The following is a 56,713-nucleotide window of genomic DNA, read 5'->3' as shown; positions in this document are numbered from 1 at the left end:
ACTGGGTGATGTCGACGATCGGCATACAGGCCAGCTGGTACCTGCAGTTCGTGCTGACGGCCCTGGTACTGGCCATTCCCGGCCGCCGCTTCTACCAGAAGGGTGTTCCGGCGCTGCTGCGTCTCGCGCCGGACATGAACTCGCTGGTGGCGGTCGGTACCGCTGCGGCCTTCGGTTACTCGGTGGTGGCGACGTTCCTGCCGAAGCTGTTGCCGGCGGGCACGGTGAACGTCTACTACGAAGCCGCGGCGGTGATCGTCGCGCTGATCCTGCTCGGCCGCTTCCTGGAGGCGCGTGCCAAGGGCCGCACGTCCGAGGCGATCAAGCGCCTGGTCAACCTGCAGGCCAAGGTCGCCCATGTGATCCGCGATGGCCGCACCATCGATGTTCCGGTCAACGAAGTGATGAGCGGCGATGTGGTGGAAGTGCGCCCGGGCGAGCGGGTGCCGGTCGACGGCGAGGTGGTCGAAGGCCGCAGCTACATCGACGAGTCGATGATCAGCGGTGAGCCGGTGCCGGTCGAGAAGCAGACGGGCAGCAGTGTGGTCGGCGGCACGGTCAACCAGAAGGGCGCATTGAGCGTACGTGCCACCGCCGTCGGCGCGCAGACCATGCTGGCGCAGATCATCCGCATGGTCGAACAGGCGCAGGGCTCGAAGCTGCCGATCCAGGCGGTGGTCGACAAGGTCACCCTGTGGTTCGTGCCAGCGGTGATGCTGGCGGCACTGGCAACCTTCGTGGTCTGGTTGATCTTCGGTCCGTCGCCAGCGCTGAGCTTTGCGCTGGTCAATGCGGTGGCGGTGCTGATCATTGCCTGCCCGTGCGCGATGGGACTGGCCACGCCAACCTCGATCATGGTCGGCACCGGTCGCGGCGCTGAAATGGGCGTGCTGTTCCGCAAGGGCGAGGCGCTGCAGCTGCTGAAGGATGCGCAGGTGGTGGCGGTGGACAAGACCGGCACGCTGACCGAAGGCCGCCCGCGCCTGACCGATCTGGAGATCGCCGCAGGCTTTGATCGCAGCACGGTGCTGGCGGCGGTGGCCGCGGTGGAGTCGCGCTCGGAGCACCCCATCGCCCGCGCGATTGTCGATGCCGCCACGGAACAGGGCATCGCGTTGCCGGCAATGGTCGATTTCGAATCGGTCACCGGCATGGGTGTGCGTGCCCGTGTCGATGGCGCGCGGGTGGAGGTGGGCGCGGACCGCTTCATGCGCGATCTCGGCGTGGACATCACTGCGTTCGCGGCACTGGCTGCCACGCTGGGCACCCAGGGCAAGTCGCCGCTGTATGCTGCCGTTGAGGGTCGCCTGGCGGCGATCATCGCCGTGTCCGATCCGATCAAGGCGAGCACGCCGGCTGCCATCGCGGCATTGCACCAGCTGGGCCTGAAGGTGGCGATGATCACCGGAGACAACGCCGGTACCGCACAAGCGATCGCGCGGCAGCTGGGTATCGATGAGGTGGTGGCCGAAGTGTTGCCGGAAGGCAAGGTCGAGGCGGTGCGCCGCTTGAAGGCCACGCATGGCCACGTCGCCTTCGTTGGTGACGGCATCAACGATGCGCCGGCGCTCGCCGAGGCCGATGTCGGCCTGGCCATCGGTACCGGCACCGATATCGCGGTGGAGTCGGCCGATGTGGTGCTGATGTCGGGCAACCTGCAGGGCGTGCCGAACGCGATCGCGCTGTCCAAGGCCACGCTGGGCAACATCCGGCAGAACCTGTTCTGGGCCTTCGCCTACAACACTGCGTTGATTCCGGTGGCAGCCGGTGTGTTGTACCCGGTCTGGGGCGTGCTGCTGTCGCCGGTGTTCGCGGCCGGTGCGATGGCGCTGTCCAGCGTGTTCGTGCTGGGCAACGCGCTGCGCCTGCGCCGCTTCCAGCCACCGATGGCGGATGCTCCCGCCGCGAGCCATTGAAGGAGATCCGCATGAACATCGGTGAAGCCGCCAAGGCCTCCAGCGTGTCGGCGAAGATGATCCGCTACTACGAACAGATCGGCCTGATTCCCGCGGCCGATCGCACCGAATCGGGCTACCGGTCGTATTCGCAGGCGGACATCCATCGCCTGCGCTTCATCCGCCGCGCGCGCGACCTCGGCTTCCAGGTGGCCGAGATCACTGACCTGCTCGGGTTGTGGAACGACACCTCTCGTCACAGCGCTGACGTCAAGCACCTGGCCGAACAGCACATCGTCGACCTGGAGCAGCGCATCGAAGGCATGCGGCAGATGGCCGACACGCTGAAGTCGCTGATCAGCTGCTGCGCCGGCGACGAGCGCCCGGAATGCCCGATCCTGCAGCGGCTGGGCGAGGATGAGGACACGCCGGCACCGGCTGGGGCCACAAAGACCGGCGCGGTGCGTCGGCGCGCGCACAGGCACTGAGCCCAGGCCGCATGCATGAAAAAGCCCGCCCTGTGCCATTGCACGGGGCGGGCTTCGTCGCGGGTGCGGGGCAGGGTGTCAGGCGGTACGCGGCGGGAAGCCGGCATCGTTCACCGCAGCGAAGACGTCCTCCTGCGATGCGGTGGTCTGCACTTTGACCAGGCCGGTCGGCGGGTCGGCGACCACGCTGGCGTTCGGATCGACCTGCTGGATGGCACGGGTCACGCTGCGTGCGCAGCCGCCGCAGGTCATGCCTTCGACATGGAATTCCATCTGTAGCTCCTTCGATGCTCTTGGGGTGCAGCCAGTGTGCACCTTCCAACGATGGCAGGGTCAAGCGCAGGAATGAACGTCGACCGAGGCGCCAACGAAAACGGCAGCCACCTGTACCAGCGTGGCTGCCGTGGAGGAACGTCCCCGCCGGAGCGGGGCGCGAGGTGCGCCGGGTCATGCCCGGCGCCGCCTCAGAACTTCCAGTTCACGCCGAAGTACAGCTGGCGACCGGCGTACAGGTTGGACAGCAGGCGGGCCTGGCTGTCGTTGCCGATGTAGCTGCGCAGCTCGGACTTGGTGGCGTTCAGCACGGCAGCGGTCACCGTCCAGTCCGGCGTGAGGTTGTAGGCCACGTTCAGATCCAGCTGGCTGTACGGCTTGGTGTAGGTGGTCATGCCATTGTTCAGGCCGCCGACCACTTCACCACGACGGTTGTACGAGGCGCGCGCCAGGAACTTGTCGTTCTCGTAGAACACGGTCAGGTTGGCCTGGTTCTTGGCGCTGCCAACCAACGGTGAGGAGCCGATTTCCTCGCCGTCCAGCACGATCGAGGCCAGGTTGGTGTCGTTGTAGGTGTAGTTGGCCTGCACGCCCAGACCGAAGTCGAACGTGTACTGGCCATACAGTTCCACGCCCTGCGAAACACCATCGCGGCCGTTGGCCTGGGTCTCGTACTTCTGCACGGTGACCGACTGCCCGCCGACGTTCATCTGCTGGTCGCGCACCACCGGCACGGTGAAGTTGTCCACGTTCTTGCGGAACAGCGAAACACCGGCGACCGCGCCCGGCTTGAAGTACCACTCCAGGCCCAGGTCGAACTGGACCGCCTTGAACGGTTCCAGCGCCTTGTTGCTGCCCGAGCCGTACCAGCCGGGCGTGTCGGTGCCGCCGGTGACACGGCGATCATTGGCGTATTCCTCGCTGATGTAACGCAGGCCGCCGGGGTAGGCAATGCTGGTGTAGCTCGGGCGCGCGACCACCTTCGATGCCGCGCCGCGCAGCACCAGGTTGTCGGTGATGTCCCAGGCGATGTTGAAGCTGGGCAGCACGTCGGTATAGGTCTTCTCCAGCGACGACAGCGCATACACCTTGTCGCGCACCTGGGCGTCGGGCAGGCGGACGAAGCCACCCTGGCAGCGCAGGTTCGGATCGGCCGCCGGATCATCGCAGCTCATCGGCGCACCGCTGGCGTTGTCGACGAAGTAGTCGTTGAAGCGTTCGACCGAATCACTGGACTGGGCAAACTGCTGGGTGCGCACCACGCGCACGCCGATGTTGCCGCGCACGCGCTCGGTACGGAAGTTGGCCTGGAAGTAACCGGAGTAGATCTTTTCGTTGACGTCGTAGACGAAGTCTTCCTCGGTACGGTTGTGCGAGCCGCCGTAGGTCTTGTTCAGGTAATCGATGTAGGCCGGGTAGTTGATGCCCGGGAACACGTTGGCATTGAACGCACCGGTGATGTTGCTGATCGGGTTGGACAGGAAGAAGCCCGGCTGCGCATTGCCTGCGGTCGGATCGCAACCGGCCTGGTAGCGGTTGTTGTCATAGTCGGACGGGTCCAGGCCCGGGCACACCCAGTAGGTGTTGCCGGTGTTGCGATGGACCTTGCCATCACGGTACTTGGCGCCGAACTGGATCGAGTCCAGCCAGCCTGCCTCGAACAGCTTGGTGACGTCGGCCTGGAAGTAGTTCTGCTTGACTTCGGTCTGCATCCACGACGAGTCGGTCGAGCCGGTATCGACTTCCGCGATGCCGGCCATCAGCTGCTGCTGCAGGTCGGGCGAGAACTGCACCGACGGCGTGCCGGTCAGGTCCCACGCGGTGTACTGGTTGCCCGACTGCCATTGGTTGCCGACCTTGCGGCGCGGTTTGGCCGACATGCGGAAATTCATCGACGGGCCACCCTTGGACCAGGTGCGGCCTCCGGTGAACGATGCCTTCCACAACGGGTTGATATCCCAGTCCACGGTCAGGTCGGCCGTCTGCGAGAGCGCCTTTTCCTTGCTGTAGCCACCGGTGAGCTGCGGGGTGGGGATGGTGCAGTCATCCGGGCCCCAGCCACCGGGCTTCATGCCGGCCGCCGCCGCTTCATCCTCGCTGCAGTAGTAGGTCTTTCCGGCCAGCTTCTGGTATTGCGCGCCGGTGACGATGCTGCCGCTCGGGTCGAAGTCGAGGCCATTGAGCAGGCGGCCGCCGGCCCAGTTGCCGTCCTGGTTGTAGCGGGCCAGGTTCCACTCCGGCACCTTCAGCATGTTCTGGGTGTAATCACCCTGCAACTCGAATCGGAAGTAGTTGGCCGTCAACGTGAGGTTGTCGATCGGCTTGAACTGGAAGGTCAACTGCCCGCCCTTGCGCTCGCGTTTCTCTTCCTTCACGGCAAAGTTCACCGAGGTCGGCATGAAGAATTCGCTGTAGTTCTTGCCGGTCTGGTTGTTGAAGCCGGACTGGCCCCACCAGTAGTGGATGCCGTCCTGTCCCAGCAGATTGCCGTTGGCGTCGCGGGCGGTGGTGTTGTTGCCGTACCACTGGTAGTCCTCGGTGCTGGCTTCCATGGTGCGGGTGGTGCGCTTCTGCTGGGTCACGCCGACCAGCACGCCGAAGCGCTCATCCTTGCTGTGCCAGGAATACAGCGCCGATACCTGCGGATCGACATCATGGCTGGTGTCGGAGGTGGTGCCTTCCAGGTTCACGTAGCCCGAGTTGGCTTCCATGTCGAGCGGACGGCGGGTATGCAGGATGACCGTGCCGCCGATGCCGCCTTCGTCGATGCGTGCTTCCGGCGATTTGAACAGCTCGGCGCTGGACAGCATGTTCGACGGCAGCAGGGTGTAGTTGAAGGAACGCGTGGCTTCGTTGTTCGTCTCCGAGGAGGCGACGAAGTTGCCGTTCAACTGGGTCAGGGTCAGGTCCGGGGCGAGGCCGCGCACACTGACACTCTTGCCTTCACCACCGCTGCGGGTGATGACCACGCCCGGCACGCGCTGCAGCGCGTCGGCGACGTTCTTGTCGGGGAACTTGCCGACATCTTCGGCGGTGATCACTTCGACCACGGCGTTGGCGTCGCGCTTCTGTTCCAGGCTTTTCTCGATGGCGTAGCGGTAGCCGGTGACCTGGACGCTGTCCAGGTTGGTGGCCTCCTGCGCGCCGGTGGAGGCAGCCTGCTGTGCGGCGGCGCCTGTTGGCAGGACGGCGGCGGCCAGCGCCAGCGCGATGGCCAGCGACAACGCGTCCTGGCCGTGCGTGCGTGTTGAATGCTTCATTCCCATCTCTCCCTCTCTCCTGGATTGATCCGGTGACGTGGCACGGACAACTTGAATCGATCTAATTTGAAGTGACTTTGCCGCTATCGCCATGCAGTGGCAGAGGCACCGTGCGCGAGGCCTGGTACGTCCTGTTGCTGCTCCCCCAACTCCCGGCCATCGCAGCGTCGTCTTGGATCGATCTAAGCGATGGGCGGCCGATTTTTAGCATGGGTCGCCCGTGGGCGCATGCTGCTCCGCAATATGGTACTGGCGTGGCAATGGGGTGACGGTTTGCTGAAAACAGTGGAAACGTTTTCTTGCGCGGGGAGGGCGGGGCGGCAGGGCTGCGCCCTGCACCTGCGGGTAGTGCCGGCCGCTGGCCGGCAACAGCCAAAGCCAAAGCCAAAGCCAAAGCGGCTCTGGGTTGTTCCATGGTTTGGCGGGGCGGTGTCGGATTGCGGGGACGCCGCAAGTACGTCCCTGTAGGCTTGGCCGCGGCATCCATGCCGCGGACACCCCGCAATCCGACACCGCCCCGCCTTCGACAGTCTCCCGGTGACGTTTGGATGGGGCCTGGGGACGGCAGGGGGTAACGGCCTGGTGGTAACGGCCTTGGGGTCAGATCCGTTTTCCGTAGGAAAACGGATCTGACCCCGATTGATTTCGTTATCTGTCAGAGATTCATCCACGCATGGCGTGGATCTACCGCAGGTCGCGGGGAACTGTCGAAGGCGGGGTGGGTCCGGTTGCGGGGGCGTGAGCCGCATGGGCCCGAGGCATGCCTCGGGCGGGTTGGGCAGGACGCCCAACCCCGGCCTTGCCGTGTGCGCAGGAAAGCGCACACGAGCAAGCGGCGACCGAGCCTACATGGACGTATTTACGGCGCCCCCCGCAACCGGACCCACCCCGACTCCCCACAGAAAACCTGCTGTGGCTGTTGCTTTGGCCGTTGCCTCGGCAAGTAGCAGGTGCAGGGCGCAGCCCTGCCGAATATCCCCCTGATGCTGCGCCGCAGAATGCAATCGGCTGAAGCTGCATGCTCTACTTGAATCGATCTAAATTCACGGTCCGATGGGTCGGGTGTCATTCCAGGGGGAGCCTTCTGCCGGTTGCGGCCGGGCTCATCGGAACGGTGCCGGAAGGCCCGGATCGTCTGCCTCTGCATCATCGACTACAGGAACCCGACATGCGTCCAGTGCCGTCCGCTCCCGCCGTCCCCTTGTCCTCGCGCCCGCTGATGCGCCTGGCCTGCCTGCTCGCGCTGTCGGCCATGCCGATGCTGCTGCAGGCGGCACCGGCCGCGCTGGAGCGCGAGGTCAACACCTTCATCGGCAGCAAGGACGACGGCAATACCTTCCCCGGTGCGTCGGCGCCGTTCGGACTGATCCAGGTCAGCCCGATCGGCAGCCACTACTCGGGCTGGCGCTACGACGACGAGAAGATCCGCGGCTTCGGCCACTCCTTCATCTCCGGCGCCGGCTGCTGGGAACAGGGAGGCCAGGTGTCGGTGCTGCCGGTCACCGGGTCGATCGGTCCGGGCGGCGACTTCGATACCGCCAACCCCAAGCAGTTCGACCACAAGGCCTATGCGTCGTCGTACACCCATGACGGCGAGATCGGCCAGGCCGGCTATTACAAGGTGCGGCTGACCAGCTACGGCGGCATCGACGCCGAGGCGACCGCGCGCACCCGTGCCGCAGCCGAGCGCTACACCTTCAGCCAGCGCAGCGGCGACGGCCATGTGCTGGTCAATGTCGGCCAGGCCAACGAGCGCCACTCGGTGATCGGCAGCGTGGTCGACGTGGTCGGTGACCGCGTGGTGGAGGGCAAGCTGGTCACCAAGAGCTTCTGTGGCGGACACCAGTACACCACCTGGTTCCGCATCGAGTTCGACCGCCCGTTCAAGGCGCATGGCACCTGGGGTGAGGGCGGCGGCCTGCCGGGTGCGCGCCACAGCATGGAAGGCGAGCAGAAGCCGAATGGCGCCTGGCTCAGCTTCGATCTGGCCAAGGGCCAGTCGGTGACGGCGGTCAGCGCGATCTCACACGTGGATGCCGAAGGGGCACGTACCAACCTGCGCGCGGAAGGAATGCAGGGTGGGGCGCTGCTCGGTTTCGACCGCATGCGCGTGCTGTCCCAGCAGTCCTGGCGCGAGCAGCTGGGCCGGGTGCGTGTGCAGGGCGGCAACGCCGACGATCGCACCGTGTTCTACAGCGCGGTTTACCACGCGCTGCTGCAGCCGATGACCGGCAACGACGCCGATGGTCGCTACCGTGGCTACGACGACGGCATCCATCGCGCCGATGGCTGGACCTACTACGAGTATTTCTCGCTGTGGGATACCTACCGCGCGCAGAACCAGTGGCTGGCGCTGACCCGCCCGGACGTGGCGCGCGATATCGGCCGCACCCTGCTGGCGATCGACGAGCAGGGCGGCTGGCTGCCACGCTGGGGCTATGCCAACTTCGAGACCAACATCATGACCGGCGATCCGGTCACCCCGTTCATGGTTGACCTGTGGCGCTTCGGTGCGCTCAAGGGCCGTGAATCACAAGCCTGGGACGCGCTGCGCCGCAATGCCTTCGGCACGCCGCCGCTGAACTCGCGCATGGCCGGCCGGTCCGGCAACCCGACCTATCTGGAGAAGGGCTACGTGGTCTACGACCGCGCGTTCCCATCGAAGGGCATGGACGTCGATCCGCACCACGGCGGTTCGGCGACGCTGGAGTACGCGTTGGCCGACTGCGCGCTCTCGCAGATGGCCGATGGCCTTGGCCATGCGCAGGATGCGGCGACGCTGCGTGAGCGCGGCCGCAACTGGCGCAAGGTGTGGGACCCGCAGGTGCGCGATGCCGAGACCGGCTTCAGCGGTTTCCCGCGCCCGCGCACCGAGGACGGCCAGTGGTACACCCCGGCCGATGGCCACTACAGCCCGCGCTCGCACCACGGCTTCCATGAGGGCACCGCGTGGCAGTACCAGTGGCTGGCACAGCAGGACGTGCCGGGCCTGGTCGAAGCGATGGATGGCCGCGAACAGGCGGGCCGTCGCCTCGATGCGTTCTTCGCGATGGACGCGTTGCAGGCCGATCCGCTCAACGCCGCGCGCCGCGAGTGGGTGGTGGGCCCGTACAGCTACTACAACCAGTTCCGCTACAACCCCAACAACGAGCCGGACCTGCACTCGCCATGGCTGTACACGCTGATCGGCCAGCCGTGGAAGACCGCCGCCGTGGTACGTGCCGCGCAGCAGCTGTTCACCAATGCTCCCAACGGCGTGACCGGCAACGATGACCTCGGCACGATGTCGGCCTGGTATCTGTTCAGTGCCATCGGCGTGTATCCGGCGGTGCCGGGCAGCGGCCAGTTCCTGCTGCATACCCCGCGCTTCAGCAAGGTGGAGGTGGACCTGGGCAACGGCCGTACCCTGCGCATCGACGCGCCGGGTGCCGATGGCCGCCGCCTGCAGTACGTGCAGGGCGTGCAGGTCGATGGTCAGGCGCATGCACCGGTGTGGCTGGACTGGAACCGCCTGCAGCAGGGTCCGCGCCTGCACTTCGCGCTTGACGCGAAGGCGCCGGAGCAGGGCTGGGGCACGGCGGTGAAGGACCTGCCGGTGTCCTGGTGCGCGGCGCCAGGCAGCCAGTTGCACTGAGCCGGAGTGTGCCGTTCGCGGTGACCCAGCGAACGGCACCGCACGACGTGGCCGTGATCCATTAGGCTTGAGCCTCCAGCGGAGTCCGGGAAGACGATGAACGACAACGGCAGCAGTCCCAGCAAGCGCGCCGGCAAGGCAGTGACGGTGACCGACATCGCGCGGGCCATCGGCGTGTCACGGGCCACCGTGTCGCTGGTACTGCGCGGCAGTCCGCTGGTCAACGTCGATACCCGGGCCAAGGTCGAGGCCGAGCTGCGTCGCCAGCGCTATGTCTACAACCGCGCGGCGGCCAACCTGCGACGTCGTACCTCGTCGAGCATCGCGCTGGTGATCAACGACCTGTCCAACCCGTTCTTCGCCGAATTCGCCTCCGGGGTGGACGAGGCGCTGGGTGGGCGCGGCTATGTGACCCTGCTCGGCAGCACCGGCGAATCGCCGGAGCGCCAGCAGGCGGTGCTGTCCACGCTGATGGAGCACACCCCGGCCGGGCTGATCCTGTCGCCGGCCGAAGGCAGTGATACCGCGCTGCTGCGCCAGGCGCTGGGTGCCAATGCCAACGTGCTGCTGTTCAACCGCGAACTGGACGGTGCCGACTGGGATTTCCTGACCCTGGACAACCAGCACGGCGCCTACCTGGCCACGCGGCACCTGATCGAGCGCGGCCATCGCCAGATCGCCTTCTTCGGCGGCCACGCCGCATCGAGCTCGTGCCACCAGCGCCGTGCCGGTTTCCAGCAGGCGCTGGCCGAGGCCGGATTGTCGTTGCCGCCGGGCTGGATGATCGAGTCGGCCCCGAACCGCCTGGAAGCGGCTGCGCGCACCGATGAACTGTTTGCCGATGGCCATCGGCCGAGCGCGGCGGTCTGCTACAACGATACCGTCGCGCTGGGCCTGATGCTGGGCCTGAACTCACGCGGGATCCGGCCGGGTGGCGACTTCGCGGTCACCGGTTTCGATGATATTTCCGAGGCGTCGGTGGCGGTGCCGCCTTTGACCACGCTGACCGCCGACCCGCGCGAGCGCGGGCGTCAGGCCGCCGCGTTGCTGCTGCAGCGCCTGGACGAACCCGATGCGCCACCGCGGCGCACGGTCGCGCCGGTGCAGCTGCGCATCCGTGAAAGCAGCGCCGCACGACCGAACTGATTTCTTCCGCAGACCCCTTCCACGCAACATCGACCTTCCGCGCATCGAGGCGCGTACCGCATGCCGATCTCCGCAACGCCCCGTCCATCGGGTTCCTCCAGCAGCCAGGCACCGGTCATGAATGCCCGTGCCGCTCTGGCGGTCGCCACCACCATCTTCTTCATGTGGGGCTTCCTGACCAGCCTCAACGATGTGCTGATTCCGCACCTGAAGGCGGTATTCGAGCTGAACTACACCCGCGCGATGCTGGTGCAGTTCACCTTCTTCGGTGCGTACTTCCTGATGTCGGTGCCGGCCGGTCGGCTGGTAGCGCACCTGGGGTACAAGAAAGGCATCATCGCGGGCCTGCTGATCGCTGGCGTGGGCGCGCTCGGCTTCTGGCCGTCGGCTGCGTTGCGCACCTATGAAGCGTTCCTCGGCTCGCTGTTCGTGCTGGCCACCGGCATCACCGTGCTGCAGGTGGCTGCAAATCCGTACGTCGCGCTGCTAGGCCCGGAACAGACCGCATCGAGCCGGTTGACCCTGGCGCAGGCGCTCAATTCACTGGGCACCACGCTGGCGCCGCTGTTCGGTGGCTTCCTGATCCTGAGCACTGCGGTGAAGAGCGGCGATGAGATCGATGCGCTGCCGGTTGCCGAGCAGATCGCTTACCGTGCCGCCGAGGCGCAGTCGGTGCAGGGTCCGTACGTGGGCCTGGCCATCGCGCTGGTACTGCTGGCGGTGTTCGTCTACCTGTTCCGGCTGCCCAGCCTGGCCGAATCCACCGAGCAGGCCGACAGCAGTCACCACACCCTGCTGGATGCGCTCAAGCACCCGCACGTCCTGTTCGGCGTGCTGGCCATCTTCTTCTACGTCGGCGCCGAAGTATCCATCGGCAGCCTGATGGTGAACTACCTGGCCCTGCCGGAAATCGGTGGCATGACCGAACAGCAGGCTACCCACTATGTGTCTGCCTACTGGGGCTGCGCCATGGTCGGTCGCTTCGCCGGTGCATGGCTGCTGGCCAAGTACTCGCCGCGCGGCCTGCTTGCCGGTTTCGCGGTGGCCAACGTGGTGCTGCTGGCCGTCACCCTCGCGTCCGGTGGCAAGGTTGCGCTGTACGGCATCGTGGCCACGGGTCTGTTCAATTCCATCATGTTCCCGACCATCTTCTCGCTGGCGATCGAGCGCCTGGGGCCGCTGACCAACAAGGCGTCCAGCCTGCTCATCATGGCCATCGTCGGTGGCGCGGTCATTCCGCTGCTGCAGGGCATGCTGGCCGATCGCATCGGTCTGCACCTGAGCTTCGTGCTTCCGGTGGTCTGCTACGTCTACATCATCTTCTACGGTCTGGTGGGCTCGCGCCCGCCCGCCGTCCGCGCGCAGGGAGGCTGAGTCGAAATGGGTTCCATTGTCTGCTTCGGCGAAATTTTGATCGATCTACTAGCGCAGCCACCGGCCACGGCCGACACCCCGCGCGCGTTCCTGCAGTACGCCGGCGGTGCGCCCGCCAATGTTGCGGTGGCCGCCGCGCGTCTGGGTGCGAAGACCCAGTTCGTCGGCACGCTGGGCCGTGACATGTTCGGTGACTTCCTGGCCGACAGTCTGGTCGAGCATGGTGTGGGCACCGACTACATCGTGCGCACCGACGCCGCCAAGACGGCGCTGGCCTTCGTCGCCCTCGATGCCGGCGGCGAACGCAGCTTCAGCTTCTACCGCCCGCCGGCGGCCGATCTGCTGTTCCGTGACGGTGATTTCCAGGCCGACTGTTTCGACAGCGCGCAGTGCTTCCACGTCTGCTCCAACAGCCTGACCGAGCCGTCCATTGCCGAGGCCACTTTCGCTGGCATGGAGCGCGCCCGCACCGCCGGTGCGGTGGTGAGCCTCGATCTCAACCTGCGCCCCGCCCTGTGGCCGGCGCACGAGGACCCGACACCGCGCCTCTGGCAGGCGCTGGAGCGGGCTGACCTGGTCAAGCTGTCGCGCGAGGAACTGGATTACCTGGCGGCGCCGCTGGGTGCCGATGGCGAAGCGGCGGTGCTGCGGCGCTTGCTGGCCGCGCAGGCGCGCTGGGTGATCGTCACCGACGGTGCGGCCACGCTGCACTGGTACACCCGCGACAACCACGGCACCGTCACCAGTTTCAGCGTGGCCACGGTCGATACCACCGCGGCCGGCGATGCTTTCGTCGGCGGTGTGCTGGTCGGCCTGCTGGAACGGGGCGGGGCCGGTGCGGGTTTCGCCGCGTTCTGCCAGGACCCGCAAGCGATCACCGCCACACTGCGCTTCGGCGCCGCGGTTGGCGCACTGGCGGTTACCCGCAAGGGCGCGTTTGCCGCGATGCCCTCGCTCGATGAAGTGCAGCAGCTGCTGCAGGCACAGGACGTTACCGCATGAGCACCTCGCCCGATTTCCGTTCACCCACATTCCTGCGTGCGCATATCGCCGACACGATGGCGTTCTACCACCCGCGCTGCATCGATCCGAACGGCGGCTTCTTCCACTACTTCCGCGATGACGGCAGCATCTACGATGCCAGCCACCGTCATCTGGTGAGCAGCACCCGCTTCGTCTTCAACTATGCGATGGCCTATCGCGAGTTCGGCAACGCCGAATACCGCGATGCAGTCGAGCACGGCGTGCGCTACCTGCGCGACGTGCATCGCAATCCGGTTACCGGCGGCTATGCCTGGACCCTGCGCGACGGCAAGGTCGAGGACGACATGAACCACTGCTACGGCGTGGCGTTCGTACTGCTGGCCTACAGTTGCGCGCTGAAGGCCGGCATGGAGCAGGCACGCGCCTGGATGGATGAGACCTGGCAGCTGCTGGAAGCGCGCTTCTGGGAGCCGCAGCACGGCCTGTACAAGGACGAAGCCGACGGCCAGTGGAACTTCACCGGCTACCGCGGCCAGAACGCCAACATGCACATGTGCGAGGCGATGCTGGCCGCGTTCGAGGCCAGTGGCGAGCAGCGCTACCTCGAACGCGCGCTGCAGCTGGCCGACAACATGACCCGCCGCCAGGCCGCCAAGGCTGGCGGCCTGGTCTGGGAGCACTACGATTCCAACTGGGAGATCGACTGGGACTACAACCTGGACGACCCCAAGCATCTGTTCCGCCCGTGGGGCTTCCAGCCGGGTCACCAGACCGAATGGGCCAAGCTGTTGTTGATCCTGGACCGCCACGTGCAGGCCGACTGGCTGGTGCCGACCGCGCAGCATCTGTTCGACGTGGCCGTGGCGCGCAGCTGGGATGACGCACGTGGTGGCCTGTACTACGGCTTCGCCCCGGAATCGCGCCGCCAGCCCGGCATGGATGGTGCGCCGATCGGTGGCGACAGCTTCGTCTGCGACGACGACAAGTATTTCTGGGTACAGGCCGAAACGCTCGCCACCGCCGCGTTGATGGCCAAGCGTACCGGCGATGATCGTTACTGGCAGTGGTACGAGCGCATCTGGGCGTACTCGTGGGAACACTTCGTCGATCACCGGTACGGTGCCTGGTTCCGCATTCTCGATGCCGACAACCGCAAGTACAGCGACGAAAAGAGCCCGGCTGGAAAGGTGGATTACCACACCATGGGCGCCTGCTACGAAGTGTTGAACGTGGTGCGTTGAGGTCTGCCGCGCTGCGCGCTCGCCGGACGTGGTCCGGCGCTACCGTGGCGTGTTGCATTGGTAGCGCCGGGCCACGCCCGGCGAATACAACAGGAGCATCCCGTGCATCGTCTTTCCCTTGTTGTCCGTCTGCTCCTGCTGCTGGTATCGGCCAGCGCGTTGCCTGCCGCCGCAGCTCCGCTGCAGGCGCAATGGGAATTCCGCATGCTGCCCGGCGACGCGCAGGGCGCGGCCCATCCGGGCATGCAGCAATGGCGCACGGCGAAGGTGCCGGGCAGCGTGCACACCGATCTGCTGGCTCACGCGCTGATCCGCGATCCCTATGTCGGTGCGCCCGAGGCCGAGCTGCAATGGATCGGCCTGGCGGACTGGGAATATCGCGCGCGCTTCGACGTCGATGCCGTTACTCTGGCCCGGCCGAACGCAGAGCTGCGTTTCGATGGTTTGGATACCTACGCTGAGGTCATCCTCAACGGCAAGCCGCTGCTGCGTGCGGACAACGCGCATCGTACCTGGCGTGCCCGCGTGGAAGGGCGCTTGCGCGCCAAGGACAATGAGCTGCAGATCGTGTTCCGTTCGCCGATCCGCACCCTGCTGCCAGGCGTGCAGGCGATGCCGCACAGGATCGCCGGCAATTATCCCTCGCCCTATGGCGATGAGCCGAAAGACGCGATGGTCGGCAATTTTGCGCGCAAGCCGGCCTATCACTTTGGCTGGGACTGGGGGCCGCGTTATGTCACTGCCGGCGTTTGGCGTGGTGTCGACCTGCAGGCATGGGATGCGCATCGCGTGACCGACCTGGCCGTGCGCACCGATGCGCTGGATGCGGAGCAGGCGAAGCTGGCAGTGGTGCTGCAGGTGGAGCAGGGCGCAGCGGCGGGCACGGCCAGGGTCACGGTGGACGTGCTTGACCCGGAGGGTCGCAGCGTGGCCCATGTGCAGCGCAGCGTGCTGCTGAAGCCGGGCCAGAACAGTGTGGAGCTGCCGATTGAACTGGCCCAGCCGCGGCGTTGGTGGCCGGTAGGCCACGGCGCGCAGGACCGATACACGGTGCGGGCGCGCCTGGACGGCGGTGCCGATGCCGTGCTGGCGCGCGAGCAGCGCATCGGCCTGCGCACGGTCGAGCTGCGTCGTGAGCAGGATGGCAAGGGCGGGCAGGGCTTCGCCCTCGTCATCAATGGCATGCCGGTCTTTGCCAAGGGCGCGAACGTGATTCCGTTCGACGCCTTCCCGGCGCGGGTCGATACTGCGCGCCTGCGTCAGGTGCTGGTGGCGGCGCGCGATGCCAACATGAACATGCTGCGCAACTGGGGTGGCGGCTACTACGAGGACGACGCGTTCTTTGATATCGCCGACGAGCTGGGCTTGCTGGTCTGGCAGGATTTCATGTTCGGCGGCGGCATGCAGCCTGGCTACGATCCGGCCTTCCGCGGCAGCGTGGTGGCCGAGGCGCGTGACAACGTGCGGCGGCTGCGTCACCACCCCAGCATCGTGCTGTGGTGCGGCAACAATGAAGAAGAGACCGCCTGGAAGGACTGGGGCCATGGCCGTGATCTGAAGGCCGCCGACCCAGCGTTTGCAGCGAAGGTCTGGCAGGGTTACGTCGATCTCTTCGGTAAGGACCTGCGCCAGGTGGTGAGCGACGAAGGGCTGGGTATTCCGTACTGGTCCAGCTCGCCCAGCAACGACCTGGACGAGAAGGCCAACGACTCGACCCGTGGCGACAAGCACTACTGGCAGGTGTGGGGCAATCCGGCACTGCCGGTTCAGGCGTACCTGCGCGAGACGCCGCGCTTCATGTCCGAATACGGGCTGCAGGCGTGGCCATCGGTGGCAACGGTGGACCAGATCGCCACCCGCGCCGAGCAGCGCATCGACAGCCCGGTGATCCGTGCGCACCAGAAGTTCATGGCCGGCGAGGGCAACAGCCGCCTGCTGCACTACATCGAACTGGGCTATGGCACGCCAAAGGATTTCGGGGACTTCGTCTATCTCAGCCAGGTGATGCAGGCCGACGGCATCGCACTGGCCGCGTTGCACCACCGCGCGTCGCGGCCGTACACGATGGGTTCGCTGTACTGGCAGCTCAACGATGTGTGGCCGGGCGCTTCCTGGTCGAGCGTGGACTACTTCGGCCGCTGGAAGGCGCTGCACTATGCGGCGCGGCGGTTCTTCGCGCCGGTGACGCTGGCGGCGCTGCGCGATGAGGGCAGCACGCGGGTGCGCCTGATCAATGATGGCGCCGCGCTGGACGCACGGTGGCGGCTGCGGGTGATGGATGTCGATGGCAAGGTGCTGCGCCGGCGCGAAGAGCCGGTGACCTTGGCTGCGGCAGGGGTGACCTCGGCCGGTGACTTTACCGACGCGGAACTGCTGGCTGGTGCCGACCCGAAGCGCACGGTGGCAGTGTTCGAACTGCTGCAGAACGGAACGGTGAACGCGCGGCAGGTGGTGGGTTTCGCTGAAGCCAAGGACCAGGTGCTGCCACGGCAGAAACTGAAGGCGACCCTCGCCATCGACGGTGACCACTATCGGCTGCGGCTGCAAAGCGCGAGCTTTGTGCGGGCGGCCTGGATCGACTTCGGTGCGCTCGACGTGCAGGTCGAAGACAACCTGCTGGACCTGCTGCCAGGCGAAACCCGCGACATCGCGGTACGTGGCCCGGTGGACCTGACGACCCTGCGCGAGTCACTGAAGCTGAAGACCCTCAACGATCGCTGAGGGTCACGCGTTGGTAGGTGCCAACCCTGGTTGGCACTCCAGAAGCATGCCAACCAAGGTTGGCATCTACCAGAATCGGAAAGCCGACATCGGGTGGGTGCGGACCGTTGGTCCGCACACCCTTACAGCTGGATCTGCTGGAAGTTCTCGACGCGGTCGTGGCCGTTGGCGGCCTGGCCCGTGCGCGGCAGCGGGTAGTCGTCCAGCCGGTCGATCAGGCGCGTCTGCAGCCCGGCGTCGCGGGCGGCGTCCAGTTCCTCGACCACATCGGACAGGAACAGGATCTCGCCGGCCGGAACGCCGATTGCCTGCACGATGCGGCGATAGCTGTCGGCCTCACGCTTGCCGCCGACTTCGGTATCGAACCAGCCTGACACCAGCGCGCTGAGATCGCCGGCATCGCTGAAGCCGAAGAACAGCTTCTGCGCCGGCACCGAGCCGGACGAATACACGTACAGCGGCAGGCCCGAGGCGTGCCAGCCCTTCAATACTGCCGCCACTTCCGGATAGAAGTGCGCGGTGTAGTCGCCGCGACGGTAGCCGGCATCCCAGATCCGACCCTGCAGGGCCTTCAGCGCGGTGTGCTTGCGGTCCTGGTCGATCCAGCCCTGCAGCGTCTCGACCACCAGGCTGTCCTGGCAGGCGCCGCCGATCTCGGTGGCCACCGCGTCCAGCCAGCGGCGCACCTCCGGGTCCTGGCCGTGTTCGGCGACGAAGCCGGGCAGGGCTTGGCGCGCATAGGGGAACAGCACGTTCTTGACGAACGAGATGCTGCTGGTGGTGCCTTCGATATCGGTCAGGATGACGCGGGGCTGCATGGATCAGGATGCCTGGGTCGGAATGTAGCGGGGGAATTTCTGCGCGATGTCGGTGCCGGTGAAGTGACCGACCCAGCCATCCGGCTCGGTGAAGAAGCGGATCGCCACGAAGCTGGGTTCATCGCCCATGTCGAACCAATGCGTGGTGCCATCGGGCACGGCGATCAGGTCGTCCTTCACGCACTCGATCTCGTAGACCTTGTCTTCCACGTGCAGGGTGAACAGGCCGGAACCAGCGACGAAGAAACGCACCTCGTCTTCCTTGTGGAAGTGTTCATCGAGGAATTTCTTGCGCAGCTCGGCGCGGTTCGGGTTGTCCGGCGCGATCGAGGCCACGTCGACGCTCTTGAAGCCGTTCTCGGCGACCAGGCGATCGATGTCGGCACGGTAGGCGGCGAACACCTCATCCTGGCTGGCGCCGGGTGCGACCGGTGCGGTGGCCTGCCAGCGTTCGAAGGTGACGCCGATCTTCTTCAGTTCGGCAGCGATGAGCGCGCCGTCCTGGGTGTCCAGCAGCGGCGATTCGGGGCGGGTGTCGTCGTAGATGCGCAGTCGGCTCATGGCGGCAGCTTGAACGTCTCGGGGGGAAGACAGGGTAGCAGGGTGCGGGCCGCGGCCAGATTCCGGAATGGAATCTGGTGGTGCGTACCGCGTCAGCGGCGCAGCTTGCGCAGCTCCAGTTCGCAGTGCAGCAGGAACTCGAAGGCCTCCATGTGCCGGCGTGCCTCGGCCATGTCGCGGCCCCAGGCGTACAGGCCGTGGCCGTCGATCAGGTAGCCCCACAGCGGCTGGCGGTCGAGCAGGTCGTCCACCTGCGCCGACAGCACGTTCATGTCCTGGGTGTTGGCGAACACCGGAATGTCGATGGCCATTTCGTGGGTGCTGTTGCCGGCGAAGGCTTTCAGCAGTTCGTAGCCTTCGACCCGGATGTGGCCCTGCGGCGCATACAGGCGCGAGGCGATGGTCTGCACCGGCGAATGCGTATGCAGCACGCAGCCGATTTCCGGGAAGCGGCGGTACAGCTGGGTGTGCAGCAGGGTTTCGGCGGACGGGCGCAGCGGGCGGCCGACGGCCTGGCCGTCGAAGTCCACCACCATGATGTCGTCCTCGATCAGACGGCCCTTGTCCTTGCCGGACACGGTGATCGCAGCGTGGCGGTCGTCCAGGCGGTGGGAGAAGTTGCTGCTGGTGGCCGGAGTCCAGCCGGCCTGGGCCAGTTCGCGGACGTTGTCGATCAGCAGCTGGGCCAGTTCGCTCAGGCGCGCGGTGTCGTAGGGGGAGGTGGGGGCGTTCATGGGGATCATTTTACGTGATCAGGCCGAATGCTGGGCCTGCGAGGCGATGGCGGGTGCGGTGCACGGGCAACGCGGCGCAGTGCGCCAGCAGTCGACGGTCCGGATTTGGATCGAGGCAGGCACAGCGCAGGCTGAATGGGGAAGGTATGGCTTGCGCTGTAAGCGATTCCGGCCGTGGACAGGCCTCGCGCCGCGAAACACCATCGGGTGGCCGCAGGAGTTCCGGCGAGCACCAAGGACAGGAGTGTTTCGATGTTCACGCGCGCAATGGGGATGATGGGGGTGATCGGCATCGCGCTGGCCAGCAGCGGCTGCACGATGGAATGGGTGAGGATGGATGCGGGAGCGCGGCCATTCGGCCCCGCCCACTCGAGTTGCAAGGCGCAGGCCGACGATCGCTGGCCGGTGAGGAATGAAGTGGCTACCCGCACCGTCTACGAAGACCGCAAGGTGCCCTGCAGGCTGGATGAAGTCTGCGCCATTGACGGCAAGTACAACATGGTGCCGATGCCGAAAGAAGAGAGCTACATCGTGGACGTCAATGCGTCCGACCGCAGCAGCGAGTTCAGTGCCTGCATGGCCGGAGCCGGCTGGCAGCAGCAGCTGATCTGGTTCAACCGGCGCTAGGCAGCGGGGGCATTCCGCGCCAGGGAACAGGGCAGGGCCGCCAGGGCCCTGCCGCGTTTGCTTTACTTGCCCCGCAGGCGGCTATGCCTGAAGCCGTAGCAGAAATAGATCACGAAGCCGACGAAGGTCCACACGCCCATCAACATCCAGTTGTGCATCGTCATCGCCGACAGCAGCGCCAGGCAGCTCAGCACGCCCAGACTACAGATCAGCCAGGCCATCGGCATGCGGAACGGGCGCGGCAGGTCCGGCTGGGTGCGGCGCAGGATCAGCACGCCGGCGCAGACCGCTGCGAACGCGATCAACGTACCCATCGAGGTCAGCTCGCCGAGGATATCCAGCGGGAACAGAGCTGCCAGCAGCGCGATGCCGATGCCGGTGATCACTGTGTTGATGTGCGGCGTGCGGTACTTCGGATGGATCTTGGTGAACACCGGCGGCAGCAGGCCGTCGCGGCCCATGATCATGAAGATGCGCGGCTGGCCGATGATCATCACCAGCACCACCGAGGACAGGCCGATCAGGGCGCCGACTTCGACCACCCAGCGCAGCCAACCCAGCTGCGGATGCGCAGCCACCGCAGTGACCACCGGTTCGTCGGTGCCCAGCAGCGGATAAGGCACCAGGCCGGTCATCACCGCGGCCATCGCGATGTACAGCACGGTGCAGATCACCAGTGACAGCATCATGCCGAACGGCATGTCGCGCTGTGGATTCTTCGACTCCTGCGCCGCCACCGATACCGCCTCGAAGCCGATGTAGGCGAAGAACACCATCGCCGCGCCGCGCAGCACGCCTTCCATGCCGTACTTGCCGGGGCCTTCGTTTGCGGGGATGAATGGCGTCCAGTTGGCGGTATCCACGTATTTCCAGCCGACCACGATGACCAGCACGATCAGGCCGGTCTTCAGCACGACCATCGCCATGTTCATCGCCGACGACTTGCTGATGCCGACGTAGCACAGCCAGGTCAGCAGCAGCACCAGCGCGGCGGCGGGCAGGTTGGCGATCGCGCCGGTCGGCCGCAGCTGTGCATCGAGCGGGGCGCTGACCAGGGCCGCCGGTAGATGGATGTCGAACTGGCTGAGCAGGCTGAGGAAGTAGCCGGTCCAGCTGACCGCCACCGCCGAGGCGGAGACGCCGTACTCGAGCACCAGCATCCAGCCGATGAACCAGGCCGAGAGTTCGCCGAAGGTGGCATAGGTATAGGTGTAGGCGCTGCCGGAGACCGGCACCATCGAGGCGAACTCGGCGTAGGCCAGCGCGCAGAAGGCGCAGCAGATGGCGGCCAGCACGAACGACAGCATGATGGCCGGCCCTGCGTGGTTGGCAGCGGCCTGGCCGGTGATGACGAAGATGCCGCCGCCGATCACCGCGCCGATGCCGAGGGCGGTCAGCCCCCAGGGGCCGAGGTGGCGGCGCAGGCTCAGGCCGTTGGCGTCTTCATGGGCGGCGTGCGGGTGCTTGGTGGCCCACAGTTGCTTGAACATGTGTGGTGGTCTTGTCGAAGCGCGCCGCAACCGGCGCACGGGAAAACGGACGGGCCGGCTCAGGGCCGGCCCGTAGGCGGATCAGGAGGACTTGGCCAGCTTGCTGTTGCGGATGCCGTAGCCGAGGTAGATCAGCAGGCCCAGCAACGTCCAACCAACGAACAGGTGCCAGTGCACCACGAACGCCTGCCAGAACAGGAACAGGCACGACAGCGCACCGAGCGGGCAGATCACCCACACCAGCGGCACGCGGAATGGGCGGTGCAGCTCAGGACGGCTGTAGCGTAGGATCAGTACGCCGATGCAGACCGTGGCGAAAGCCAGCAGGGTGCCCATCGAAACCAGCTCGCCCAGCACGTTCAGCGGCACCAGGCCGGCCAGCGACGCGGCGATCACGCCGACAACGATGGTGGCCCAGTACGGCGTGCGGAAACGCTTGTGGACCTTGCCGAACATCTTCGGCAGCAGGCCGTCGCGCGAGATGGTGTAGGCGATGCGGGTCTGGCCCATCATCATCACCAGCACTACCGAGGACAGGCCGGCGATCGCGCCGATCTCGACCGCGGTCTTCAGCCAGGACAGGCTCGGGTAGGCTTCCAGTGCGGTGGCCACCGGCTTGTCGGTGCCGAGCAGGTGGTACGGCAGCATGCCGGTCAGTACCGCGCAGACGATGATGTAGACGATGGTGCAGATCGCCAGCGAACCGAGCAGGCCGATCGGCATGTTGCGCTGCGGGTCCTTGGTTTCACCGGCCGCGGTGGAGACCGCATCGAAGCCGATGTAGGCGAAGAACACGATGGTGGCCGCGCGGAACACGCCGCTCCAGCCGAACTCGCCCGGCACGCCGGTGTTCTCCGGGATGAACGGATGCCAGTTGGCCGGGTCCACGTGGGCGGCGCCGATGCCCACGAACAGGCAGATCACGAAGACCTTGATGGCGACGATGATCGCGTTGACGAACGCGGACTGGGTCACGCCCACGTACAGCAGGCCGGTCACCGCCGCCACGATCAGCACGGCCGGCAGATTGAACAGCTTGCCGGAGGCGGCGAACTCGTGCCCGTTCCAGGCGATCGGCGCTGCACTCAGTGCGTCCGGGAACGGCATGTGCAGCGTAGTGGTGATGAAGCTGATCAGGTACGCCGACCAGCCCACCGCGACCGAGGCCGAGGCAAACAGGTACTCCAGCACCAGGCACCAGCCGATGAACCAGGCCATGCCCTCACCGAGCGTGGCGTAGGAGTAGGAATAGGCGCTGCCGGAAACCGGCATCATCGCCGCGAACTCGGCGTAGCACAGGCCGGCCAGCGCGCAGGCGATGCCGGCGAAGACGAAGGAGAGCATGACCGCCGGCCCGGCATGATTGGCTGCGGCCTGGCCGGTCAGCACGAAAATACCTGCACCGATCACCGCACCAATGCCGAGCATGATGAGGTGTTTCGCCGTGAGGGTCCGTTTCAGCGTGGCTTCGCCGTCCAGGCTGCCTTCGATGGGTTCGCCGGCATCGACGTGCCCGGCCGGTTCGACCGGCTTGACCCTCAACAGAGCTTTCAGCATGCAGTACTTCCTGATGATCGGATTGGGGGCCGCCGATGCGTTGCCGGCGACCTGGAATGGTGAAGGCCGTGCGAACGGCCCGCTGTACCTTAGCCAAAGCTGAAGCCAACGCACAAGCGCAATCGCAACAATGAACGGCGATAATGAGCAGTATTTTTCCAGACCGCCCCCATTCATGAGTCAGACCGTCGAAACCCTTGCCGTGCTTGATGATCACCTGCGTGGCCTGCTGCAGGACTATGCCGGTCGTGAGCCTGCTCACGACGCGTTGGCTGCCGAATTCGGCACATTGATCGGCGATCCGGAAGATCCGTTCAGGCGCGAACGTCTGGCCGGCCACTTCACTGCCAGCTGCTGGCTGGTCAGTGCCGATGGCCAGCGCCTGCTGCTGACCCACCACCGCAAGCTGCAGCGCTGGCTGCAGCTGGGAGGCCACGCCGACGGTGAGCGCGACCTGGCCCTGGTCGCGCTGAAGGAAGCCGAGGAGGAGTCGGGCCTGAGCGGCCTGGTGCTGGAAGACCCGGCCATCTTTGATCTGGACAAGCATTGGATTCCGGAGCGCAAGGACGTGCCGGGGCACTGGCACTACGACGTGCGTTTCGTGATCCGCGCGCTGGGTGGCGAGGCGTTCGTGCTCAGCGAGGAATCGCTGGAGCTGGCCTGGCGGCCGGTGGTCGAGGTCGCCGCCGATCCGGAATCGGATGAATCGATGCAGCGCATGGCGCGCCGATGGTTGGCGCGCTGAAAGATGCATCCACGCATGGCGTGGATGGCGGGATGCGCTTCAATACAGGATGCGCGTACGCAACGTGCCCGCAATCGCGGCCAGCTCCTCGCGCACGGCGGTGGCCTGCTCCTCGCTGGCGGTGATGTCGATCACCACATAGCCAACCTTCGGGTCGGTGCGCAGGAACTGGCCGTCGATGTTGACGTTGTGGCGCGAGAAGATCTCGTTGACCTTGGACAGCACGCCCGGCACGTTCTGGTGGATGTGCAGCAGGCGCAGGCTGTCGGCGTGCTCGGGCAGGGTCACTTCCGGGAAGTTGACCGCCGACAGGGTGCTGCCGTTGTCGCTGTAGCGCACCAGCTTGGCCGCCACTTCCACGCCGATGTTGTCCTGCGCTTCCAGCGTGCTGCCGCCCACGTGCGGGGTCAGGATCACGTTGTCGTGGCGGGTCAGCGGCGATTCGAAGATATCGCCGTTGCCCTTCGGCTCGACCGGGAATACGTCCAGTGCGGCGCCACCGACGTGACCACTGGCCAGGGCCGCGTCCAGCGCATCGATGTCGACCACGGTGCCGCGCGCGGCGTTGATCAGGTGCGCGCCCTTCCGCATCTTCGCCAGTTCGGTGCTGCCGATCATCCACTGCGTGGCCGGTGTCTCCGGTACGTGCAGGGTGACGATGTCGGCGCGTGCCAGCAGGTCGTCCAGGCTAGCTGCGGCGCGGGCATTGCCCAGTGCCAGCTTGGTTTCCACGTCGTGGAAGATCACCTGCATGCCCAGCGATTCGGCCAGCACGCCGACCTGGGTGCCGATGTGGCCGTAGCCGATGATGCCCAGGGTCTTGCCGCGCACTTCATGGCTGCCGCTGGCCGACTTCGACCAGCCGCCGCGATGGCATTCGGCGTTCTTCTGCGGGATGCCGCGGGTCAGCATGATCGCCTCGGCGATCACCAGCTCGGCCACGCTGCGCGTGTTGGAGTAGGGCGCGTTGAACACCGGGATGCCAGCCAGTTCGGCTGCATCCAAGTCGACCTGGTTGGTGCCGATGCAGAAGCAGCCCACCGCGATCAGGCGCTTGGCCTCGGCCAGCACCTCGGCGCTGAGCTGGGTGCGCGAACGGATGCCGACAATATGTGCCTCGGCGATGCGCGCCTTCAGTTCGTCCTCGGGCAGCGCCTTGGTGTGCGCTTCGATCTGGCTGTAGCCGGCGGCGCTGAACACCTCCACGGCGGTCTGGCTGACCCCCTCCAGCAACAGCACGCGGATATCCTGCTTCGGGAACGAGGTCTTCTTCGGCGACATGGGGCAACACGGCCAGTGGGACAGGGGCCAATCACTATGCCAGATCGCGACGCCCATGGTGCAGTGCGCAATTGGTTGCATCGGTAGCTAGCTGCACGGATGCGGGGCTGGACGCTGGCGCGTGCCGCTGGCACGCTTGCCCGTTCTTCACGCACCGCGCTGGACCGTCATGACCGATTCCCGCATTGCCTCGCTGCAGCAGGCCTGTCCCGGCCTGAAGCTGAAGACCGACCCGGCCGACCTGGCGCATTACGGGCGCGACTGGACCCGGCGCTGGACGCCGGCACCGCTGGCGATTGCGCTGCCGGCCACGGTCGAGGAAGTGCAGGCAGTGATGCGCTGGAGCGCCGAGCATGACGTGGCGGTGGTGCCGTCCGGCGGCCGCACTGGCCTGTCCGGCGGCGCGGTGGCGGCCAACGGCGAGCTGGTGCTCAGCCTGGAACGGATGAACAAGGCGCTGGCCTACGATGCGGTCGATCGCACCTTGGTGGTGCAGGCCGGCATGCCGCTGGAGGCCGTGCACAACGCCGCGCTGGACCACGGCCTGATCTACCCGGTCGATTTCGCGGCACGCGGCTCCTGCACGATTGGGGGCAACATCGCCACCAATGCCGGCGGCATCCGCGTGATCCGCTACGGCAACACCCGCGAGTGGATCGCCGGGCTGAAGGTGGTCACCGCCAACGGCGAGCTGCTGGAACTCAACAAAGGACTGATCAAGAACTCCAGCGGTTACGACTTCCGCCAGCTGCTGATCGGTTCGGAGGGCACGCTGGGCGTAATCGTCGAGGCGACGGTGAAGTTGACCGACCCGCCGCCTGCAAGCAACGTGATGCTGCTGGCACTGCCCAGCTTCGAAGTGCTGATGCAGGTGTTCGCTGCGTTCCGTGCGCGCCTGCAGTTGCAGGCGTTCGAATTCTTCACCGACCGCGCTCTGGAGCACGTACTGGCTCACGGCGCGCAGGCGCCGTTCGATGAGGTGCATCCGTACTACGTGGTGACCGAATTCGCGGCCAATGACGAGGCGCAGGAAGCGGCGGCGATGGCGGCGTTCGAGGACTGCATGGGCAACGGCTGGGTCAGCGACGGCGTGATCAGTGCCAGCGACGCCCAGGCCGCCCAGCTGTGGCGCCTGCGCGAAGGCATCACCGAAGCGCTGGCGCGCTACAAGCCCTACAAGAATGACGTTTCGGTGCGGATCTCGGCGATGCCGGCGTTCCTGGCCGAGACCCAGGCACTGATCGGGCAGGCCTACCCGCATTTCGACGTGGTCTGGTTCGGACATATCGGCGACGGCAACCTGCACATCAACGTGCTCAAGCCGGACGACACCGGTGACGCCGATTTCGTGGCGCAGTGCGAACACGTGACCAAGCTGCTGGCCCAGGTACTGGAGCGCTTCAACGGCAGCATTTCGGCCGAGCATGGCATCGGCCTGGTCAAGAAGGGCTACCTGTCCAGCACGCGCGGCCCGGCCGAGATCGCGTTGATGAAGGCGGTCAAACATGCCTTTGATCCCCAAGCGCGGCTGAATCCAGGCAAGCTGTTCGACGTCTGAACCGCGCACAGTCTTCACGCACCCGTTACGCTCCACCCATTCCCACAACCGGCTTCGAACCGATGATCCGTCCGCTTCTGCTGCTCGCCCTGCTGTCCCTGCCGCTGGCCGGCTTCGCTTCCAGCTTCGCCGGCACCTCGGCCGGTTCTGCCACCGGTGCGTCCTCCGGTTCCTCGGCCAGCAGTTCGGGCGACGACAAGGTAGTCCAAGCCGCGCGCGATGATGCCGCCGCGTTCGTGGCCAGCGACGGCCAGATCCGGGGTGCACGCCTGCAGGCCGCGCTGGTCCATCTGCGCGAGCAGAGTGCCGCCGCGCAGCAGCAGAGCGACCTGGAACTGGCCCGCGCGCTGCTGGCGCGTTGATCCGACCTTCGGATAGTGCCGGCCGCTGGCTGGCAATCGCATGACATCTGCACGGAACGCAGCCAGGCATGGCCTGGCTCTACTGCTGGCGGCTCCGGCGGTACATGCCAGCGGAGGCCTGCAGCTGGATCCGGCTGGCCTGGACCTGGCGCAGCAGCAGCTCGCCAACCAGACCCTGGCTGATGTGCAGGCGCTGCTGCCCGACGGGCTGTTGCGCGCACTGCCGGCGCAGGTGCAGGTGGCCTGGCGCGATGATCTGCCTGCCGATGTGCATGGCCGCGCCTTCGCCGGCCGCATTGCGCTGCGCCGCGACCTGCTGGACGACGGCGTGCCGGGTGCACGGCGCGCGCGACGCAGTGCGCTGGTGCACGAACTGGCCCATGTAGCGGACCGCAGCGGCGCGAACTGGTCGCACAGTGCGCGCTGGCGCGACCTCGCGGGCTGGCAGCGCAAGCCCTGGCATCTGGGCCGTGGCGACAACGACTTCCGTGACCGCAGCCCGGATGCGTACGAGCTGACGGACCCGGCCGAGTATCTGGCAGTGAACGCCGAGCATTTCCTGCTTGATGGTGAATTCGCGTGCCGACGCCCGGCGCTGGCGCAGTGGTACCGGGCCCACTTTGGAGCGCCACCTTCGCTGCCGCAGCCGCAGTGCGATCCCTCCGTTCCGATGCTGCAGGCCGGCTCGGAGGAGGGGGCGGCGTCGCTGCTCCAGCTCGATCCCGCACGCATCTACGCCGTGGACTACCTGTTTGCCGAAGGCAGTGCGCAACCGATGAGCCGCTGGGGCCACAGCATGCTCCGGCTGGTGATCTGCCGGCCTGGCCGCGCGCCGGGGCCCGACTGCCGGCTGGATCTTGAGTATCACCGTGTGCTGTCGTTCCGCGCGTTCGTTGGCGACGTGCAGATTTCCAACTGGCGCGGGCTGACCGGCGGCTATCCCTCGCGGTTGTTCGTGCTGCCGCTGCAGCAGGTGGTGGACGAGTACACCAAGGTCGAGTTGCGCGGGCTGCAGTCACTGCCGCTGCGGCTGGAGCGCACCGAGATCGCCAGCCTGCTGGAGCGGGTCGCGCAGGTGCATTGGAGCTACGACGGGCGCTACTACTTCGTCAGCAACAACTGCGCGGTGGAGACGGCCAAGCTGCTGCAGGCCGGTGTGCCGCGGCTGGGCGACGCCGGCCTGGCCCAGCTCAGTCCGCGTGGGCTGAAGCGGCGGCTGGCGCGGCTGCAGATGCTGGACGAGGGCGTGTTGACCGACCGCAGCGCCGCGCAGGCCCAAGGCTATTATTTTGCTTCGGCCCGTGACCACTACCAGCAGTTGTTCGGGGTGGCCGCCGCGCAGCTGGCGTTGCCGGCGCGTGATGTGCGCGGCTGGCTGAAAGTGCCCGCACAGCAACGCGCGCCGTGGCTGCTGCGCGGTGACCTGCGCGCCAGCGCTGGCCTGCTGCTGCTGGAGCAGGCTGCGCAACGGCGTGCCGAGCTGCGCGCGCGCGACGTACTCAAGCGCCGCCTGTTGGCCGCACCGGACAGCGCGCAGACGCGCGGTCTGCGCGAACTGCTGGAGCAGAGTGGGCAATGGTTGCGCCCGGGCACGTTGCTGCATGACGGCGGCTATGGACTACCGCTGGCCGACGAGCAGGCGCTGTTGGCCGAGGCGGTGGCCGCCGCCAGCACACGGGCGGTGCCCGCGTGGCAGGCATTGCGCGTACAGCTGCGCCAGCAGTTGCCGGCCACGCAGCGAAGCGAGCTGGATGCGATCGATGCCAACCTGGCAGCGCTCGGCGCCCATCTCCGCGAGCAGGCGGCGACGCCAGCTACTGGCGCGGTAGTTCGATGACGAAACGGCTGCCGCCGGCATCGCCAGGCGTGCAGTAGACCCGGCCCCCATGTGCATCGGCGATGGCCTTGACCACCGCCAGGCCGAGGCCGCTGCCACCGCCCTGACGTGAGCGCGATCCATCGGCACGCATGAACGGAGTGAAGATGTCGGCGTGCAGCTCGGGGTCGATGCCCGGACCCTCATCCTCGATCGCCACCTGCACATGCCCGGGCGTGTCATGCACGGCGATCCGTACTTTGCCGGGGCTGGCATAGCGCCGCGCGTTCTCCAGCAGCGCCAGCAGCGCCTGGCGCAGCCGCGTGGGATCGCAGTGCGCCGCATGCTCCTCGCGGCTGGTTTCCAGTTCCAGCACGAAGCCGGCGGCGCGGAACTGAGGGTCGACCAGGGTCATCACCGAATGCACCTCGGCCACCACGTCGGTGCGTGCGCGGCGCACGTCCATGCGCGCGTTGTCGGCCAGGCTCAGCACGCGCAGGTCCTCGATCAGGCGCGACAGGCCCTCGACCTGGGCCAACAGGCTGCGGAACTGCGATTCATCGGGCTGGAAGACGCCCTCGGCCAAGCCCTGCAGGCGGCCACGCAGGATGGTCACCGGGGTCCGTAGTTCATGGGCGATGGCCGCGTGCCACATCGCGCGCTCACTCTCCATGTGCTGCAGCCGGCGCGCCATCGCATTGAAGTCCTCGACCAGGGTGGCCACCTCGCCGGGCGAATTCTCCTCCGCGCTGGCGCGCGCGCCGAGGTCACCTTCAGCAAGCGCGCGCACGCTGTCCACCACCGAGTTCAAGGGCGAGAGGATGCGATGGGCCAACCGGAACGAAGCAGCGATGGCCAGTGCCAGGCCGGTCAGGATCACGCCAACCATCCAGGCCAGCTCCGGCCCCGTCGGCAGCCAGCCCTCCGGTTCGTCGGTGCTGCCGGGGAAGAATTCGACCAGCACCGCGTACAGCAGCCACGACGACAGGATCATCATCACGATGACGCCGATCACCATCAGCGACATCGATACGATGATGTGGCGGCTGAGCCCGAAGCGGCGCATGCGGGCCATCAGCGGTCGGCCATCAGCCGATAGCCGACGCCACGCACGCTGGCCGGCACGTTGAGCATGCCCACTTCATCCAGCTTGCGGCGCAGCTTGCTGACATGACTGTCCACGGTACGCTCCAGTGCTTCGCTTTCGGGCAGGCATTCGTGCATCAGTTCACTGCGGCTGAAGATCCGCGTTGGTGCCAGCGCCATGCAATGCAGCAGCTTGAACTCGGTCAGGGTGAGCAGGACTTCGTGGCTGTAGCCTTCGCCCTCGACATGCACGGCATGGGTGGCCGAGTCGATCAGCAGCGGGCCCACGCGCAGCGCGGTGGGTGCGTCCACGCGTGAGGTACGCAGCGTACGACGCAGCACGGCGCGCACGCGCGCGGCCACTTCGGCGGGGTTGAACGGCTTGACCACGTAGTCGTCGGCGCCCATGCGCAACGCGGTCAGCTTGTCCAGATCCTGGTCGAGCGCGGTCAGCATGATCACGGGTGTTTCGCCGCGCTGGCGCAGCTGGGTCAGTACGCTCCAGCCATCCAGGCGCGGCAGCTGCACGTCCAGCAGGACCAGATCGGGGCGGGCGCTGCGGTGCAGGTCCAGTGCGCTGTGGCCATCGGCGGCACGCAGGGTGCGCAGCCCTTCGCGTTCCAGGTAGGCGGTAAGAATGTCGGCGATCTCGGCCTCATCCTCGACGATCAGGACGAGGGCGGCGAGGGCAGGGGAGGCATGCATGCAGGGGCGGGGCCAGAAGGTGCTTGCCTCCATCGTATCTCCACACTTCCTCCATCGAAACCCCATCATCGCCACGCACACTGCACGCTTCAGAACCTATCCGCCGCCTGCGCGGCATTGTGCACAGCAATGAGAACCTTCAGGACTCCGGTCGCGTTGATCGCGGCCCTCGCCTTGGCCATGACGGCCTGTTCCTCCCCCGAAGCCACTCCCGAAGCGGCACCACGGGTCAGCGTGGTTACCGTTGGCCCGCAGGTGGTGCAGCGCGATGACGAGCTGCCCGGTCGCGTGGCAGCGGTGCGCACCGCACAGATCCGCGCCCAGGTGGGCGGTATCGTGCAGCGCCGCCTGTTCGAACAGGGCGCCGAAGTCAGCGCCGGCCAGGCCCTGTTCCAGATCGATCCGGCCGCGTTCCGTGCCGACGTCGATTCGGCCTTGGCTGCCTTGCAGCGCAGTGAGGCGGCGCTCGGCCGCAGCCGCGTGCAGTCGCAGCGGCTGCATGCGCTGGCCGCCGCACAGGCGGTCAGCCAGCAGCATCGTGACGACGCCAGCGCCGAGTACGAACAGGCGCGCGCGGCGGTGAATGAAGCGCGCGCCATCCTTTCCCGTCGTCAGCTGGACCTGCGCTACGCCACGGTCAGTGCGCCGATTGCCGGCCGTATCGACCAGGCCCTGGTGACCGAAGGCGCGCTGGTGGCCGCTGCCGATGCCGAACCGATGGCCGTGGTGCAGCAGATCGACCAGGTCTACGTCGACGTACGCCAGCCGGCGGCGCAGCTGGAGTCGCTGCAGCGCAGTGCCGGTGGCGGCGAACTGCCGGTGACGATCATCGGCGCCGCCGGCAAGTCGCTGCCCGAGCGTGGCCAGCTGCTGTTCTCCGGCATCAACGTCGATGCGCGTACCGGCGATGTGATCCTGCGCATCCTGGTCGACAACCCGAAACGCCAGCTGCTGCCCGGCATGTATGTGCGTGCCAGGGTGCCGCGCGGTGCTCCCGCCAGTGCATTGACCGTGCCGCAGCAGGCGGTGCTGCGCAGCGCCGGCGGCCAGGCCTACGCCTGGGTGATCGGTGCCGACGGCAAGGCGGTGATCCGCACGCTGGAAGTGGACGGTAGTGTCGATCGCCAGTGGCTGGTGCGGCATGGCCTGAAGGCAGGCGAGAAGGTGGTGGTTGAAGGCCAGGAGCGCCTGCAGGAAGGCGTAGTGGTCGATGCACGCGACTGGCAGTTGCCGGTCGCCAGCGCCGGTGCGATGCAGGCCGGCAGCAAGGGCTGAGCCTTTTCCGGGCCAGCCCCTCCAGGACAATTCAACATGGCACGTTTCTTCATCGATCGCCCGGTGTTCGCCTGGGTGCTGGCGATCTTCATCATCCTGGCTGGCGTGCTGGCGATTCCGCGCCTGGCCGTGGAGCGCTACCCGGCCGTCGCTCCTCCCAGCGTCAGCATCTATGCCAGCTACCCGGGTGCCAGCCCGCAGACGCTCAATGATGCCGTGGTCGGGCTGATCGAGCGCGAGCTGTCCAGCGTCAAGCATCTGCTGTACTTCGAATCGTCGGTCGATACGTCCGGCGAAGCCTCGATCATCGCCACCTTCAAGCCGGGTACCGACCCGGAGCTGGCCCAGGTGGACGTACAGAACCGGATCAAGGCGATCGAGCCGCGTCTGCCGCGCAGCGTTCGCCAGAACGGTCTGTTCGTCGAGGCCGCCGATTCCGGCTTCCTGATGCTGGTCGGCCTGCGCTCGCCCGATGCCAGCGTCAGCGAAGCGGCACTGGGTGATTTCATGGCGCGCAACATCATCGAAGAACTGCGCCGGGTCGATGGTGTCGGCCGCGTGCAGCTGTTCGGTGCCGAGCAGGCGATGCGCGTGTGGCTCGATCCGACCCGCCTGACCGGCTACGGCCTGACCATCGGCGATGTGGCCAGCGCCATCGAACAGCAGAACCTGGAGATTTCGCCGGGCCGCATCGGCGATTCACCCGGCGTACCGGGCCAGCGCATCACGGTGCCGCTGAGCGCCGATGGCCAGCTGTCCACGCCCGAGCAGTTCGCCGCCATCGTGCTGCGCGCCGGTGCCGATGGCTCGCGGGTGCTGCTGGGTGACGTCGCCCGTATCGAGCTGGGCGCGCAGAGCTATGCCTGGGGGACGCGCGAGGACGGTCATCCGGCCACTGCGGCCGGCGTACAACTGCGTCCGGGTGCGAACGCGGTGCGCACCGCCGCCGCAGTGCGCGAACGCATGGCCGAACTGGCGCAGCTGCTGCCGCGCGGGGTGCAGGCGAGCATTCCGTTCGACACTGCGCCGTTCGTCAAGATCTCGATCCAGAAAGTGGTGCAGACGCTGCTGGAAGCCATGTTGCTGGTGTTCGCGGTGATGTACCTGTTCCTGCAGAACTGGCGCTACACGCTGATCCCCGCACTGGTTGCGCCGATCGCGTTGCTGGGCACCTTTGCGGTGATGCTGGCACTGGGCTTCTCGATCAATGTGCTGACCATGTTCGGCATGGTGCTGGCGATCGGCATCATCGTTGACGATGCGATCGTCGTGGTCGAAGGCGTGGAGCGGATCATGGCCGAGGAAGGGCTGCCGCCGCGCGAGGCCACCATCAAGGCGATGCGCGAACTGACCGGTGCGGTGATCGGCATCACCCTGGTGCTGACCGCGGTCTTCATTCCGATGGCCCTGGCCAGCGGCTCGGTGGGCGCGATCTACCGTCAGTTCACCGTGGCGATGGCGGTGTCGATCCTGTTCTCGGCATTGCTGGCGTTGAGTCTGACCCCGGCACTGTGCGCGACCCTGCTGCGCCACGACACGCATGGCCATCACGGTCGCGGCGGGCTGTTCGGTGCCTTCAACCGCGGCTTCGAAAAGATGACCGGACGCTACCAGCGCGGCGTGGCATCGGTACTGCAGCGCAGTGGGCGGGTGATGGGCGTGTTTGCCGCGCTGGTAGTGGCGCTGCTGCTGGGCCTGCACTGGCTGCCCGGCGCGTTCCTGCCGGAAGAGGATCAGGGTTACTTCATGACCTCGATCCAGCTGCCCGCCGAAGCCACGGCCGAGCGCACCCTGGCCGTGGTCGAAGCCTATGAACGGCACGTGGCCTCACGACCGGGTATCGGCTCCAACCAGTCGATTCTCGGCTACAGCTTCTCCGGGTCCGGCCCGAGTGCGGCCCTGACCTACACCATGCTGAAGGACTGGGGGGCGCGTGCTGGAGCGACCGCAGCCGGTGAAGTGGCGGCGGCGCAGAAAGCGATGGCACGGGTGGGCGAGGGCGAGGTGATGAGCGTAATGCCGCCGGCGATCGACAGCCTTGGCCGGTCTTCCGGCTTCTCGCTGGCGTTGCAGGCCCGCAACGGGCAGAGCCAGGAGGCGCTGCGGGAGGCCCTGCAGCAACTGCTGAAACGTGCCCAGGCGAGTCCGCTGCTGTCCGAAGTGCACGCCGATGGCCTGCCGGCCGGTACCAGCGTGCGACTGGACATCGACCGCGCCAAGGCCGAGGCGATGGGTGTGGGTTTCGCGGATATCAGCAGCACGTTGTCGGCGGCGATGGGATCGCGGTACGTCAACGATTTCCCCAACAAGGGACGGTTGCAGCAGGTGATCCTGCAGGCCGATGCAGCGCACCGGATGGAGCTGGAGCACGTGCTGAAGCTGTACGTGCGCAACAGCGAGGGCGGCATGGTGGCATTGTCCGAACTGGTGACGCCGCACTGGACCGAAGCGCCACTGCAGCTGCAGCGTTACCTCGGCTTCCCCGCGCTCAATCTGTCGGGCGCACCAGCCTCCGGCGTGTCCACCGGCCAGGCGATGGCCGAGATGGAGCGCCTTGCGCGGCAGCTGCCGTCCGGCTTCGCCCTGCAATGGACCAGCCAGTCGCTGCAGGAACGCGAATCCGGAACGCAGGCGCCGTGGCTGCTGCTGTTGTCGATGCTGGTGGTGTTCCTGGTGCTGGCCGCGCTGTATGAGAGCTGGTCGATTCCGCTGGCGGTGATGCTGGTGGTGCCGCTGGGTCTGCTGGGCGCGGTGGCTGCGGTGCTGCTGCGCGGCATGCCCAACGATGTGTTCTTCAAGGTCGGCATGATCACCGTGATCGGGCTGTCGGCGAAGAACGCGATCCTCATCGTGGAGTTCGCCCGTCAGCTGCAGCAGCAGGGTCGTGGCCTGGTCGAGGCGGCGCTGGAGGCGGCGCGGTTGCGGCTGCGGCCGATCCTGATGACCTCGCTGGCGTTCGCGCTGGGCGTGGTACCGCTGATGCTGGCGCAGGGGGCATCCAAGGAAACCCAGCAGGCGATCGGAACCGGTGTGTTCGGTGGCATGGTCAGCGCGACTGTGCTGGCGGTGTTCTTCGTGCCGGTCTTCTATGTAGTGGTGCAGGGCGCGCGGCAGTGGCTCGCGCAGCGCCTGCGCAGGCGCCGGCCGATGCCGGAAGGATCCGTGGATGGAACGGAACATCATTGAAGACCTGCATGAGGTGCAGCTGGCCACGCTCGAACAGCGCCTGTGTCAGGCGTTGCTGGAGGATGACCACACGGCATTGACCGCGTTGGTATCGCCTGCGCTGTTCATGATGGATGGCAACGGTGGGCGCATGCTGGATCTGCCCTGGCTGGGCGATTGGCTGGCGGGCGACCTGCAGGTTCAAGGGCTGCAGCTGCAGGCGGTGGAAACGCTGCTGTGTGGCCGCCTGGCGCTGCTGTCCAGCGACGTGTGGTTGGCGGTGCGCGGGCAGGGCCGCGAGCGCGAACTGAAGCTGCGCCTGCTGCGCGTATGGGCCTGTAGTTCCGGTGCCGCGGGCGCACAGCTGCTGTCGATGGCGGTGCTGGCCGCGTGAGCGTGGTCAGGCCGCTTTCAGGCCCCGCTCACCGCCAGGTGGTAGGGTCGAACCTCTCTGTAGTGCCGACAAGGAGTCGAGCCATGCGTGTAGTTCCCAGTCTGTTGGCCGCTTCCCTCGGCTTGGTTCTCGCTGCGTGCCAGCCGGCGCAGTCACCTGTTGCGGGCGGCAGCGATGCCGCGCCGGCCACGCCGCAGCCGAGCGCCAGTACCGGCGGTGGCAGCGAAACCGCTTACCAGTGTGGTGATCTGAGCGTGCGCGCAACCTTCAACGGCGAAGACGCAGCCACGGTGGTCATTGGTGATCGCACGTTCGCCATGGCCTCCGAGCGTGCCGCATCGGGTGCGAAGTACGGTGATGGGCAGGGCAACAGTTTCTGGACCAAGGGTAGCGATGAGGGCCTGCTCAGCCTGAAGGGCGAGACGGACCGCGAGTGCCATGCGGTGGAAGCCACTGAAGGGGATGGCAGCGCTGGCGCCGCGGCGTTCCGTGCCACCGGCAACGAGCCGGGTTGGTTGGCCGTTGTTGACGGCGACAGGCCCGGCCTGCAGGTCGAAGTCGATTACGGTGAGCGCCGCTTCGACGTCCCCACGCCCACCGAAGGTGCCGACGGATGGAGTGGCAAGGCGTCCGACGGCACCGACGTCAAGCTCAGCTTCCAGCGCACCACCTGCCAGGACGACATGAGTGGCGAGGCGTTCGAAGCCAAGGTGAATCTGACCATCGGCACCCGCCAGTACCACGGCTGCGGCAATTTCGGCGCGAAGCAGCCGTAAGCCATCTGTAGAGCCGAGCCCACGCTCGGCTCTACATCATCGACGGGTCAGCCCTCGCAGGGCTTCAGGTCCAGCTCGAATACAAGGTCGTAGCGGCTGTTGATCCCGATCAACGCTGCGCGGGTCGCGCAGTCGTCGCGATGGCGCGCGACCAGATCGGTGAAGATCTTCTCGCGGCCCTCGCAGTACTTGGCGCTGGCCTCTTCCAGTTCGCGGCGGCGCTCGTCGTCATAAGGTTCCTCACCCGCAAAGTGCTGGCAGGTGTTCTCGCGTGCGAGGAAGGCCTGGACGTCACCTGGCATCGCGCAGTAGACGCGCACGTCGTCGACGTCATACACATCCTCCGGGATCGGACAGCCTGCGGCTGCACGTGCCTTGTCCAGCTCCTCATCGCCAGAGGACAGGTCGGTAGAGGGCGCTGCTTCGGCGGTGGCCTCGACGGCGGCCGGTGCCTCCACCGCAGGTGCGGCCGTCACCGCCGGTCCGACCGGTGAGGTTTTCGGCGCAGCATCGGCGGCGCTGTCCGCTGCCTGCGGCGAACACGCCGCAAGCAGGGACAGGCAGGCGATCAGCGCGAGGTGCTTAGTCGGCACGGCCAGCGAATTCGCCGGTGGCGGTGTTCACCAGCACGCGCTCGCCGTTGACGATGTACTCCGGCACCATGATCTCGATGCCGGTGTTGAGCTTGGCCGGCTTCGGGCGCTTGGTTGCGGTGCCGCCCTTCAGTTCCGGCGGCGTCTCGATCACTTCCAGCACCACCGAGGCCGGCAGCTGGATCGCGACCGGCTGCTCGTCGATCACCTGCACGTAGATGCCGGTCAGGCCGTCGGTGATGTAGCCGGCGTCATCGCCGATCACGTCCGCGTCCAGGGTGTAGGGCGTGTAGTCCTCGTCATCGAGGAACACGAAAGCATCGCCATCCTTGTACGAATAGGTGGACTGGCGGCGCAGCAGTTCGACTTCGACCAGGTTGTCGTCGGCATCGAAGCTTGCGTCGAGCTTGTTGCCGCCCGGCACGCTGTACATGATGAAGCGGAAGCGGACGTTGCCGCCGCGACCCTGCGGGGAGCTGCGCTCGATGTCGCGGATCTGGTAGACGCCGTTGTTGTACTCGACGACGTTGCCCTTCTTGATGTCGTTGGCTTTCATGGTGATCTAGGTCGTTGGGGGAGGGCGCCGTCCCGGCGCCCGGGGGAATCACTTCGGAGCGAGGCGGGTAGCGCCGTCCAGGCGGATGGTCTCGCCATTGAGGTAGGTGTTGCCGAGGATGAAGCCGACCAGGCTGGCGAAGTCTTCCGGCTTGCCCAGCCGCGACGGGAACGGGATCGAGGCGGCCAGCGACTGCTGCACGGCTTCGGGCATGCCGTCGACCATCGGCGTCCAGAACACGCCCGGCGCGATGGTGTTGACGCGGATGCCGAAGCGCGACAGTTCGCGTGCCATCGGCAGGGTCATCGATACCACGCCGCCCTTGCTGGCGGCATAGGCGGCCTGGCCGATCTGGCCTTCATAGGCGGCGATGCTGGCGGTGTTGATGATCACGCCGCGCTCGCCATCGGTGCCCGCATCGTTGTGCTGCATGCGGTTGGCGGCAGCCTTGGCGACATTGAAGCTGCCGACCAGATTCACCATCACGGTGCCCTGGAAGCCGGCCAGCGGCATCGGACCTTCTTTGCCGAGCACGCGGCCGGCGCCGAGGATGCCGGCGCAGTTCATCGCCACGTTCAGGCTGCCGAGGAAATCATGGGCCTGGTCGATGGCCGCGGCCACGGCCGCCTCATCGCTGACATTGACGTTGAAATAGTGGGCCTTGTCGGCGCCCAGCTCGGCAACGGCGGCAGCGCCCTTGTCGTCGTTGAGGTCGAACAGGGCCACCTTGCCGCCCTGCGCGACGAGGTGCTGGGCCACGGCCAGGCCGAGGCCGGAGACGCCGCCAGTGATCACGGCACGTACGGAAGACAGCTGCATTGCACGGTCCTGCAGGTTCAAGAGCCGCCGATTCTAACGGAAGCGGTGACGGCCGCTGTTGTGCACTGCGCCGCCCGTAGGCGAGCGGCGCAGCAGGACGCTCAACCGGCGGCCAGCGCCTGCCCGGTGCGGCTGGCGGTGGCGCGGCCGAGCAGGCCGGCCAGCCAGCGCCCGGTTTCGGCCAGAGCCGGCAGGTCCACGCCGCTGTCCAGGCCCAGGCCCTGCAGCAGGTAGACCACGTCCTCGCTGGCGACATTGCCGCTGGCGCCCTTCGCATACGGGCAGCCACCGGCGCCGGATACCGCACTGTCGACCACGCGCACGCCTTCTTCCAGGCAGCTGGCGATGTTGGCGATGGCCTGGCCATAGGTGTCGTGGAAGTGCACGGCCAACGCCGCCATCGGGATCTCGGCTGCCACCGCCTGCAGCATGGCGCGCGCCTTGCGTGGGGTGCCCACGCCGATGGTGTCGCCCAGCGAGATCTCGTAGCAGCCCATCTGGTGCAGGGCGCGGGCCACGCGCACCACGTCGGCCAGCGGCACGTTGCCCTGGTAGGGGCAGCCGAGCACGGTGGAGACGTAGCCGCGCACGCGTACGCCATCGGCAGCGGCGCGGCGCAGGATCGGTTCGAAGCGGGCCAGCGACTCGTCAATGCCGGCATTGGTGTTGGTGCGGTTGAACGCCTCGGAGGCGGCGGTGAACACCGCCACTTCCTCCACACCCACCGCGCGCGCCCGGTCGTAACCCTGTTCGTTCGGCACCAGCACCGGGTAGTGGATGCCGGGCCGGCGCTGGATGCCGGCATAGACCTCGGCGGCGTCGGCCAGCTGCGGAATCCACTTGGGGCTGACGAAGCTGGTGGCTTCGATGCTGCGCAGGCCGGTGGCCGACAGGCGGTTGATCAGTTCGATCTTGTCGGTGGTGGAGACCGACTGCCTTTCGTTCTGAAGGCCGTCACGCGGGCCGACCTCGACGATGCGTACGTAGTCGCTCATGCGACCACCTCGGCGGCTGGGCGGTGGCAGACCGCCTCGATGTTGTTGCCGTCCGGGTCTAGCACGAAGGCGCCGTAGTAGTCGGGGTGGTACCACGGGCGCAGGCCCGGCGCACCGTTGTCGCGACCGCCGGCGGCGAGTGCGGCGGCATGGAAGGCGTCCACCTGGGCACGGCTGGCGCAGGAGAACGCCACATGCACACCCTGGCTGGCGGTGCCGGCATTGCCGAGCCAGAAGAACGGCTTGCCGTCGCTGCCGAAGCCGACGTGGTCGTGGGCGCCGGTCTGTTCGGCGGTGACCTCCATCACCAGGCCGATCTGCAGTGGCGCCAGTGCCTGCAGGAAAAAGGTCTTGCTGCGCGCCAGGTCGGCGCTGGTCAAACCAAGATGATCGAGCATGTTCAGGCTTCCGTGACCCAGTGGGGGGCGCGCTTGTCGAGGAAGGCGCCCAGGCCTTCCTGGCCCTCGGCGGACACCCGCAGGCGCGCGATCAAAGCGGCATTATCGCGATCCAGGGTGTCGCGGTCATGGCTGTCGCGCACCTGCCGTACCAGCTGCTTGGCGCTGGACGAGGCGATCGGGCCGGCCTTGTCCAGCAACGCCAGCTGACGCTCCAGGGCTTCGTCCAGGCGTTCGGGTTCGACCAGCTGGTGGACCAGGCCGATGCGCAGCGCGGTCTCTGCGTCGAAGTGCTCGCCGGTGGCGAACCAGCGGCGCGCCTGGCGTGGTCCGATGGCCTCGATCACGTACGGCGAGATCACCGCCGGCAACAGGCCGAGGCGGCTTTCGGTCAGGCCGAAGCGGGCCGAGGTGCTGGCGATGGCGATGTCGCAGCAGGCGACCAGGCCGACGCCCCCCCCGAAGGCCGCGCCGTGGACCCGGGCCAGGGTCGGCTTGGGCAGCTCGTCCAGGGTGCGCATCAGCCGCGCCAGGGCCAGCGAGTCCTCCCGGTTGTCGGCCTCGCTGGCGGCGGCCATGCCACGCATCCACTGCATGTCGGCGCCGGCCGAGAAGGAGGCGCCGTGGCCGGCGACCACCACCGCGCGCACCGAGTTGTCGCGCCCGGCCGCCTCCAAGGCGGCGGTCAACCGGGCGATCAGGCTGGCGTCAAAGGCGTTGTGCAACTCCGGCCGGTTCAGCCAGAGAGTGAGGACGGCGCCGCTGCGCTCGATCTGCAAAGCATCGTTCATGGGATTCCAGGGTCACTCCATACCTGTATGGATCATAGCGGGCCATTGGTCATGGGCCATGACGCGACGCGGGAATGTTAGAATCGAGAACCATTTACATCCAGCAGAGAACACGCTAGATGACGCTGTCCGAACTGCCGCTGCACACCTCGGCCGTGGTCGAGTCCGTGCAGGACCTGCATGCCAACGATGCCATCGCCCGTCGCCTGCGCGAGCTGGGTTTCGTGAAGGGCGAGGAAGTGCGCCTGGTGGCCAAGGGCCCGGTGGGGGGCGAGCCGCTGCTGGTGCAGGTCGGGTTCACCCGGTTCGCGCTGCGGATCAGTGAAGCCAAGCGCGTCGTGATCGACGCCGCCAGCCAGGTGCGACGCGCATGACCGCCACTGCCATCACCGCCCCCCTGCGCATCGCGCTGGTCGGTAACCCGAACAGTGGCAAGACGGCGCTGTTCAACCAGCTGACCGGCAGCCGGCAGAAGGTCGCCAACTACACCGGCGTCACCGTCGAGCGCAAGGAAGGTCGCCTGCGGGCACCATCCGGGCGTGAATTTGCCGTGCTCGACCTGCCCGGTGCCTACAGCCTGCATCCGGCCAGTCTGGACGAGGCGATCACCCGCGACCTGTGCCGGGGCTTCTACCCGGGTGAGGCCGCGCCGGACGTGCTGCTGTGCGTGATCGATGCCACCAACCTGCGCCTGCACCTGCGCTTCGCGCTGGAACTGCGCGAGCTCGGCAAGCCAATGGTGGTGGCGCTGAACATGGTTGATGCGGCCCAGCGCCGCGGTATCCAGGTGGATGTGGCCGCGCTGGAGCGTGAGCTGGGCGTGCCGGTGGTGGAAACCGTGGCGGTGCGCAAGCAGGGTGCCAAGGCCCTGGTGGAGCGCCTGGACGCGATGGTGCCGCACCTGGATGCGCCGATGGCCGGCGTTGACGGCAGCGTGGATTACCACGCGCAGGTGCGCGCCATTCTGGCCGCTGCCGTGCGCATGCCGGCGCGGACCGCAAAGATCGACGACGCGCTGGACCGCTGGCTGCTGCACCCGGTGTTCGGCCTGGTCAGCCTGGCGGTGGTGATGTTCCTGATCTTCCAGGCGGTGTACGCCTGGGCGACGCCGCTGATGGACGGCATCGAGGCCGGGTTTGCCTGGCTCGGCACCTTCGTTGGCAGCGTGCTGCCGGAAGGTCCGCTGGCCAGCCTGCTGACCGACGGCATCATCGCCGGCGTCGGCGGCGTGGTGGTGTTCCTGCCGCAGATCCTGATCCTGTTCTTCTTCATCCTGGTGCTGGAGGAGTCCGGCTACCTGCCGCGCGCGGCGTTCCTGCTCGACCGCATGATGGCGGCTGCCGGCCTGTCCGGTCGCTCGTTCATCCCGCTGCTGTCCAGCTTCGCCTGCGCGGTGCCGGGCATCATGTCCACCCGCAGCATCCAGGACCCGCGCGACCGCCTGGCCACGATCCTGGTGGCGCCGTTGATGACCTGTTCGGCGCGCCTGCCGGTGTATGCACTGCTGATCGGTGCGTTCATTCCGCAGAAGAGCGTATGGGGCGTGTTCAACCAGCAGGGCCTGGTACTGTTCGGCCTGTACGCGGCCGGCATCCTCAGCGCGTTGGCGATGTCGTGGATCATGAAGAAGTGGCGCCGTGACAAGAGCGAGCACCCGCTGATGCTGGAGCTGCCGTCGTATCGCCTGCCGCATGTGCGCGACCTGGCCGTGGGGCTGTACGAGCGCGGCATGATCTTCCTCAAGCGTGTCGGCGGCATCATCCTGGCGCTGACCATCCTGCTGTGGGTGCTGCTGTCCTTCCCGGCGGCGCCGGCCGGCGCGACCCTGCCCGCGATCGACTACAGCTACGCGGGCCAGATCGGTCATGCGATGGCGGTGTTCTTCGCGCCGCTGGGCTTCAACTGGCAGATCTGCATCGCGCTGATCCCGGGCCTGGCCGCGCGTGAAGTCGCGGTGGCCTCGCTGGCGACCGTGTATGCGCTGTCGGCGGCCGATGACGATGCCGCCAGCCAGGCGCTGACGCCGCTGATCAGCGACGGCTGGTCGCTGGCTACCGCACTGTCGCTGCTGGTCTGGTACATCTACGCGCCGATGTGCATCTCGACGCTGGCCACCATCAAGCGCGAGACCAACTCGTGGAGGCAGATGGGCTTTGCCGCGTTCTACCTGTTCGCGGCGGCCTATGTGGCGGCGCTGATCACCTACCAGGTGACCAAGGCGCTGGGAGGCGGCTGATGGACGGCGGATTGCTGCTGCAATACCTGATCATCGCGGTGGCTGTGCTGGTCAGTGCCTGGGTGGTGTTGAAAAAACAGTTCCCCGGCACCGTGCGCAAGCTGCGCGGTGCGCTGGCGCTGGCCCTGCTGAAGCCGGGTCGTGCCGCCTGGATGCAGGCGCTGGGGCGCAGGATCGCACCCCCGGCCACCGGCGGTGGTGGCGCCTGCGGTGGCTGTGACAGCTGCGGGCCTACCAAAAAGTAGAGTCGAGCTTGCTCGACTGCTTTTGGGGGCTTTCATCCACGCATGGCGTGGATCTACCGGGCCTTCATCCACGCATGGCGTGGATCTACTAGACCTCCTTGCGGATGATGGCGCGGAAGTTTCCTGCCTGCTGCAGTCGCCGCACCGATTCCCGGTTTCCGTGGGTAGACGCGAAGCCCAGCACATCGGCCAGGGCTTCGAGCAGCAGACATTTCAACCCGTCGCGATTGCCGGCCAGGAGCAGATCATCAAGATCCTGCTGGGTGAAGTTCCGGCGCAGGCCTGGCGTCTCTTCGATCCGCCAGTCGACGTGGGGCGTGGGGATGCTGGAGCGGTAGCGGAACGCGCTTTCAAGATCGCACGGCTCAAGCGGATGCTCGAGAAGCTCCTGGAAATAGAGCCCGGCATTCACATAGAAGCCTCTGCTCTGGCTGGCGCGCTGGTGATTGATCACCAGTGAGGCGCCCTCCAGCAGCCGGTAGCGGGTGGTCGACGTTCCGGCAAAGCCCGTCTTCCTTGCACATCTGCTGAAGACTGTCGCGGATTTCATGAGCTGTGCCTGTGCCGGAAGAGGGGCTCTCAGCCTTGAGGTGCAGTGCTTGGGCGTCAATTGGCAAAGGCGACACCCGGAACGTCTGCCGCCATTTCATCCGCGCAGGGCGTGGGTCTACCGGGCCTGCGCTCCCAGCTCCGCCGCCAGTGCCAGCCACTTGGCGCGTTGCGCGGGTGTGCTGCTGCGCACCGCCCCGAGGCGGCTGATCCGCACCGGGCGGATGCCGCAGAACGCCAGAATGGTGGCGCTGATCTGGGTGATGCCCGGGTCGCGGTAGATCCAGCGGTAATACCAGGGCGGCGTGTCCAGTGTGGTGATCACCCGCGCACTGCGTCCGGCCAGCAGCCGGTCCCACCACACCGAATCGCGTCGGTAACGAAACGCGAAGCCCGGTAACAGTGCGCGATCGAAGAAGCCCTTGAGCAGGGCTGGCATCGCGCCCCACCAGGTGGGATAGACCAGCACCAGATGATCGCAGGCCTGGATTGCATCCGCGGCGTCCTGCAGGTCGGGTTCAAGTGGCTGGATCTGGCGGTATCCATGCCGCAGCACCGGGTCGAATTCAAGCTCGCCCAGTGCGATCAGACGCACCTGGTGACCGGCATTCTCGGCGGCCGTGGCATAGCGCTGGGCGAGGGCGCCGCACAGACTGTCGCGGTCGGGATGGCCCAGCAGGATCAGGATGGAACGGGGCACGACAACCTCGGGCAAGGGAAAGTGCGCGAGGGTGCGGTCTGCCCCAGGGGCAGAGTCAAGCCGCGGTGGTGCAGCCGCTGGGGGCGAGGACGCAGTCGCCGTTGCCGGATGCCAGCCACTGTTGAAGTTCGTCGCTGACCTGCTGCAGGGCAAGTTCGACCTGTGCCAGCCGCGCCCGCTCACGGGCGATACGGCTGCGCTGCTGCTCCAGCAAGGCCAGCACGGCCGGCCAGTCGAGCTGGCCATCGCGACCCTGCAGGCGGGAGATCGCGGCCAGCGTGATGCCCAGCGCCAACGCCTGGCGGATCAGCTGTACCCAGGCCACGTCCTGTTCGCTGTAGTCGCGATAGCGGTTCAGGCGCGGCACCGGTGGCAGCAGTCCGCGCGCCTCATACAGGCGGATGGCCTTGGCGCTGGCGCCGGTCAGGCGGCTGATCTCGGAGATGCGCACCCGTTAATCCTTAATCCCTGACCAGCCCGCCATCCACCACCAGGTTCTGGCCGGTCACTGCGCGTGACCACGGGCTGGCGAAGAACAGCGCCGCGTCGGCGAACTCGGCCGGGGTGGTGACGCTGCGCAGTGGTGTGTTGGCGGCGATGTAGTCGAACACCGCTTCGGGCGTGGCGGCGCTGGCATCGGTGGTGCGCAGCAGGCCGCCGGACAGCATGTTCACGGTGATGCCGTGCGGGCCGAGGTCGCCGGCCAGGGTGCGGGTCAGCGACAGCAGTGCGGCCTTGGCAGCGGTGTAATCGTGGTAGGGCACCACCGGGTTCTGGAACAGATTGGTGCCGATGTTGATGACGCGGCCGAAACGGCGCGCCTGCATGCCGGGCAGCGCGGCCTGCACGGTATTCAGGGCGCCGCGCACGCTGCCTTCGAACTGTGCCTGGAACGCCGGCCAACGGATATCGGCGGCGCCGTCGCGGGCATCGCCATTGAACGAGAACGCGGCCAGTGCATTGTTGACCACGGTGGTGACGCCCTGGCCGAAGTGCGCCAGCGCCTGTTGCAGCATCGCCTGTACCTGGCCCGGCTCGGTGACGTCGGCCGGCAGCGCGATCGCCTGGCCGCCCAGCTCGCCGGCCAATGCGCGGGCGTCCGCCTCGCTGCGGTGGTAGTTGATGATGACGCGCGCACCCTGCGCAGCGAAGGCGCGGGCGATATGCCGGCCCAGGCCGCGACCGGCACCGGTAACCAGTACCAGCTGTTCGCTGATCTGCATGAGGGAGCTGCCATCCATTGCATGAAAGGGCATGCAGCGTAGCAGCGATGGCGCTTGCCGGAGCGGCCATGCTGCCGCTAGCCTGCGGGCATGAACCAGACTCCCCTGCGATTGCTCATTCACGGCGCTTCCGGGCGCATGGGCCAGGCCCTGCTGCGGCTGGCCGCAGAACATCCCCACTCCCTGCAGATCGTGGCGGCGGTGACCGGCCGGGCGCCGGCCCAGCGCGTAGTCGACGGCGTGCCGTTCTTCGGCGCCAGTGAACTGCCCGGCGCGCCGCCGTTCGACGTGGCGATCGACTTCAGCCTGCCAGAGGGTTTCGATCCGATGCTGGCGCTGTGCGTGGAGCGCGGCGCCGGCCTGGTTTCAGGCACCACCGGCATTTCCAGCACCCAGCGCCAGGCGCTGGAGGCTGCGGCGGCGAAGATCCCGTTGGTCTGGGCCTCGAATTTCAGCCTGGGCGTAGCGGTGCTGGACGAACTGGTCGAACGCGCGGCGCAGGCGCTGGCCGGGTGGGACTGCGATATCGTCGAATCGCACCATACCCAGAAGAAGGACGCCCCGTCGGGGACGGCGCTGACCCTGGGTGCCGCGGTGCAGCGGGGTGGGGCGGAGCCGCATTACGCCAGCCTGCGGGCAGGCGATATCGTCGGCGAGCACCTGGTGCAGTTCACCGGGCCGGGTGAACGCATCGAGCTGGTGCACCGGGCCACCAACCGCGACATCTTCGCCCGTGGCGCCCTGTTTGCCGCTCGTCAGCTGCACGGGCGCGCAGCCGGCAGTTACCGCGTTCGCGACCTGCTGGACGGGCCGACGGGCTGATCGTTGGGGTCGGATCCCTTTTCCCGCAGGAAAAGGGAGCCGACCCCGGCAGCTGCGCTTTGCACACGCGGGCGTATTGAAATGAATACGCAGTCGCCTGTTCATAAAGCGCGATAACCGCTGGCGCGAGCGCCCCGGCAGCGCTACAATTCGCACTCGCCGAATCACCAAAGCCGGACCGGTCCCGTACCGTACGTCCGCGCTTTTTTGCAACCCGATTCCCGAGAAGCACAGGCGTGACTTCGGCACCCCCTCGGTAGCCAAAGTGAGATTTCCGTGACCCAAGCCGCAATCCTCGTCCTCGAAGACGGCACCGTATTCGAGGGCGAATCCGTAGGCGCGCCCGGCCTGTCCGTCGGTGAGGTGGTGTTCAATACCGCCATGACCGGTTATCAGGAAGTGCTGACCGACCCGTCCTACGCCCGGCAGATGGTCACGCTGACCTATCCGCATATCGGCAACACCGGCATGACCGACCAGGACGATGAAGCGTCCAAGGTGTGGTCGGCTGGCCTGATCGTGCGCGATGTGCCGCGCCGCCCGAGCAACTGGCGCAGCCAGGTGTCGCTGCAGGATTGGCTGATCCAGCGCGGCGTGGTCGCCATCGCCGGCATCGACACCCGCAAGCTGACCCGCATCCTGCGCGAGAAGGGCGCGCAGAACGGTGCGCTGATGGCCGGCGACATCGATGTGGACAAGGCGCTGGAAGCGGCCCGCAAGTTCCCGGGCCTGAAGGGCATGGATCTGGCCAAGGTCGTCACTACCGAGAAGACCTACGTCTGGACCGAGGGCCAGCTGGACCTGGATGCCAATGCCTTCGTCAGCGTTCCGGCCACGCACAAGGTCGTGGCCTACGATTTCGGCGTGAAGACCAACATCCTGCGCATGCTGGCCGAGCGCGGCTGCGAAGTGACCGTAGTGCCGGCACAGACCCCGGCCGCCGAGGTGCTGGCGATGAAGCCGGACGGCGTGTTCCTGTCCAATGGCCCGGGTGACCCGGAACCGTGCGACTACGCGATTGCTGCGATCAAGACCTTCATCGATGCGAAGATCCCGACCTTCGGCATCTGCCTGGGCCACCAGCTGCTGGGCCTGGCCTCGGGCGCGAAGACCATGAAGATGGGCCACGGCCACCACGGTGCCAACCACCCGGTACAGGACCTGGACAGCGGCCGGGTGATGATCACCTCGCAGAACCACGGTTTCGCGGTCGATGAAGCGACCCTGCCGCCGACCCTGCGGGTGACTCACCGTTCGCTGTTCGACGGTACCAACCAGGGTATTGCCCGTACCGACGTGCCGGCATTCTCGTTCCAGGGCCACCCGGAAGCCTCGCCGGGCCCGCACGACGTCGGTCCGCTGTTCGATCGTTTCGTGACCCTGATGGCCGAGGCGAAGGCTTGATGCGCAGTGCCGCTCTGCTGCTGTCGCTGTGCTGTGCCGCAGGCGTGGCGCAGGCCGCTCCGGCGTCCGACACCGAGGTGGCGGCGGTCGTGACCAAGCTGGGCCTGGGCTCGCTGGGCACCGACATGGCCGGCATCATGGTCGACAACGTGCCGGTGCTGAAGGCGTTGCCCGACGCGGATCGCCAGTGCGCGCGCGGACCGATCCGTGATGTGCTGGATGCGCAGTACCGTCGTTCGCTCATCGCCGAACTCGGCAACGATGGCGATACGGTGGTCGCCGAGTGGTCGCGCTTCCTGGCGACCGCGGCAGGCAAGGGACTTTCGTCCTCGTTCGCCGGCTCCACCCCGGAAACCACGGCGGCCAATGCCACTGCCGGCCTGTCCGAACAGGAACGCGCGCAGACCGCTGCGTTCCTGGACAGCCCGGCCTTCAAGCGCCTGACCGCCGCGCTGCAGACCGATTCGGATCTGCCGGACGATATGAGCGTGCAGGTATCGAAAATGTTGCAGGCGCAGTGCCGGATCGCGCTGAAACCTGAAGAGATTTCCTGATCGACAGCGTGCGATCACTCCCCCTTGTCACGCTGTACTGACTTAGAGAAGAAAATGCCCAAGCGCACTGACCTCAAGACCATCCTCATCATCGGTGCCGGCCCGATCGTCATCGGCCAGGCCTGCGAGTTCGACTACTCCGGCGCCCAGGCCTGCAAGGCCCTGCGTGACGAGGGTTACCGCGTGGTGCTGGTCAACAGCAACCCGGCCACGATCATGACCGACCCGGAGATGGCCGACGCCGTCTACATCGAGCCGATCAACTGGCAGACCGTCGAGAAGATCATCGACAAGGAGCGCCCGGACGCGCTGCTGCCCACCATGGGCGGCCAGACCGCGCTGAACTGCGCGCTGGACCTGGCCGACCACGGCGTGCTGGAGAAGTACAACGTCGAGCTGATCGGCGCCAAGCGTGATGCGATCCGCATGGCCGAAGACCGCGAGCTGTTCCGCGTGGCGATGGGCGAGATCGGCCTGGAGTGCCCGACCGCCGCCGTCGCCCATACGCTGGAAGAAGCGCTGGAGATCCAGACCCGCGTCGGCTATCCGACCATCATCCGTCCCAGCTTCACCCTGGGCGGCAGCGGCGGCGGCATCGCCTACAACCGCGAAGAGCTGATCGAGATCGTCAACCGCGGCCTGGAACTGTCGCCGACCAGCGAAGTGCTGGTGGAAGAGTCGGTGCTGGGCTGGAAGGAATTCGAGATGGAAGTGGTCCGCGATACCGCGGACAACTGCATCATCGTCTGCTCGATCGAGAACCTCGATCCGATGGGCGTGCACACCGGTGACTCGATTACCGTGGCCCCGGCGCAGACCCTCACCGACAAGGAATACCAGCGCCTGCGCGATGCATCCATCGCCGTGCTGCGCAAGATCGGCGTCGATACCGGTGGCTCGAACGTGCAGTTCGGCATCAATCCGGATACCGGTCGCGTGGTGGTGATCGAAATGAACCCGCGCGTGTCGCGCTCGTCGGCGCTGGCCTCCAAGGCTACCGGCTTCCCGATCGCCAAGGTCGCCGCCAAGCTGGCCGTGGGTTACACCCTGGACGAGCTGAAGAACGAGATCACCGGCGGCCTGACCCCGGCCTCGTTCGAACCGTCGATCGACTACGTCGTCACCAAGATCCCGCGCTTCGCCTTCGAGAAGTTCCCGGCCGCCGACGCGCGCCTGACTACCCAGATGAAGTCGGTGGGCGAGGTGATGGCGATGGGCCGCACCTTCCAGGAGTCGATGCAGAAGGCGCTGCGTGGACTGGAGACCGGCAAGGTCGGCTTCGACCCGACCGGCCTGGACCTGACCAACGACGATGATCTGCAGACCCTGCGCCGCGAGCTCAAGGCGCCGGGTCCGGAGCGCCTGTTCTTCGTCGCCGACGCGTTCCGCGCCGGCATGAGCGTGGAGGACATCTTCAAGCTGTCCTACATCGACCCGTGGTTCCTGGACCAGATCGAAGAGATCATCGCCGCCGAGACCCGGGTTGCCGGCGATGGCATCGACGCACTGGACGCCGCGCGTCTGCGCAAGCTGAAGCGTGCCGGCTTCTCCGACGCCCGACTGGCGCAGCTGACCGGCACCAACGAGGCCGCCATCCGCGCGCTGCGTCGTGCCCACAAGGTCCGCCCGGTTTACAAGCGCGTGGACTCCTGCGCCGGTGAGTTCTCCACCGGCACCGCCTACCTGTACTCGACCTACGAGGACGAGTGCGAGGCCGCGCCGAGCAACCGCGACAAGATCATGATCCTGGGCGGTGGCCCGAACCGCATCGGCCAGGGCATCGAGTTCGACTACTGCTGCGTGCACGCGGCACTGGCACTGCGCGAGGATGGTTATGAAACCATCATGGTCAACTGCAACCCGGAAACCGTGTCGACCGACTACGACACCTCCGATCGCCTGTACTTCGAGCCGCTGACCCTGGAAGACGTGCTGGAGATCGTCGAGCTGGAACAGCCGAAGGGCGTGATCGTGCAGTACGGCGGCCAGACCCCGCTGAAGCTGGCGCGCGCACTGGAAGCCAACGGCGTGCCGGTGATCGGTACCAGCCCGGACTCGATCGACCTGGCCGAAGATCGCGAGCGTTTCCAGCAGCTGGTGGACAAGCTTGGCCTGAAGCAGCCGCCGAACCGCATCGCCCGCAACGACCAGGAAGCCCTGCTGCTGGCCCGCGAGATCGGCTACCCGCTGGTGGTGCGCCCGAGCTATGTGCTGGGTGGCCGTGCGATGGAAATCGTCTACGGCGAATCCGACCTGGCCCGCTATGTCCGCGACGCGGTGAAGGTCTCCAATGACTCGCCGGTGCTGCTGGATCGCTTCCTCGACAACGCCGTCGAGTGCGACGTCGACATCATCGCCGACAAGGAGGGTAATGTCCTGATCGGTGGCGTGATGGAGCACATCGAAGAGGCCGGCGTGCATTCGGGTGATTCCTCGTGCTCGCTGCCGCCATACTCGCTGTCGGCGGCCACCCAGGCCGAGTTGCGTCGCCAGGTGGTGGAGCTGGCCAAGGCCCTGAACGTGGTCGGCCTGATGAACACCCAGTTTGCGATCCAGACCGATGAGGATGGCAACGACACCATCTTCCTGCTGGAAGTGAACCCGCGTGCCTCGCGCACCGTGCCGTTCGTGTCCAAGGCCACCGGGATGGCGCTGGCCAAGATCGCCGCGCGCTGCATGGCCGGCAAGACGCTGGCCGAGCAGGGCGCGACCAAGGAAATCGTGCCGGACTACTACTCGGTGAAGGAAGCCATCTTCCCGTTCGCCAAGTTCCAGGGCGTCGATCCGATCCTCGGGCCGGAAATGCGCTCCACCGGCGAAGTGATGGGCGTGGGCCGTACCTTCAATGCCGCCTTCGCGCGGGCGCAGGAAGCCGGTGGCATCAAGGCGCCGCCGATCGGCAAGGCCTTCGTGTCGGTCCGTGACCCGGACAAGAAGCGCGTGCTGCCGGTGGCCAAGGCCCTGCTGGCGCGTGGCTACAGCCTGGTCGCCACCCGTGGCACCGCCGCGTGGCTGCAGCAGCACGGCATGGACTGCGAGATCATCAACAAGGTGGTCGAAGGCCGTCCGCACGTCGTCGACTCGATCAAGAACGGCGAGATCGTCTATATCGTCAACACGACCGAAGGTCGTTCGGCGATCAACGACTCGTTCTCGATCCGTCGCGAAGCGCTGCAGCATCGCGTCACCTACTCGACCACCATCGCCGGCGCCAAGGCGCTGGTGGATTCACTGGAATTCCGCGGTACCGGCCCGGTCTGGTCGCTGCAGGAACTGCACAAGGAGTTGAATGCATGAGAGCCCCGATCACCATGAAGGGCGCGCAGCGGCTGCGCGACGAACTGGATCACCTGAAGTCGGTCAAGCGTCCGAAGGTCATTGCGGCCATCGCCGAAGCGCGTGAGCATGGCGACCTGAAGGAAAACGCCGAGTACCACGCCGCGCGCGAGGAGCAGGGCTTCATCGAAGGCCGCATCAAGCAGCTGGAAGGTGAGCTGTCGCACGCCGAGATCATCGACGTGAGCAAGCTCAACGCCGGCTCCAAGGTGGTGTTTGGTGCCAGCGTGACCCTGGCCGACGTGGAAACCGACGAAGAGAAGAAGTACCAGATCGTCGGTGACCTGGAAGCGGACATCAAGCTGGGCCTGATCGCCATTTCCTCGCCGGTGGCGCGCGCGATGATCGGCAAGCTGGAGGGCGATTCGATCGTGATCGACGCCCCGGCTGGCCAGCGGGAGTACGAGATCGTCAGCGTCAGCTACGTGAGCTGATCGCGTGGCGACGGCGACCCTGCTGTTGCCGGCCCGCAGCCGCTTTGCCGCGGCTGCGCTGCCGGATGACGTGGCACGTGCGCTCGGGCGTGCCACGGCCGTGCAGGTCGTGCAGGGCGAGCGCGCTCAGCTGACGCGCCACTTCACGGTCGCCGCGCCGCACTGGCCGGTGGCTGCGTTGACCCGCCAGCGCGACGTCGGTGATGCCGCCGGCGCCAGCTGGTTGCGGGCCGATCCGGCCTGCATGGTCCCGGACATGCACGGCGCGCGGATGATGGCCTACGGCGAAACGCTGCGGCCGACGCTGGCCGACAGCCTGGCCCTGCTGCCGGTGCTGCAGCCGTTGTTCGCCGATGCCGGGTTCGTACTCGATGCACCCGATCCATCGCGTTGGTACCTGCGGTTGCCGATCGACCTGGCATTGCCGGTGTTCGACAGCCCCGATGAGGTGCTGGGCGATGACCTGTTCTCGCACCTGCCTGAAGGCGAGGGCGGCCGTCGCTGGCGGGCGCTGATGACCGAGGCGCAGGTGCTGTTGCACAACCATTCCTGGAACCAGCACCGCGCTGCGCAGGGCCAGCAGCCGATCAACTCGCTGTGGTTCTGGGGCGGTGGGGTGATGCCGGTATCGGTCAGCACACCGCACGCGCAGGTACGCAGTCGCGATGCGCTGCTGCAGGGCCTGGCCCAGGCCGCAGGGGTGGCCGTGGACGGCGAACAGTCGGTCGATGCGCTGGTTGACCTGCGCCAGCTGCGTTCGTTGCAGCAGCTGGGCAATGATGCAATCCGGCCATTGCTGTCCGCGCTCAAGCGCGGTGAGCTGCAGCGGCTGGTGCTGGACTTCGAGGACGGCCTGCAGTTCCAGCTGGACCGCGGCCAGCGCTGGCAGTTCTGGAAGAAGCCGCGGCAGCTTCACGATTGAGCCGGGCCCGCGCGGTAGCGCCGGGCCATGCCCGGCCGATGCCCTACCGGAATTCCGTAATGTAGGTCGGCAGCCACCAGGTGGAGGCTCCAGAGCCACTACAGGTACCGCCGACGTATTCCATGCTCAGCTGCATCCGCTGTCCGTCCCACGCCCAATAGCGCCCGGTTTCGCAGCGATCCTGGTCAGTCTCAACGGTTTCCTCAAGAAATACCGCCTCCGGTGAGCGCGTGAAGAGTGCGCCCTGGGTAATGAAGACCGGATCGAACGGCGCCTGGTCGGTGATCACCCACGTACCCGCCGGCACGTTGAACGCCGCGGTGTGGCAGACAACGGAGGCGAGCAGGTGATGATCGTCCAGTCGCTCGATGGCGATGGAAGGCGGGGCGCTCTGTTGCACCTCCTGGGCGCATGCCCAGTCTGCCTTGTTGCTGGGCCGAAGCAGGCGGCGCAGGTCTTCGCGTTCCATCAGGCGTGCATCTTCCTCACGCGGCGGTACTCGCATGGATGGCGTGGCCAGCTGCGGCTTCGGAAGGGCGGGCGGGACGCTCGACTCCGGCCTGTGCCCGCGTTGCACCAGTGCGCCGGGCGTCTCCAGGCGCTGCTGGAACTGATCCATCTTCAGCATCAGCGCGGCCGCGCCGGATGCGGACAGCGACCATGCCTGCCCCTTGCCGTCAGCAACGCTGATGGATGCGTGCTCGATGAGGGCTGCACTGAATGCCTGCACTTGCGCCGGGGTCAATGCTGCATGTTCCGTGGCCGACGCCAGCACGCCGATACTGCCCTCGGGCTTTCCGTCCAGCTGCAATTGCAGTGCGCCGGTAGGTGACTGTGCCTGCGCTTCGGGATCGTCAGCGTGGTTGCGGGTGAGTGTCAGCCGAATCTCGACCGCGGATCCGGGTCCACCATTGCGCTCGATCAGCACGGCCAGCCTCAGCGGTGCCGGGGCGCCGACACCGGCGAGGCGACAGGTGCGTGTGTTGTCGCAGGCCATGAACCAGTCGCCATCTGCGAACGATGCGCCAACCGCATCCGTGGCCGAAGCAGCCGGGGACATCGTCATCAGTCCCAGCAGAAACAGAGGCGCCTGCAGCAGAGAAAGGGCACCCATTCAACGAACCTCGCTGACCAGGGTCGGCAGGTTCCAGTGCCCGCCCGGCATGCCGCGACACAGGCCAGTACTGAATGCACTGCTGGGCTGGAATCTGCGGCCATCCCATACCCAGTCCGAGCCTGAAACGCAGTCGCCGATGCCTCGGCCCTTGTAGCGTGCATACAGCGTGCGCTCGTCGTGCGAGAAGCCTTCCGCCTCCAGCGTGACCACCTCCGGTGCGTACGGTGGCTGATCGCGCGCGATCCAGAAGCCATTGCTGTAGTTGTACGCCCCCATCTGACACAGTGCCTGCACCAGCACATGGCGGTCATCGAGGCGTTCGATCGCCATTTCCGGGGTGCCCTTGTACTCGATCAGGCGCGGGCAGTCGTCGCTGTTGCCGAGCGTGGCAATCAATGCATCGCGCAGCGCTTCGCTGCTGCCCAGCGCGCTATCACCGGGACGAGCAGCCGCCAGTGCGGCGCGCATGATCACTGGCTTGGCCCGCGCAGCCGGCACGCTCGCTTCGGCGCGCTTGCCAGGCCTCACCAGCGCACCGGGCGTGCCCACGCGGCCCTGTGCTTCATCCATTTTCAACAGCACCGCAGCAGCGCCACGATCGGAGATCGGCCAGCGCGTGCCGCTGCTGTCGATCACCTCGATGCGCGCGTGGCCGGGCAGGGCGGACATCAGGGCTTCAACCTGCGCCGGCCGCAGCGTCATTGCCTCGTCGGCCCCGGTGTCCTGCACTGCACCCAGGTCACGACCGTTCACCAGCAGGTGCAGCGTTCCTGCAGGCGCGGCACTCTCGCCATCCTCACCCACCCGCAGCCGCGCCTTCACTGCACTGCCAGGACCGCCGGCACGTTCCAGCATCAGGCCCAGCAGGCTCTCTGCGTTCTCCGGACCGTAGCCGGCGGCACGGCAGGTGCCGGTGTTGTCGCAGGCCAGGAACCAGTCGTGGTGTACGAACTCGATGCCGGGTTGCTGCGACGTGTTTCGGGCATGGGAAGCGAATGGCAGCAGAAGGCTGACAAACAGCATGGGCAGCAGGCGGTGCATGGCGAATTCCTTTTCAGAAGCGGGCCAGCATGGGCGATCGCCACGCCCGCGCCAAGCCCGGGCAGGGCCTGACGCGCGGCGCGGGGTATCATGCGGGGGTCTTCCGCAACCCGGCGATGCCGATGTCCCTTGCCGCCGATGCCGCGCAGCCGTCTTCTGATACACCGACGATCCGTCGTCGCGATGCCGCGATACCAGGTACATGGCCCGAGGGCACACTTCCCTTGCTGGCCAGGCTGTACGCTGCCCGCGGTGCGGAAACGCCGGAATTGGCGCTGCCGAAACTGGGCAGCCTGCACGCCCCGGAGCTGCTGACCGGCATCGACGATGCGGTGGGCCTGCTGGTCGAGGCCATCGCCAACGACAAGCGCATCCTGGTGGTTGGCGATTTCGACTGTGACGGGGCCACCGCCTGTGCGGTCGGCGTGCGCGGCCTGCGCATGCTCGGCGCGCAGCATGTCTTCCACGCAGTGCCGAACCGCATGGTGCATGGCTATGGCCTGTCGCCCTCGCTGGTTGAGGAGCTGGCCGGGTTGCAGCCCGATCTACTCGTCACGGTCGACCATGGCATTGCCTGCCACGCCGGGGTCATCGCTGCCAAGGCGCGCGGCTGGCAGGTGCTGGTTACCGATCACCATCTGCCGGGCCCGCAGTTGCCGCCAGCTGATGTCATCGTCGATCCCAATCTGGATGGTGATGCCTTCCCCAGCAAGTCGCTGGCTGGTGTCGGCGTGATCTTCTACGTGCTGATGGCGCTGCGTCGGCGGATGCGCGAAGCCGGTGTCTTTGCCGATGGCAAGGGGCCAGATCTGACCACGCTGCTGGACCTGGTGGCGGTCGGCACGGTCGCCGATCTGGTCGCGCTGGACCCGAACAACCGCGCACTGGTCAGCGCCGGTCTGCGCCGGCTGCGTGCGGGGCAGGGCTGTGTCGGCCTGCGTGCGCTGATCGAAGCCAGCGGCCGCGATGCCGCACGACTGACCGCCACCGACATCGGCTTCGCGCTCGGCCCGCGCCTGAACGCTGCGGGCCGCCTGGAAGACATGGCGCTGGGTATCGCGCTGCTGTTGACCGAAGACCCACGCCAGGCGCGCGAGATCGCACAGACACTGGAACAGATCAATTCGGAACGACGTGCGGTGCAGCAGTCGATGACCGATGACGCCGAGCAGGCACTGACCCGCGTGGTGCTGGACATGGCCGGGCAGCGGCCGGTGGCGGCGTGCCTGTTCGATGCCGATTGGCATCCGGGTGTGATCGGTCTGGTTGCATCGAAAATGAAGGATCGCCTGCACCGCCCGGTGATTGCCTTCGCCCCGGCCGAACCGGGCGCGGACACCCTGCGCGGCTCGGCCCGTTCGATTCCCGGGCTGCACATCCGTGACGCGCTGGCACTGGTCGATGCGCGCCATCCAGGTCTGATAGAACGGTTCGGCGGGCATGCCATGGCGGCCGGCCTCAGCCTGCGCCTGGACCACGTCGATGACTTCAAGGCTGCCTTCGTGGCCGTGGTGCTGGAAATGCTCGACCCGGCGGCACTGCAGCAGCAGGTGCTCAGTGACGGTGAACTGGCCGCTGACGAGCTGGATCACCGCCATGCCGATGCATTGCGCCTGGCCGGGCCGTGGGGCCAGGGCTTCCCGGAACCGCTGTTCGATGGCCACTTCGAAGTGGCCAGCTGGCGCGTACTGAAGGAGCGCCACTTGAAGCTGGAACTGCGCCTGCCTGGGGTACCCGGCACGATCAACGCGATCCATTTCGGCGGCTGGCACGGCAACGCGCCCGGCCGCCATGTGCATCTCGCCTATCGGCTGGCTTGCGACGATTATCGCGGCGGCAGCGCGATCCAGCTGATCGTAGAGCACTGCCTGCCCGCCTGAAAAAGGGGACGGAGGGGATTAAGTCGCTTGTGCCTCGTTTGCCGATTGCGACTTAATCCCCTCCGTCCCCTTTTCCTAGTGGACTTCGCTGACCAGCGTTGGCAGTTCCCATGTGCCGCCGGGGACGCCCCG

Annotated in this window: 50 protein-coding genes (2 of these 50 only partly in view); 27 read left to right on the top strand and 23 right to left on the bottom strand. The window is 66.8% G+C overall.

The window, feature by feature from the left end:
* Positions 1-1,916, top strand: partial view of a heavy metal translocating P-type ATPase gene (locus tag ABH900_RS02945; protein ID WP_429621104.1) — the 3' portion only. The gene continues 586 nt to the left of window position 1, outside the view; 1,916 of the gene's 2,502 nt are visible here — the last part of the coding sequence; its start codon lies beyond the left edge, outside the window; the stop codon is at positions 1,914-1,916.
* Between the two features lie 11 nt (positions 1,917-1,927).
* Complete coding sequence (cueR, locus tag ABH900_RS02940; protein WP_429621102.1) at positions 1,928-2,383, top strand: Cu(I)-responsive transcriptional regulator; 456 nt, start codon at positions 1,928-1,930, stop codon at positions 2,381-2,383.
* Positions 2,384-2,461: 78 nt separating this feature from the next.
* Here cueR and ABH900_RS02935 read toward each other — a convergent pair whose 3' ends face one another.
* Positions 2,462-2,656, bottom strand: coding sequence for a heavy-metal-associated domain-containing protein (locus ABH900_RS02935; RefSeq protein ID WP_429621100.1), 195 nt, complete (start codon positions 2,654-2,656; stop codon positions 2,462-2,464).
* A gap of 191 nt (positions 2,657-2,847) precedes the next feature.
* Positions 2,848-5,922 carry a TonB-dependent receptor gene (locus ABH900_RS02930; protein WP_429621098.1) on the bottom strand — a complete coding sequence of 1,025 codons (3,075 nt, stop codon included), beginning with the start codon at positions 5,920-5,922 and terminating at the stop codon, positions 2,848-2,850.
* Between the two features lie 1,162 nt (positions 5,923-7,084).
* On the opposite strand from ABH900_RS02930, the gene ABH900_RS02925 reads away from it, so the two are divergent.
* The 6 genes from ABH900_RS02925 to ABH900_RS02900 all read left to right on the top strand — a co-directional run bounded on the left by ABH900_RS02925 (position 7,085) and on the right by ABH900_RS02900 (position 17,016).
* Entirely contained in the window at positions 7,085-9,550 is a 2,466-nt protein-coding gene (locus ABH900_RS02925) for a GH92 family glycosyl hydrolase (RefSeq protein WP_429621096.1), read from the top strand.
* A 96-nt stretch (positions 9,551-9,646) separates the two neighbouring features.
* Positions 9,647-10,696 (top strand): LacI family DNA-binding transcriptional regulator, encoded by a 1,050-nt coding sequence (locus tag ABH900_RS02920; protein WP_049424705.1) that lies wholly within the window; start codon positions 9,647-9,649, stop codon positions 10,694-10,696.
* A gap of 117 nt (positions 10,697-10,813) precedes the next feature.
* Complete coding sequence (gene fucP / locus ABH900_RS02915) at positions 10,814-12,070, top strand: L-fucose:H+ symporter permease (protein ID WP_429621093.1); 1,257 nt, start codon at positions 10,814-10,816, stop codon at positions 12,068-12,070.
* A 6-nt stretch (positions 12,071-12,076) separates the two neighbouring features.
* Positions 12,077-13,072: a carbohydrate kinase family protein gene (locus tag ABH900_RS02910; protein WP_429621091.1), complete on the top strand. Its 996-nt coding sequence runs from the start codon at positions 12,077-12,079 to the stop codon at positions 13,070-13,072.
* Positions 13,069-14,295 carry an AGE family epimerase/isomerase gene (locus tag ABH900_RS02905; protein WP_429621089.1) on the top strand — a complete coding sequence of 409 codons (1,227 nt, stop codon included), beginning with the start codon at positions 13,069-13,071 and terminating at the stop codon, positions 14,293-14,295. Before ABH900_RS02910 ends, ABH900_RS02905 begins: the two co-directional genes overlap by 4 nt.
* Positions 14,296-14,397: 102 nt before the next feature.
* A complete protein-coding gene (locus ABH900_RS02900; protein WP_429621087.1) occupies positions 14,398-17,016 on the top strand; it encodes a beta-mannosidase in 2,619 nt (872 codons plus the stop codon).
* Positions 17,017-17,138: 122 nt separating this feature from the next.
* Here ABH900_RS02900 and mtnC read toward each other — a convergent pair whose 3' ends face one another.
* From mtnC to ABH900_RS02885, 3 genes are all read right to left on the bottom strand, one after another.
* Positions 17,139-17,834: an acireductone synthase gene (gene mtnC / locus ABH900_RS02895; RefSeq protein ID WP_429621085.1), complete on the bottom strand. Its 696-nt coding sequence runs from the start codon at positions 17,832-17,834 to the stop codon at positions 17,139-17,141.
* A 3-nt stretch (positions 17,835-17,837) separates the two neighbouring features.
* Entirely contained in the window at positions 17,838-18,395 is a 558-nt protein-coding gene (locus tag ABH900_RS02890) for a 1,2-dihydroxy-3-keto-5-methylthiopentene dioxygenase (RefSeq protein WP_429621083.1), read from the bottom strand.
* A gap of 92 nt (positions 18,396-18,487) precedes the next feature.
* Positions 18,488-19,129 (bottom strand): methylthioribulose 1-phosphate dehydratase, encoded by a 642-nt coding sequence (locus ABH900_RS02885; protein WP_429621082.1) that lies wholly within the window; start codon positions 19,127-19,129, stop codon positions 18,488-18,490.
* A 252-nt stretch (positions 19,130-19,381) separates the two neighbouring features.
* Here ABH900_RS02885 and ABH900_RS02880 point away from each other — a divergent pair, with 252 nt between their 5' ends.
* Positions 19,382-19,756, top strand: coding sequence for a hypothetical protein (locus ABH900_RS02880; protein WP_429621080.1), 375 nt, complete (start codon positions 19,382-19,384; stop codon positions 19,754-19,756).
* A gap of 62 nt (positions 19,757-19,818) precedes the next feature.
* Here the strand turns inward: ABH900_RS02880 and ABH900_RS02875 are convergent, their stop codons facing one another.
* Positions 19,819-21,246: an amino acid permease gene (locus ABH900_RS02875; RefSeq protein ID WP_429621078.1), complete on the bottom strand. Its 1,428-nt coding sequence runs from the start codon at positions 21,244-21,246 to the stop codon at positions 19,819-19,821.
* Positions 21,247-21,327: 81 nt separating this feature from the next.
* Positions 21,328-22,803: an amino acid permease gene (locus ABH900_RS02870; RefSeq protein ID WP_429621076.1), complete on the bottom strand. Its 1,476-nt coding sequence runs from the start codon at positions 22,801-22,803 to the stop codon at positions 21,328-21,330.
* A gap of 130 nt (positions 22,804-22,933) precedes the next feature.
* On the opposite strand from ABH900_RS02870, the gene ABH900_RS02865 reads away from it, so the two are divergent.
* Positions 22,934-23,548 carry an NUDIX hydrolase gene (locus ABH900_RS02865; protein ID WP_429621074.1) on the top strand — a complete coding sequence of 205 codons (615 nt, stop codon included), beginning with the start codon at positions 22,934-22,936 and terminating at the stop codon, positions 23,546-23,548.
* A gap of 39 nt (positions 23,549-23,587) precedes the next feature.
* Here ABH900_RS02865 and serA read toward each other — a convergent pair whose 3' ends face one another.
* Complete coding sequence (gene serA, locus ABH900_RS02860; RefSeq protein ID WP_429621071.1) at positions 23,588-24,829, bottom strand: phosphoglycerate dehydrogenase; 1,242 nt, start codon at positions 24,827-24,829, stop codon at positions 23,588-23,590.
* Between the two features lie 169 nt (positions 24,830-24,998).
* Here serA and ABH900_RS02855 point away from each other — a divergent pair, with 169 nt between their 5' ends.
* From ABH900_RS02855 to ABH900_RS02845, 3 genes are all read left to right on the top strand, one after another.
* The gene (locus ABH900_RS02855) at positions 24,999-26,387 is read left to right on the top strand and encodes an FAD-binding oxidoreductase (RefSeq protein WP_429621069.1); all 1,389 of its coding nucleotides are present in this window, start codon (positions 24,999-25,001) and stop codon (positions 26,385-26,387) included.
* 62 nt (positions 26,388-26,449) lie between these two features.
* Positions 26,450-26,749, top strand: a complete 300-nt coding sequence (locus ABH900_RS02850) for a DUF2388 domain-containing protein (RefSeq protein ID WP_164147371.1) — start codon at positions 26,450-26,452, stop codon at positions 26,747-26,749.
* 40 nt (positions 26,750-26,789) lie between these two features.
* Entirely contained in the window at positions 26,790-28,586 is a 1,797-nt protein-coding gene (locus tag ABH900_RS02845) for a DUF4105 domain-containing protein (protein ID WP_429621067.1), read from the top strand.
* On the opposite strand, the gene ABH900_RS02840 is transcribed toward ABH900_RS02845, so the two are convergent.
* Together ABH900_RS02840 and ABH900_RS02835 are read right to left on the bottom strand one after the other, a co-directional pair.
* Positions 28,564-29,640 carry an ATP-binding protein gene (locus ABH900_RS02840; protein WP_429621065.1) on the bottom strand — a complete coding sequence of 359 codons (1,077 nt, stop codon included), beginning with the start codon at positions 29,638-29,640 and terminating at the stop codon, positions 28,564-28,566. The two genes, ABH900_RS02845 and ABH900_RS02840, sit on opposite strands and share 23 nt — an antisense overlap.
* Positions 29,640-30,356 (bottom strand): response regulator, encoded by a 717-nt coding sequence (locus ABH900_RS02835; RefSeq protein ID WP_429621063.1) that lies wholly within the window; start codon positions 30,354-30,356, stop codon positions 29,640-29,642. Before ABH900_RS02835 ends, ABH900_RS02840 begins: the two co-directional genes overlap by 1 nt.
* A gap of 129 nt (positions 30,357-30,485) precedes the next feature.
* Between ABH900_RS02835 and ABH900_RS02830 the strand changes: the two genes are divergently transcribed.
* From ABH900_RS02830 to ABH900_RS02815, 4 genes are all read left to right on the top strand, one after another.
* Entirely contained in the window at positions 30,486-31,631 is a 1,146-nt protein-coding gene (locus ABH900_RS02830; protein WP_429621061.1) for an efflux RND transporter periplasmic adaptor subunit, read from the top strand.
* Between the two features lie 36 nt (positions 31,632-31,667).
* Complete coding sequence (locus tag ABH900_RS02825) at positions 31,668-34,817, top strand: multidrug efflux RND transporter permease subunit (RefSeq protein ID WP_429621059.1); 3,150 nt, start codon at positions 31,668-31,670, stop codon at positions 34,815-34,817.
* Positions 34,798-35,190: a nuclear transport factor 2 family protein gene (locus ABH900_RS02820; protein ID WP_429621057.1), complete on the top strand. Its 393-nt coding sequence runs from the start codon at positions 34,798-34,800 to the stop codon at positions 35,188-35,190. The genes ABH900_RS02825 and ABH900_RS02820 overlap by 20 nt, the downstream gene beginning before the upstream one ends.
* Before the next feature lie 83 nt (positions 35,191-35,273).
* A complete protein-coding gene (locus ABH900_RS02815) occupies positions 35,274-35,966 on the top strand; it encodes a COG3650 family protein (protein ID WP_429621055.1) in 693 nt (230 codons plus the stop codon).
* A gap of 47 nt (positions 35,967-36,013) precedes the next feature.
* Here ABH900_RS02815 and ABH900_RS02810 read toward each other — a convergent pair whose 3' ends face one another.
* The 6 genes from ABH900_RS02810 to ABH900_RS02785 all read right to left on the bottom strand — a co-directional run bounded on the left by ABH900_RS02810 (position 36,014) and on the right by ABH900_RS02785 (position 40,118).
* The gene (locus ABH900_RS02810; protein WP_429621053.1) at positions 36,014-36,559 is read right to left on the bottom strand and encodes a hypothetical protein; all 546 of its coding nucleotides are present in this window, start codon (positions 36,557-36,559) and stop codon (positions 36,014-36,016) included.
* Positions 36,549-37,115 (bottom strand): elongation factor P-like protein YeiP, encoded by a 567-nt coding sequence (gene yeiP, locus ABH900_RS02805; RefSeq protein ID WP_005409468.1) that lies wholly within the window; start codon positions 37,113-37,115, stop codon positions 36,549-36,551. Before yeiP ends, ABH900_RS02810 begins: the two co-directional genes overlap by 11 nt.
* Before the next feature lie 48 nt (positions 37,116-37,163).
* Positions 37,164-37,934 (bottom strand): SDR family NAD(P)-dependent oxidoreductase, encoded by a 771-nt coding sequence (locus tag ABH900_RS02800; RefSeq protein ID WP_429621050.1) that lies wholly within the window; start codon positions 37,932-37,934, stop codon positions 37,164-37,166.
* Between the two features lie 101 nt (positions 37,935-38,035).
* Positions 38,036-38,929, bottom strand: a complete 894-nt coding sequence (locus ABH900_RS02795; RefSeq protein ID WP_429621048.1) for a hydroxymethylglutaryl-CoA lyase — start codon at positions 38,927-38,929, stop codon at positions 38,036-38,038.
* Entirely contained in the window at positions 38,926-39,327 is a 402-nt protein-coding gene (locus ABH900_RS02790; RefSeq protein ID WP_429621046.1) for a VOC family protein, read from the bottom strand. The genes ABH900_RS02795 and ABH900_RS02790 overlap by 4 nt, the downstream gene beginning before the upstream one ends.
* Positions 39,328-39,329: 2 nt before the next feature.
* On the bottom strand, positions 39,330-40,118 hold the full coding sequence (locus ABH900_RS02785) for an enoyl-CoA hydratase/isomerase family protein (protein WP_429621044.1): 789 nt from the start codon (positions 40,116-40,118) through the stop codon (positions 39,330-39,332).
* A gap of 119 nt (positions 40,119-40,237) precedes the next feature.
* Between ABH900_RS02785 and ABH900_RS02780 the strand changes: the two genes are divergently transcribed.
* The 3 genes from ABH900_RS02780 to ABH900_RS02770 are packed head-to-tail and all read left to right on the top strand — an operon-like array spanning position 40,238 to position 42,599.
* A complete protein-coding gene (locus tag ABH900_RS02780; RefSeq protein WP_429621042.1) occupies positions 40,238-40,492 on the top strand; it encodes a FeoA family protein in 255 nt (84 codons plus the stop codon).
* Positions 40,489-42,354: a ferrous iron transporter B gene (feoB, locus tag ABH900_RS02775; RefSeq protein ID WP_429621041.1), complete on the top strand. Its 1,866-nt coding sequence runs from the start codon at positions 40,489-40,491 to the stop codon at positions 42,352-42,354. The genes ABH900_RS02780 and feoB overlap by 4 nt, the downstream gene beginning before the upstream one ends.
* Positions 42,354-42,599, top strand: coding sequence for a DUF6587 family protein (locus ABH900_RS02770; RefSeq protein ID WP_429621039.1), 246 nt, complete (start codon positions 42,354-42,356; stop codon positions 42,597-42,599). The genes feoB and ABH900_RS02770 overlap by 1 nt, the downstream gene beginning before the upstream one ends.
* Before the next feature lie 88 nt (positions 42,600-42,687).
* Here the strand turns inward: ABH900_RS02770 and ABH900_RS02765 are convergent, their stop codons facing one another.
* The 4 genes from ABH900_RS02765 to ABH900_RS02750 form a co-directional block, all read right to left on the bottom strand.
* Positions 42,688-43,149: a DUF4304 domain-containing protein gene (locus ABH900_RS02765; RefSeq protein ID WP_429621037.1), complete on the bottom strand. Its 462-nt coding sequence runs from the start codon at positions 43,147-43,149 to the stop codon at positions 42,688-42,690.
* A 117-nt stretch (positions 43,150-43,266) separates the two neighbouring features.
* Entirely contained in the window at positions 43,267-43,848 is a 582-nt protein-coding gene (locus tag ABH900_RS02760; protein ID WP_429621035.1) for an NAD(P)H-dependent oxidoreductase, read from the bottom strand.
* A gap of 55 nt (positions 43,849-43,903) precedes the next feature.
* Positions 43,904-44,299, bottom strand: coding sequence for a MerR family transcriptional regulator (locus ABH900_RS02755; RefSeq protein ID WP_429621033.1), 396 nt, complete (start codon positions 44,297-44,299; stop codon positions 43,904-43,906).
* Positions 44,300-44,309: 10 nt separating this feature from the next.
* Positions 44,310-45,071, bottom strand: a complete 762-nt coding sequence (locus ABH900_RS02750) for a 3-oxoacyl-ACP reductase (protein ID WP_429621031.1) — start codon at positions 45,069-45,071, stop codon at positions 44,310-44,312.
* Between the two features lie 90 nt (positions 45,072-45,161).
* Between ABH900_RS02750 and dapB the strand changes: the two genes are divergently transcribed.
* From dapB to ABH900_RS02720, 6 genes are all read left to right on the top strand, one after another.
* The gene (gene dapB, locus ABH900_RS02745; RefSeq protein ID WP_429621029.1) at positions 45,162-45,893 is read left to right on the top strand and encodes a 4-hydroxy-tetrahydrodipicolinate reductase; all 732 of its coding nucleotides are present in this window, start codon (positions 45,162-45,164) and stop codon (positions 45,891-45,893) included.
* A 276-nt stretch (positions 45,894-46,169) separates the two neighbouring features.
* Positions 46,170-47,297 (top strand): glutamine-hydrolyzing carbamoyl-phosphate synthase small subunit, encoded by a 1,128-nt coding sequence (gene carA, locus ABH900_RS02740; protein ID WP_429621027.1) that lies wholly within the window; start codon positions 46,170-46,172, stop codon positions 47,295-47,297.
* Positions 47,297-47,851, top strand: a complete 555-nt coding sequence (locus tag ABH900_RS02735; RefSeq protein WP_429621024.1) for a hypothetical protein — start codon at positions 47,297-47,299, stop codon at positions 47,849-47,851. Before carA ends, ABH900_RS02735 begins: the two co-directional genes overlap by 1 nt.
* Positions 47,852-47,905: 54 nt before the next feature.
* Positions 47,906-51,148 (top strand): carbamoyl-phosphate synthase large subunit, encoded by a 3,243-nt coding sequence (gene carB, locus ABH900_RS02730; RefSeq protein WP_429621022.1) that lies wholly within the window; start codon positions 47,906-47,908, stop codon positions 51,146-51,148.
* Positions 51,145-51,621, top strand: coding sequence for a transcription elongation factor GreA (gene greA / locus ABH900_RS02725; protein ID WP_429621020.1), 477 nt, complete (start codon positions 51,145-51,147; stop codon positions 51,619-51,621). The genes carB and greA overlap by 4 nt, the downstream gene beginning before the upstream one ends.
* 4 nt (positions 51,622-51,625) lie before the next feature.
* Positions 51,626-52,543: a phosphoglycerate mutase gene (locus ABH900_RS02720; protein ID WP_429621019.1), complete on the top strand. Its 918-nt coding sequence runs from the start codon at positions 51,626-51,628 to the stop codon at positions 52,541-52,543.
* A gap of 43 nt (positions 52,544-52,586) precedes the next feature.
* Here the strand turns inward: ABH900_RS02720 and ABH900_RS02715 are convergent, their stop codons facing one another.
* Positions 52,587-53,657 (bottom strand): DUF1176 domain-containing protein, encoded by a 1,071-nt coding sequence (locus ABH900_RS02715; RefSeq protein ID WP_429621017.1) that lies wholly within the window; start codon positions 53,655-53,657, stop codon positions 52,587-52,589.
* On the bottom strand, positions 53,658-54,701 hold the full coding sequence (locus ABH900_RS02710) for a DUF1176 domain-containing protein (RefSeq protein ID WP_429621015.1): 1,044 nt from the start codon (positions 54,699-54,701) through the stop codon (positions 53,658-53,660).
* Between the two features lie 122 nt (positions 54,702-54,823).
* On the opposite strand from ABH900_RS02710, the gene recJ reads away from it, so the two are divergent.
* Positions 54,824-56,581 carry a single-stranded-DNA-specific exonuclease RecJ gene (gene recJ, locus ABH900_RS02705; protein WP_429621423.1) on the top strand — a complete coding sequence of 586 codons (1,758 nt, stop codon included), beginning with the start codon at positions 54,824-54,826 and terminating at the stop codon, positions 56,579-56,581.
* A gap of 75 nt (positions 56,582-56,656) precedes the next feature.
* On the opposite strand, the gene ABH900_RS02700 is transcribed toward recJ, so the two are convergent.
* Positions 56,657-56,713 carry the end of a DUF1176 domain-containing protein gene (locus ABH900_RS02700; protein ID WP_429621013.1) on the bottom strand. 993 nt of this gene lie beyond the right edge of the window, so only the last 57 of its 1,050 coding nucleotides appear in the window; its start codon lies off the right edge, out of view; it ends in the stop codon at positions 56,657-56,659.

This window comes from Stenotrophomonas sp. AN71, from assembly GCF_050435725.1.
Lineage (GTDB): Bacteria > Pseudomonadota > Gammaproteobacteria > Xanthomonadales > Xanthomonadaceae > Stenotrophomonas.
The sequence above is the reverse complement of the archived record's forward strand: the minus strand, read 5'-3'. Positions and strand labels throughout refer to the sequence as shown.

What these genes read in the sequence shown, in the direction of transcription:
- carB (WP_429621022.1), top strand. Translation starts at nt 47,906, where the DNA reads ATGCCCAAGCGCACTGACCTCAAGACCATCCTCATCATCGGTGCCGGC.
- ABH900_RS02710 (WP_429621015.1), bottom strand. Translation starts at nt 54,701, where the DNA reads ATGCACCGCCTGCTGCCCATGCTGTTTGTCAGCCTTCTGCTGCCATTC.
- greA (WP_429621020.1), top strand. Translation starts at nt 51,145, where the DNA reads ATGAGAGCCCCGATCACCATGAAGGGCGCGCAGCGGCTGCGCGACGAA.
- serA (WP_429621071.1), bottom strand. Translation starts at nt 24,829, where the DNA reads ATGTCGCCGAAGAAGACCTCGTTCCCGAAGCAGGATATCCGCGTGCTG.
- ABH900_RS02880 (WP_429621080.1), top strand. Translation starts at nt 19,382, where the DNA reads ATGTTCACGCGCGCAATGGGGATGATGGGGGTGATCGGCATCGCGCTG.
- ABH900_RS02905 (WP_429621089.1), top strand. Translation starts at nt 13,069, where the DNA reads ATGAGCACCTCGCCCGATTTCCGTTCACCCACATTCCTGCGTGCGCAT.
- dapB (WP_429621029.1), top strand. Translation starts at nt 45,162, where the DNA reads ATGAACCAGACTCCCCTGCGATTGCTCATTCACGGCGCTTCCGGGCGC.
- ABH900_RS02715 (WP_429621017.1), bottom strand. Translation starts at nt 53,657, where the DNA reads ATGGGTGCCCTTTCTCTGCTGCAGGCGCCTCTGTTTCTGCTGGGACTG.
- ABH900_RS02885 (WP_429621082.1), bottom strand. Translation starts at nt 19,129, where the DNA reads ATGAACGCCCCCACCTCCCCCTACGACACCGCGCGCCTGAGCGAACTG.
- cueR (WP_429621102.1), top strand. Translation starts at nt 1,928, where the DNA reads ATGAACATCGGTGAAGCCGCCAAGGCCTCCAGCGTGTCGGCGAAGATG.
- ABH900_RS02890 (WP_429621083.1), bottom strand. Translation starts at nt 18,395, where the DNA reads ATGAGCCGACTGCGCATCTACGACGACACCCGCCCCGAATCGCCGCTG.
- ABH900_RS02925 (WP_429621096.1), top strand. Translation starts at nt 7,085, where the DNA reads ATGCGTCCAGTGCCGTCCGCTCCCGCCGTCCCCTTGTCCTCGCGCCCG.
- fucP (WP_429621093.1), top strand. Translation starts at nt 10,814, where the DNA reads ATGAATGCCCGTGCCGCTCTGGCGGTCGCCACCACCATCTTCTTCATG.
- ABH900_RS02770 (WP_429621039.1), top strand. Translation starts at nt 42,354, where the DNA reads ATGGACGGCGGATTGCTGCTGCAATACCTGATCATCGCGGTGGCTGTG.
- ABH900_RS02835 (WP_429621063.1), bottom strand. Translation starts at nt 30,356, where the DNA reads ATGCATGCCTCCCCTGCCCTCGCCGCCCTCGTCCTGATCGTCGAGGAT.
- ABH900_RS02910 (WP_429621091.1), top strand. Translation starts at nt 12,077, where the DNA reads ATGGGTTCCATTGTCTGCTTCGGCGAAATTTTGATCGATCTACTAGCG.
- ABH900_RS02785 (WP_429621044.1), bottom strand. Translation starts at nt 40,118, where the DNA reads ATGAACGATGCTTTGCAGATCGAGCGCAGCGGCGCCGTCCTCACTCTC.
- ABH900_RS02845 (WP_429621067.1), top strand. Translation starts at nt 26,790, where the DNA reads ATGACATCTGCACGGAACGCAGCCAGGCATGGCCTGGCTCTACTGCTG.
- yeiP (WP_005409468.1), bottom strand. Translation starts at nt 37,115, where the DNA reads ATGAAAGCCAACGACATCAAGAAGGGCAACGTCGTCGAGTACAACAAC.
- ABH900_RS02790 (WP_429621046.1), bottom strand. Translation starts at nt 39,327, where the DNA reads ATGCTCGATCATCTTGGTTTGACCAGCGCCGACCTGGCGCGCAGCAAG.
- ABH900_RS02765 (WP_429621037.1), bottom strand. Translation starts at nt 43,149, where the DNA reads ATGAAATCCGCGACAGTCTTCAGCAGATGTGCAAGGAAGACGGGCTTT.
- ABH900_RS02870 (WP_429621076.1), bottom strand. Translation starts at nt 22,803, where the DNA reads ATGCTGAAAGCTCTGTTGAGGGTCAAGCCGGTCGAACCGGCCGGGCAC.
- ABH900_RS02820 (WP_429621057.1), top strand. Translation starts at nt 34,798, where the DNA reads ATGGAACGGAACATCATTGAAGACCTGCATGAGGTGCAGCTGGCCACG.
- ABH900_RS02780 (WP_429621042.1), top strand. Translation starts at nt 40,238, where the DNA reads ATGACGCTGTCCGAACTGCCGCTGCACACCTCGGCCGTGGTCGAGTCC.
- ABH900_RS02750 (WP_429621031.1), bottom strand. Translation starts at nt 45,071, where the DNA reads ATGCAGATCAGCGAACAGCTGGTACTGGTTACCGGTGCCGGTCGCGGC.
- ABH900_RS02830 (WP_429621061.1), top strand. Translation starts at nt 30,486, where the DNA reads ATGAGAACCTTCAGGACTCCGGTCGCGTTGATCGCGGCCCTCGCCTTG.
- ABH900_RS02920 (WP_049424705.1), top strand. Translation starts at nt 9,647, where the DNA reads ATGAACGACAACGGCAGCAGTCCCAGCAAGCGCGCCGGCAAGGCAGTG.
- ABH900_RS02825 (WP_429621059.1), top strand. Translation starts at nt 31,668, where the DNA reads ATGGCACGTTTCTTCATCGATCGCCCGGTGTTCGCCTGGGTGCTGGCG.
- ABH900_RS02875 (WP_429621078.1), bottom strand. Translation starts at nt 21,246, where the DNA reads ATGTTCAAGCAACTGTGGGCCACCAAGCACCCGCACGCCGCCCATGAA.
- feoB (WP_429621041.1), top strand. Translation starts at nt 40,489, where the DNA reads ATGACCGCCACTGCCATCACCGCCCCCCTGCGCATCGCGCTGGTCGGT.
- recJ (WP_429621423.1), top strand. Translation starts at nt 54,824, where the DNA reads ATGTCCCTTGCCGCCGATGCCGCGCAGCCGTCTTCTGATACACCGACG.
- ABH900_RS02865 (WP_429621074.1), top strand. Translation starts at nt 22,934, where the DNA reads ATGAACGGCGATAATGAGCAGTATTTTTCCAGACCGCCCCCATTCATG.
- ABH900_RS02930 (WP_429621098.1), bottom strand. Translation starts at nt 5,922, where the DNA reads ATGGGAATGAAGCATTCAACACGCACGCACGGCCAGGACGCGTTGTCG.
- mtnC (WP_429621085.1), bottom strand. Translation starts at nt 17,834, where the DNA reads ATGCAGCCCCGCGTCATCCTGACCGATATCGAAGGCACCACCAGCAGC.
- ABH900_RS02795 (WP_429621048.1), bottom strand. Translation starts at nt 38,929, where the DNA reads ATGAGCGACTACGTACGCATCGTCGAGGTCGGCCCGCGTGACGGCCTT.
- ABH900_RS02850 (WP_164147371.1), top strand. Translation starts at nt 26,450, where the DNA reads ATGATCCGTCCGCTTCTGCTGCTCGCCCTGCTGTCCCTGCCGCTGGCC.
- ABH900_RS02840 (WP_429621065.1), bottom strand. Translation starts at nt 29,640, where the DNA reads ATGGCCCGCATGCGCCGCTTCGGGCTCAGCCGCCACATCATCGTATCG.
- ABH900_RS02735 (WP_429621024.1), top strand. Translation starts at nt 47,297, where the DNA reads ATGCGCAGTGCCGCTCTGCTGCTGTCGCTGTGCTGTGCCGCAGGCGTG.
- ABH900_RS02815 (WP_429621055.1), top strand. Translation starts at nt 35,274, where the DNA reads ATGCGTGTAGTTCCCAGTCTGTTGGCCGCTTCCCTCGGCTTGGTTCTC.
- ABH900_RS02855 (WP_429621069.1), top strand. Translation starts at nt 24,999, where the DNA reads ATGACCGATTCCCGCATTGCCTCGCTGCAGCAGGCCTGTCCCGGCCTG.
- ABH900_RS02935 (WP_429621100.1), bottom strand. Translation starts at nt 2,656, where the DNA reads ATGGAATTCCATGTCGAAGGCATGACCTGCGGCGGCTGCGCACGCAGC.
- ABH900_RS02800 (WP_429621050.1), bottom strand. Translation starts at nt 37,934, where the DNA reads ATGCAGCTGTCTTCCGTACGTGCCGTGATCACTGGCGGCGTCTCCGGC.